47 protein-coding genes, 1 tRNA gene and 1 pseudogene (1 of these 49 running past the window's edge) are annotated in these 57,671 nt (G+C 34.9%); 25 read left to right on the plus strand and 24 right to left on the minus strand.

Going from position 1 to position 57,671, the window contains the following annotated elements; genetic code table 11:
• Positions 1-144: 144 nt before the first annotated feature.
• Complete coding sequence (locus H8R24_RS09335) at positions 145-822, minus strand: DUF4294 domain-containing protein (RefSeq protein ID WP_187018306.1); 678 nt, start codon at positions 820-822, stop codon at positions 145-147.
• 81 nt (positions 823-903) lie between these two features.
• Between H8R24_RS09335 and H8R24_RS09340 the strand changes: the two genes are divergently transcribed.
• Together H8R24_RS09340 and H8R24_RS09345 are read left to right on the plus strand one after the other, a co-directional pair.
• Positions 904-1,992, plus strand: coding sequence for a M42 family metallopeptidase (locus H8R24_RS09340; RefSeq protein WP_187018307.1), 1,089 nt, complete (start codon positions 904-906; stop codon positions 1,990-1,992).
• Between the two features lie 98 nt (positions 1,993-2,090).
• On the plus strand, positions 2,091-2,687 hold the full coding sequence (locus H8R24_RS09345; protein ID WP_187018308.1) for a DUF2238 domain-containing protein: 597 nt from the start codon (positions 2,091-2,093) through the stop codon (positions 2,685-2,687).
• A 72-nt stretch (positions 2,688-2,759) separates the two neighbouring features.
• On the opposite strand, the gene H8R24_RS09350 is transcribed toward H8R24_RS09345, so the two are convergent.
• The 5 genes from H8R24_RS09350 to H8R24_RS09370 form a co-directional block, all read right to left on the minus strand.
• Entirely contained in the window at positions 2,760-3,710 is a 951-nt protein-coding gene (locus tag H8R24_RS09350; RefSeq protein ID WP_187018309.1) for a phosphoribosylaminoimidazolesuccinocarboxamide synthase, read from the minus strand.
• Between the two features lie 87 nt (positions 3,711-3,797).
• Positions 3,798-6,152 carry a S9 family peptidase gene (locus H8R24_RS09355; protein WP_187018310.1) on the minus strand — a complete coding sequence of 785 codons (2,355 nt, stop codon included), beginning with the start codon at positions 6,150-6,152 and terminating at the stop codon, positions 3,798-3,800.
• Positions 6,153-6,242: 90 nt separating this feature from the next.
• A complete protein-coding gene (locus H8R24_RS09360) occupies positions 6,243-7,058 on the minus strand; it encodes a Cof-type HAD-IIB family hydrolase (protein ID WP_187018311.1) in 816 nt (271 codons plus the stop codon).
• A gap of 30 nt (positions 7,059-7,088) precedes the next feature.
• Positions 7,089-7,904 (minus strand): SDR family NAD(P)-dependent oxidoreductase, encoded by an 816-nt coding sequence (locus H8R24_RS09365; RefSeq protein ID WP_187018312.1) that lies wholly within the window; start codon positions 7,902-7,904, stop codon positions 7,089-7,091.
• A gap of 125 nt (positions 7,905-8,029) precedes the next feature.
• On the minus strand, positions 8,030-8,980 hold the full coding sequence (locus H8R24_RS09370) for a PhoH family protein (RefSeq protein WP_187018313.1): 951 nt from the start codon (positions 8,978-8,980) through the stop codon (positions 8,030-8,032).
• A gap of 195 nt (positions 8,981-9,175) precedes the next feature.
• Between H8R24_RS09370 and H8R24_RS09375 the strand changes: the two genes are divergently transcribed.
• The 5 genes from H8R24_RS09375 to dnaN all read left to right on the plus strand — a co-directional run bounded on the left by H8R24_RS09375 (position 9,176) and on the right by dnaN (position 14,041).
• Positions 9,176-10,006 carry an SAM hydrolase/SAM-dependent halogenase family protein gene (locus H8R24_RS09375; protein WP_187018314.1) on the plus strand — a complete coding sequence of 277 codons (831 nt, stop codon included), beginning with the start codon at positions 9,176-9,178 and terminating at the stop codon, positions 10,004-10,006.
• Positions 10,007-10,043: 37 nt separating this feature from the next.
• The gene (locus tag H8R24_RS09380; protein WP_187018315.1) at positions 10,044-10,340 is read left to right on the plus strand and encodes a putative quinol monooxygenase; all 297 of its coding nucleotides are present in this window, start codon (positions 10,044-10,046) and stop codon (positions 10,338-10,340) included.
• 63 nt (positions 10,341-10,403) lie between these two features.
• Positions 10,404-11,129: a gliding motility-associated ABC transporter permease subunit GldF gene (gene gldF, locus H8R24_RS09385; RefSeq protein ID WP_187018316.1), complete on the plus strand. Its 726-nt coding sequence runs from the start codon at positions 10,404-10,406 to the stop codon at positions 11,127-11,129.
• Entirely contained in the window at positions 11,129-12,814 is a 1,686-nt protein-coding gene (gene gldG, locus H8R24_RS09390) for a gliding motility-associated ABC transporter substrate-binding protein GldG (protein ID WP_187018317.1), read from the plus strand. The genes gldF and gldG overlap by 1 nt, the downstream gene beginning before the upstream one ends.
• A gap of 108 nt (positions 12,815-12,922) precedes the next feature.
• Positions 12,923-14,041, plus strand: coding sequence for a DNA polymerase III subunit beta (gene dnaN / locus H8R24_RS09395; protein WP_187018318.1), 1,119 nt, complete (start codon positions 12,923-12,925; stop codon positions 14,039-14,041).
• A gap of 791 nt (positions 14,042-14,832) precedes the next feature.
• Here the strand turns inward: dnaN and H8R24_RS09400 are convergent.
• Both H8R24_RS09400 and H8R24_RS09405 read right to left on the minus strand, forming a co-directional pair.
• On the minus strand, positions 14,833-16,605 hold the full coding sequence (locus tag H8R24_RS09400; RefSeq protein WP_187018319.1) for a MutS-related protein: 1,773 nt from the start codon (positions 16,603-16,605) through the stop codon (positions 14,833-14,835).
• 363 nt (positions 16,606-16,968) lie between these two features.
• On the minus strand, positions 16,969-17,805 hold the full coding sequence (locus H8R24_RS09405; protein ID WP_187018321.1) for a universal stress protein: 837 nt from the start codon (positions 17,803-17,805) through the stop codon (positions 16,969-16,971).
• Between the two features lie 293 nt (positions 17,806-18,098).
• On the opposite strand from H8R24_RS09405, the gene mnmE reads away from it, so the two are divergent.
• From mnmE to H8R24_RS18295, 3 genes are all read left to right on the plus strand, one after another.
• Positions 18,099-19,499 (plus strand): tRNA uridine-5-carboxymethylaminomethyl(34) synthesis GTPase MnmE, encoded by a 1,401-nt coding sequence (gene mnmE, locus H8R24_RS09410; RefSeq protein WP_187018323.1) that lies wholly within the window; start codon positions 18,099-18,101, stop codon positions 19,497-19,499.
• A 481-nt stretch (positions 19,500-19,980) separates the two neighbouring features.
• On the plus strand, positions 19,981-20,358 hold the full coding sequence (locus tag H8R24_RS09415) for a hypothetical protein (RefSeq protein ID WP_187018325.1): 378 nt from the start codon (positions 19,981-19,983) through the stop codon (positions 20,356-20,358).
• 95 nt (positions 20,359-20,453) lie between these two features.
• Positions 20,454-28,874: a DUF7507 domain-containing protein gene (locus tag H8R24_RS18295; protein ID WP_187018327.1), complete on the plus strand. Its 8,421-nt coding sequence runs from the start codon at positions 20,454-20,456 to the stop codon at positions 28,872-28,874.
• 47 nt (positions 28,875-28,921) lie between these two features.
• On the opposite strand, the gene H8R24_RS09425 is transcribed toward H8R24_RS18295, so the two are convergent.
• Positions 28,922-29,794 (minus strand): IS1595 family transposase, encoded by an 873-nt coding sequence (locus tag H8R24_RS09425; RefSeq protein ID WP_187018329.1) that lies wholly within the window; start codon positions 29,792-29,794, stop codon positions 28,922-28,924.
• Positions 29,795-29,828: 34 nt separating this feature from the next.
• On the opposite strand from H8R24_RS09425, the gene H8R24_RS18365 reads away from it, so the two are divergent.
• The 3 genes from H8R24_RS18365 to H8R24_RS09440 all read left to right on the plus strand — a co-directional run bounded on the left by H8R24_RS18365 (position 29,829) and on the right by H8R24_RS09440 (position 34,255).
• Positions 29,829-32,891, plus strand: a complete 3,063-nt coding sequence (locus H8R24_RS18365; RefSeq protein ID WP_449404289.1) for a DUF7507 domain-containing protein — start codon at positions 29,829-29,831, stop codon at positions 32,889-32,891.
• Positions 32,892-33,064: 173 nt separating this feature from the next.
• A complete protein-coding gene (locus tag H8R24_RS09435; protein ID WP_187018333.1) occupies positions 33,065-33,424 on the plus strand; it encodes a hypothetical protein in 360 nt (119 codons plus the stop codon).
• Positions 33,425-33,544: 120 nt separating this feature from the next.
• Positions 33,545-34,255, plus strand: coding sequence for a DUF4339 domain-containing protein (locus H8R24_RS09440; protein ID WP_187018335.1), 711 nt, complete (start codon positions 33,545-33,547; stop codon positions 34,253-34,255).
• A gap of 69 nt (positions 34,256-34,324) precedes the next feature.
• Here H8R24_RS09440 and H8R24_RS09445 read toward each other — a convergent pair whose 3' ends face one another.
• The 3 genes from H8R24_RS09445 to H8R24_RS09455 all read right to left on the minus strand — a co-directional run bounded on the left by H8R24_RS09445 (position 34,325) and on the right by H8R24_RS09455 (position 37,760).
• Positions 34,325-34,918, minus strand: coding sequence for a 2OG-Fe(II) oxygenase (locus tag H8R24_RS09445; RefSeq protein ID WP_187018337.1), 594 nt, complete (start codon positions 34,916-34,918; stop codon positions 34,325-34,327).
• Between the two features lie 156 nt (positions 34,919-35,074).
• Positions 35,075-36,538, minus strand: coding sequence for a magnesium chelatase (locus H8R24_RS09450; RefSeq protein ID WP_187018338.1), 1,464 nt, complete (start codon positions 36,536-36,538; stop codon positions 35,075-35,077).
• 103 nt (positions 36,539-36,641) lie between these two features.
• On the minus strand, positions 36,642-37,760 hold the full coding sequence (locus H8R24_RS09455; RefSeq protein ID WP_187018340.1) for a vWA domain-containing protein: 1,119 nt from the start codon (positions 37,758-37,760) through the stop codon (positions 36,642-36,644).
• Positions 37,761-37,906: 146 nt separating this feature from the next.
• Here H8R24_RS09455 and H8R24_RS09460 point away from each other — a divergent pair, with 146 nt between their 5' ends.
• A complete protein-coding gene (locus tag H8R24_RS09460; protein ID WP_187018342.1) occupies positions 37,907-39,142 on the plus strand; it encodes an ATP-binding cassette domain-containing protein in 1,236 nt (411 codons plus the stop codon).
• Between the two features lie 111 nt (positions 39,143-39,253).
• Here the strand turns inward: H8R24_RS09460 and H8R24_RS09465 are convergent, their stop codons facing one another.
• Genes H8R24_RS09465 through H8R24_RS09475 form a run of 3 tightly spaced genes read right to left on the minus strand, consistent with a single transcriptional unit; the run spans position 39,254 to position 40,028 of the window.
• Positions 39,254-39,631 (minus strand): YchJ family protein, encoded by a 378-nt coding sequence (locus tag H8R24_RS09465; protein WP_187018344.1) that lies wholly within the window; start codon positions 39,629-39,631, stop codon positions 39,254-39,256.
• 9 nt (positions 39,632-39,640) lie between these two features.
• Positions 39,641-39,871, minus strand: a complete 231-nt coding sequence (locus tag H8R24_RS09470) for a hypothetical protein (protein ID WP_187018346.1) — start codon at positions 39,869-39,871, stop codon at positions 39,641-39,643.
• A gap of 7 nt (positions 39,872-39,878) precedes the next feature.
• Positions 39,879-40,028 (minus strand): hypothetical protein, encoded by a 150-nt coding sequence (locus H8R24_RS09475; RefSeq protein ID WP_187018348.1) that lies wholly within the window; start codon positions 40,026-40,028, stop codon positions 39,879-39,881.
• 364 nt (positions 40,029-40,392) lie between these two features.
• On the opposite strand from H8R24_RS09475, the gene H8R24_RS09480 reads away from it, so the two are divergent.
• Both H8R24_RS09480 and H8R24_RS09485 read left to right on the plus strand, forming a co-directional pair.
• Positions 40,393-43,236, plus strand: a complete 2,844-nt coding sequence (locus H8R24_RS09480; protein WP_187018350.1) for a PAS domain S-box protein — start codon at positions 40,393-40,395, stop codon at positions 43,234-43,236.
• Positions 43,233-43,628, plus strand: a complete 396-nt coding sequence (locus H8R24_RS09485) for a response regulator (protein ID WP_187018351.1) — start codon at positions 43,233-43,235, stop codon at positions 43,626-43,628. Before H8R24_RS09480 ends, H8R24_RS09485 begins: the two co-directional genes overlap by 4 nt.
• A gap of 5 nt (positions 43,629-43,633) precedes the next feature.
• On the opposite strand, the gene H8R24_RS09490 is transcribed toward H8R24_RS09485, so the two are convergent.
• The gene (locus tag H8R24_RS09490) at positions 43,634-44,176 is read right to left on the minus strand and encodes a hypothetical protein (RefSeq protein ID WP_187018353.1); all 543 of its coding nucleotides are present in this window, start codon (positions 44,174-44,176) and stop codon (positions 43,634-43,636) included.
• A gap of 91 nt (positions 44,177-44,267) precedes the next feature.
• On the opposite strand from H8R24_RS09490, the gene H8R24_RS09495 reads away from it, so the two are divergent.
• The 7 genes and pseudogenes from H8R24_RS09495 to H8R24_RS09525 all read left to right on the plus strand — a co-directional run bounded on the left by H8R24_RS09495 (position 44,268) and on the right by H8R24_RS09525 (position 48,581).
• A complete protein-coding gene (locus tag H8R24_RS09495; protein WP_187018355.1) occupies positions 44,268-44,519 on the plus strand; it encodes a hypothetical protein in 252 nt (83 codons plus the stop codon).
• A 150-nt stretch (positions 44,520-44,669) separates the two neighbouring features.
• Positions 44,670-45,110, plus strand: a complete 441-nt coding sequence (locus H8R24_RS09500) for a KTSC domain-containing protein (RefSeq protein ID WP_187018357.1) — start codon at positions 44,670-44,672, stop codon at positions 45,108-45,110.
• 131 nt (positions 45,111-45,241) lie between these two features.
• Positions 45,242-45,490, plus strand: coding sequence for a hypothetical protein (locus H8R24_RS09505; protein ID WP_187018359.1), 249 nt, complete (start codon positions 45,242-45,244; stop codon positions 45,488-45,490).
• A gap of 182 nt (positions 45,491-45,672) precedes the next feature.
• Entirely contained in the window at positions 45,673-46,422 is a 750-nt protein-coding gene (locus H8R24_RS09510) for a DUF4369 domain-containing protein (protein ID WP_187018360.1), read from the plus strand.
• A gap of 18 nt (positions 46,423-46,440) precedes the next feature.
• Positions 46,441-46,827 (plus strand): annotated as a pseudogene (locus tag H8R24_RS09515) (TlpA family protein disulfide reductase); the annotation flags it as partial.
• Between the two features lie 174 nt (positions 46,828-47,001).
• Positions 47,002-47,083 (plus strand) — tRNA-Tyr (locus tag H8R24_RS09520).
• A gap of 292 nt (positions 47,084-47,375) precedes the next feature.
• A complete protein-coding gene (locus H8R24_RS09525; RefSeq protein ID WP_225876794.1) occupies positions 47,376-48,581 on the plus strand; it encodes a site-specific integrase in 1,206 nt (401 codons plus the stop codon).
• A 180-nt stretch (positions 48,582-48,761) separates the two neighbouring features.
• Here the strand turns inward: H8R24_RS09525 and H8R24_RS09530 are convergent, their stop codons facing one another.
• Positions 48,762-49,076 (minus strand): hypothetical protein, encoded by a 315-nt coding sequence (locus H8R24_RS09530; protein WP_225876795.1) that lies wholly within the window; start codon positions 49,074-49,076, stop codon positions 48,762-48,764.
• Positions 49,060-49,338 carry a DNA-binding protein gene (locus H8R24_RS09535; protein WP_187018361.1) on the minus strand — a complete coding sequence of 93 codons (279 nt, stop codon included), beginning with the start codon at positions 49,336-49,338 and terminating at the stop codon, positions 49,060-49,062. Before H8R24_RS09535 ends, H8R24_RS09530 begins: the two co-directional genes overlap by 17 nt.
• Before the next feature lie 911 nt (positions 49,339-50,249).
• Here H8R24_RS09535 and H8R24_RS09540 point away from each other — a divergent pair.
• Entirely contained in the window at positions 50,250-50,642 is a 393-nt protein-coding gene (locus H8R24_RS09540) for a single-stranded DNA-binding protein (RefSeq protein WP_187018362.1), read from the plus strand.
• A 44-nt stretch (positions 50,643-50,686) separates the two neighbouring features.
• Positions 50,687-51,754: a DUF932 domain-containing protein gene (locus H8R24_RS09545; RefSeq protein WP_187018364.1), complete on the plus strand. Its 1,068-nt coding sequence runs from the start codon at positions 50,687-50,689 to the stop codon at positions 51,752-51,754.
• A gap of 351 nt (positions 51,755-52,105) precedes the next feature.
• Here the strand turns inward: H8R24_RS09545 and H8R24_RS09550 are convergent, their stop codons facing one another.
• The 6 genes from H8R24_RS09550 to kdpB all read right to left on the minus strand — a co-directional run.
• The gene (locus H8R24_RS09550) at positions 52,106-53,821 is read right to left on the minus strand and encodes a HAMP domain-containing sensor histidine kinase (RefSeq protein ID WP_187018366.1); all 1,716 of its coding nucleotides are present in this window, start codon (positions 53,819-53,821) and stop codon (positions 52,106-52,108) included.
• Positions 53,821-54,948 carry a sensor protein KdpD gene (locus H8R24_RS09555; protein WP_187018368.1) on the minus strand — a complete coding sequence of 376 codons (1,128 nt, stop codon included), beginning with the start codon at positions 54,946-54,948 and terminating at the stop codon, positions 53,821-53,823. The genes H8R24_RS09550 and H8R24_RS09555 overlap by 1 nt, the downstream gene beginning before the upstream one ends.
• Before the next feature lie 134 nt (positions 54,949-55,082).
• On the minus strand, positions 55,083-55,646 hold the full coding sequence (locus H8R24_RS09560) for a potassium-transporting ATPase subunit C (RefSeq protein WP_187018370.1): 564 nt from the start codon (positions 55,644-55,646) through the stop codon (positions 55,083-55,085).
• A gap of 112 nt (positions 55,647-55,758) precedes the next feature.
• Entirely contained in the window at positions 55,759-56,841 is a 1,083-nt protein-coding gene (locus tag H8R24_RS09565; RefSeq protein WP_187018372.1) for a porin, read from the minus strand.
• Positions 56,842-56,907: 66 nt separating this feature from the next.
• Complete coding sequence (locus tag H8R24_RS09570; RefSeq protein WP_187018374.1) at positions 56,908-57,468, minus strand: K(+)-transporting ATPase subunit C; 561 nt, start codon at positions 57,466-57,468, stop codon at positions 56,908-56,910.
• A gap of 13 nt (positions 57,469-57,481) precedes the next feature.
• Positions 57,482-57,671 carry the 3' portion of a potassium-transporting ATPase subunit KdpB gene (kdpB, locus tag H8R24_RS09575; RefSeq protein ID WP_187018376.1) on the minus strand. 1,820 nt of this gene lie beyond the right edge of the window, so only the last 190 of its 2,010 coding nucleotides appear in the window; its start codon lies beyond the right edge, outside the window; the stop codon is at positions 57,482-57,484.

Consider the following 57,671-nt stretch of genomic DNA (forward strand, 5'->3'; position numbering starts at 1 on the left):
TGATAGCAGTGGAAATCCTACCGAGCCTTTTTGGCGAGGTAGATTGTAGCGAATAGCAGGAAATAGCTCCTGAAAAATATGCTTGTTTATGAAAACACAGTTCTTACAGCTTGTACCTATATATAAGAGGAATGGTTTCTTGAACTATTGTGGTTTTGATTCCTGCGCTTTGGTTTCCCAAAAATCATTTAGATTGTCAAAATCTATTGGGTTTGCTGGAGGCTGATTGATTAACCTGCCGGATTGAAAGGCGCGGTACAAGATAGACTCGATTAAAAAATCTTCGTTGACTGAATATGGCGCGTACTCCGACTTTAAATTAATATCAAACATACTCGCAGCCGTATTGGACCAAAAAGCCTTCCAACCGCTCTTTAATGTTTTTACTAACTCAAAAGTTGACTTCCCTGTTTGGCGATGAATCAATTTTACTAGGATTCGGCCTTGACTCTTTGATAATTTCTTCAATTTATCTTCAAATTCATTCGTTAGATAATCCTCTACGATTTTGAAATACTTTTTCTTTTCTTTGTTTGTAGACAACCTCTCCATTCCTTTATTCAAATTAGTCAAGCGCTCTGAAGCTAGTTTTGCATACGGATAGGTTTTATAGACCCTGTTTTGAAGGATCAAAAACTGCTTTTTGGCATCTGGATCTAATTTTTCTTTCGAAATTAAAATCTCCTCTAATGCAATGGTGTCTTTCTCAATATCATAATCCGCTTCAATTTCTACTGAAGGTCTTGATGGATCTACAGGTAAAACCTGCGCCTGAATTGAACCGGATACTAATAAAAACATTAATGCAATAATAAACTTCATAAGACATAATTTAATTGTAAAATTATACATAATATGTGCAACTGTGATGCCAAATTTATAAATTAGCAAAAAATAATTTTTATGAGCACAAAATCAATATTAAAAGAATCATCAATCACATTTTTAGAAAAATATTTAAATAACGCATCCCCTACTGGTTACGAAGCTGAAGGACAAAAAATATGGATGGACTACCTAAAACCATACGTTGACACTTTTATCACAGATACGTACGGAACGGCGGTAGGTGTTATTAATCCAGACGCTCCCTATAAAGTAGTTATTGAAGGTCATGCAGATGAAATTGCTTGGTATGTCAACTACATTACCGAGGAAGGAATGGTTTACGTCATTAGAAATGGTGGATCAGATCATCAAATTGCACCATCTAAACGCGTTCACATCCATACTAAAAAAGGGATTGTAAAAGGTGTTTTTGGTTGGCCAGCAATTCACACTCGTAATAGAGACAAGGAAGAGAACCCTAAAATTAGTAATATTTTCATTGATCTAGGTTGTGAAACGAAAGAACAAGTAGATAAATTAGGCGTTCATGTGGGCTGCGTAATTACTTATCCTGATGAATTTATGGTTTTGAACGAAAACAAATTTGTATGTCGTGCTATTGACAACCGTATGGGAGGATTTATGATTGCCGAAGTGGCACGTATGCTACACGAAAACAAGGTGAAATTACCTTTTGGATTGTACATCACTAATTCGGTTCAAGAAGAAGTAGGATTGCGTGGAGCAGAAATGATCACACAAACTATTAAACCAAACGTTGCTATTGTTACGGATGTTTGTCATGACTCTACAACACCTATGATTGATAAAAAAATCGAGGGAGACACCCAAATAGGAAAAGGTCCCGTGGTTACTTATGCACCTGCTGTTCAAAATAATTTAAGAGAATTGATTCTTAATACAGCCGAGGAGAAAAACATTCCGTTTCAGCGTCTTGCATCTTCACGTGTGACTGGTACTGATACTGATGCCTTTGCATATAGTAATGGAGGTGTTGCATCTGCATTAATTTCGCTTCCGTTACGTTACATGCATACGACAGTTGAAATGGTACACCGCGACGACGTTGAAAATGTTATCAAACTGATCTACGAAACATTATTGAAAATAGAAAACAACGAAACCTTTTCTTATTTCAAATAAAATTTGGAGCTATTCCTGCTATCCGCTTTATCTTTATCTGGTTTCAAAAAAGAAACCAGATAAAGGATATCGCTTCTATCAGGGCTAAAAAACAAACTATGAAGTACATCTATTTAATGCTAATCGTTTATTTTGGATTTTTTTCATGGTCAATAATCAATCCAAATGAAGGTTTTACCTGTTTCTTAGAAATTATCCCAGCAGTTATTGGTTTACTCGTATTGGTATTTACATTTGATAAATTTAGATTTACCAACTTCACGTATTCCTTAATTCTGATCCATTGCATTATTTTATTCATAGGCGGGCATTATACCTATGCCGAAGTTCCTTTTTTTGATTTTATCAAAGAAACTTTTCATCAAACTAGAAATAACTATGATAAACTAGGGCATTTTGCACAAGGATTAGTTCCTGCAATGATAACAAGGGAATTATTTATTCGTAAAAATGTTGTTAGCAACAAAAACTTTTTTAACTTTATTATAGTTAGTATTTGTCTTGCCATTAGCGCAGCTTATGAGTGGATTGAATGGTTTGTATCATTAGCAACTGGTGATGGAGGTGACGCATTTCTTGGAACACAAGGTGATGTTTGGGACACGCAATCTGATATGTTATTTGCTACAATCGGCGCAATTATTGGTTTGGTTCTGTTTTCAAAAACTCAAGACAAGCAACTTTTAAAAAATTAATTGATTTTAATTATAAAAAAAACCGCAATTCTAACTTAGAATTACGGCCTTTTAATTGCAATTACTTTATTGTTATTGTTTTGCTAAATAAGCCAAAACATTTTTCTCTATTCTTTCATTGATATTGGAGATATCTGCTTTTACAAATTGCTCCCCTAAAATATTTTCATACAATTCAATGTACCTTTCTGAAACTGTTTCAATATATTCGTCCGACATTTCTGGAATGGATTGTCCGTCTAAACCTTGAAACCCATTTTGAATCAACCAACGACGCACAAACTCTTTAGACAATTGTTTTTGTTCTTCGTTTTTATCTTGTCTTTCTTGGTATCCTTCTGAATAAAAGTAACGAGACGAATCTGGTGTGTGAATTTCGTCTATTAAAACAATTACACCTTCTTTGGTTTTTCCAAATTCATATTTGGTATCTACCAAAATTAGTCCGCGGCTTGCTGCAATTTCAGTTCCTCTTTGAAACAAAGCTCTTGTGTATTTTTCAAGAACTAAATAATCTTCTTCGGTAACGATTCCTTTTGATAAAATTGCCTCACGAGAAATATCTGCATCGTGCTCCCCATTATCTGCTTTAGTTGTAGGTGTAATAATAGGTTCTGGAAACTTATCATTCTCTTTTAAACCTTCGGCCATAGCTACACCACAAATTTCTCTTTTTCCAAGTGCATACTCACGCGCCGCATGACCCGAAACATATCCACGAATTACCATCTCTACCTTAAAAGGCGTGCATAAATGCCCTACAGCTACACTAGGATCTGGAGTTGCAATTAACCAGTTAGGCACAATATCCTGAGTAAGCTCCATGAACTTAGTTGCAATTTGATTTAAAATTTGACCTTTGTACGGAATCCCTTTTGGTAAAACCACATCAAAAGCTGATAGTCTATCAGTAGCAACCATCACAAGAAGATTGTCATTGATATTATAAACTTCCCTTACCTTACCGCGATAAACGGATTTTTGACCAGGAAAATTAAAATTTGTAGTTGTTATAGTGTTCATTTTTATAGTGTGTTGTATTGTACAAAAGTAGTTTCTTTAGTAGAAATACACAAAATACTTCTACTATTATTACTGTTATTATTTCGCTTATTTTTCAACTTCTAAAAGCGTACTATTGAACAAGTTCAAGATACGACTGTACTCATCAATCCACGAATAGGTTTCTTTAAATCCATGCGCTTCCACTGGGAAAGACGCTAAAGTCCAGTTTTTCTTTCCTAATTCAATGAAACGTTGTGACAAACGTACGATGTCTTTATACTCTACATTATCATCTACCATACCGTGCAACATCAATAAATTTCCTTGTAAATTATTAGCAAAATAAATAGGCGAGCTTTTCTGGAAAGCAATAGGGTCAGTCTCCGGAAAATTAAGAATATTACCTGTGTACCCATGATTGTAGTGTGCCCAATCAGTCACAGAACGCAAGGCAGCACCCGATTTGAATTCAGTAGGTTTTGTTAGCATAGCCATCAGGGTTATAAAACCGCCATAAGATCCTCCATACATACCTATTCTATTCGCATCAATTCCTAATTTTTGAACCAAGTAATTTTTACCGTCAATTTGGTCTGATAAATCTTTACCACCCATGAATCGGTAAATTCCGGTTCTAACATCGCGGCCGTAACCGTCGCTTCCTCTATAATCTATATCTAAAACCGTGTACCCTAAATCTGTTAATAAATTATGAAACATGAACTCTCTGTTGTAACTGCTCCAGTAATTATGTGCGTTTTGCAAATAACCCGCACCATGTACAAAAATTACAGCTGCAAAATTTGATTTCTCTGCTAATGGTTTATACACCCTAGCATTTACATTAGTCCCATCTTCTGCCTTGAAGGTAATCACATCAGGAGATCGCCATGCATAAGCTTCAAACGCTTTAGAAGTAGAATGAGTAATTGCGGTTAAAGTTGCTTCAATTCTGTTGGGTGCAATGTAAAATTCCCATGGCTTATTTTTGAAAGAATAACGCACTAACAAAGTAGTTTCATCGGGTGACAAACTTACTTCGTGCGCTCCATCCTTGGTTAAAATAGGCTCTAAATCGCCACCAGTGGTCGCCAATTTATAAAATTCTCTATTTCCCGGATGCGTAGTATTTGTGGTTAGATAAAATGTGTTTTTATCTGCAGCAATTGTTACATCTCGTACTTCCCAATTTCCTTTAGTGAGTTGTTGTTTCTTATTGGTAGTTAAATTATAAGTATACAAATGCGAATAACCAGTGGCTTCTGACTGAAAATAAACGGTTTCATTGTCACTTAAAAAACCCAAAGTACCACTGCTGTACGCATACGATGGTATTCCAGGACCACCAATCCAAGCATCGTCATGTTGATATTCTATTTCTCTAAAAGTTCTTTTCTCTAAATTTAACTCAACGATCCAGCGGTCTTTATTATCTTGGCTTCTAATCTCTGTAATTGCACGAGAACCATCTTCATTGTATGTGGGTGATTGTACAAATAACGCTCTATCTTCTTTGGCTTTATTCTTTAAATTATCATAGTCTTTATAGTACTTTGGTTTGTCTTGAATATGACTCAAACTAGAAAAATTCATGAAGTAAACTGTATCTTTTGCTACATCATAAATTCCGTATTTAGATTTAGTCAAATTTGCTGCCGATACTTTTTGTTTTGTATTTACTGATTTATTATAACCGTCCTTTGTAATGAAGTTTTCCATTATTTCGCTTTGTACGTCATTAGCTTCAACTAATCTAAAAGTCGCATAGGTTCCTTTTGGATTCATCTTCAAGCTTTCAAAATTTTGCTTGCCGTAATAATAAGGTTTAGGAAAATCAGTTTTGTTTTTATCGGCTTTGGCTTTATTCCAATTCTTTTTCGCTTCTTGATCTCTCACAAATTGAAACAACTCTTTTTGCTGGTTCAACAAGAAAGACTCTTTATCTACTTCCTTATCACGCTCTTTTCCTTCTTTAAAGTTTGTAAGTTGTACAACGGTACCATTATTAGTATCGAATTTTAGTATGTTTTCATTTTGAATAAAAAACAAGACACCTTTCTCTGATGCCAGTTCAAGATTTGAAATTGGGTTTGATTGTTGTAATAGTTTTTTTGAAGTTTTATCTGTTAAACTATACGAATACAAAGCGCCTTTTTGAACATAATAGGCAACTCCTGTATTGGGTTTCATCTTAAAGTCAAGGCTTGAAAAAGCGGCTTCAGCAGGTGAGGCTAGCTCAGGAGCAGTCATTCCTTTTTTCCAAAAATAAGTACTTGAACCTAACTCCTTGTTGGGATTCCATTCAAAATAAACTTTTTTTCCGTCTACTGACCATCTTCCATAAAAAGGTTGTTCTCCTATAAATCCATCACCTTTCATGATTTCTTCTAATTGTAAAACCTGACTTTGGGCTAGAACCGAAAGAAATAAAAAGAGGGCTGTAAAAGTGTTCTTTATCATTTTGTATCGAATTTAATTCACACAAAAATACACTTTGAATTGTATAAAAAAAAAGATAATACTTATTAAAAAAGTCAAAAACTTTAAATATTACTTATTTAGGAGGTTTATTGCCAAATAATTTGCCACCCCGTCATTGTAATTGGTATCAATAACTTCTAAATGTGACAACTTTGTTTTTAAACTGTCGGGAGCGTTGCTCATTATTAATCCTACAGCGGTGGCTTTGAGCATATTTTCGTCATTAAAACCATCTCCAAACGAAATACTTTGATCAAAACTACAATTTTCGATCTCTAATACTTTTGCAATAGCGGCACTTTTATCTACTGATACATCCATAAACTCAAGACAATAAGGTAAACTGAATGCATGACTAAACAACGATTCGTGATCTACTAAAATGCGATCCCTCAATTCCACTAATTTACTGTGACTTTCATGCGTGAAAAACATTTTAATCGCTTTTAAATCGTTTACAGTATTGAAGTCGACTAACTCTGGTGCGTAGTTTAACTCTTTTTGAAAACTGTTTAATTTTTCATTATACTTATTGGTTTGCCACACTTCCTCTTTAAAAACCACAATGGTAATTTCGGGATCTATATCTAGTTTCAAAACTGATTTGATGGCGTCACTTGCTATATCAAACGAAAAAAGCAGTTCCTTATTCGGAGCGTGAATTCTAGCACCATTGGAAGTAATTAAGTATATAGGGAATCCCAAACTAGCCACCAACGGAATCGCATCAAGGTGATGCCTACCTGTTGCTACGATTATCAAATATCCTTGCTGGTATAAGTCTTGAAAAACTTGTTTGGTATAATTAGAAATCTTGTGATCTGATCCTAGTAAAGTACCGTCTAGATCACTTATGATTACTTTTATTTTAGTCTCTATTTTCATTATTGTACTACTGTTTGCGTAAAAACTGCCTTATTTTAAGACAGATTGCCTAATGATTCGTCCGAACAATCGATAGCCCAAATTTGATCTCAAAATATTCAAGCAATTAGCATCAAAACCTATAGTATATCTTTTAAATTTTGTAGCAGGTTTCTCGGCTATTTTAAAGATTTGATTAATGATCTGTGGTTTCAAATCCTTGTTCTTTTTGGTTTTATTTTCTAATATTTTTCCAATTTTATCCATCAAAATCGCATATGATGGAAACGAAGAACAATCCGATTTAGCGACGTTCTTTTGAAAATTAGAAGGTGTATTTCCAAATTGTACAGTAGCAACACTCACATTAAAATCGATTAACTCATACGCCATACATTCAGAAAAACTTTCCACTGCATGCTTAGTAGAGTGATAAAAGCTTCCCAATGGTAAATTAACCAAGCCTGCAATTGAAGTAATATTGATAAACTGTCCTTTTTTCTGATTTCGAAATAAGGGAATAAAAGCTCTACATACTTTTACAACACCTAGATAATTTACATCAACAATTTGATTGATTTTAGCATCTTCGGATAATTCGACAAAACTCCTATAACCAATACCAGCATTGTTGATTACGACATCAATTGTTTTAAATTCAGCTATTATTTTTTCGCAAGCTGTCTCAATACTTTCAGTCGAGCTAACATCTAGCAAAAAACATTTTACATTTTTCAGTTCTTCCAATTCTTTTCCTTGTTCTAAACAAATCATAGTTGCAATTACATTCCAACCATTTTTAGCAAAGTGCAAGGCTAGTTCTTTACCTATACCGCCCGAAGCACCAGTTATAACAACATTTTTCAATTCTCTAATTTTACTTTAATTGTTTCGTTTTTTTTAATGATTAAGTACCCAAATCGTATTACATAAACTATTTACCGTAGCTAATCGGTAGCAATATATAGCATTTGCACACTACTTACAATAAATTAATCGGGATTTTCTGTATATTTATAAGCATCTATCACTTTTTTAACTAAACGATGCCTTACAATGTCCTTATCATCCAGATAAATAATCCCTATTCCTTCTATATCTTTCAAAACTAATAAAGCTTCTTTTAAACCCGAAATTGTTCTTCGAGGCAAATCAACCTGACCGGGATCACCTGTAACCATGAACTTAGCACTTTTTCCCATTCGAGTCAAAAACATCTTCATTTGAGAGTGGGTTGTGTTTTGTGCTTCATCTAGAATAACAAAAGCATGATCTAACGTTCTACCGCGCATAAATGCTAGTGGAGCAATTTGAATAATTCCTTTCAAGATGTAATCTTCCAGCTTTTCATTGGGCAACATATCCCGTAAAGCATCATATAAAGGTTGCATGTAGGGATCTAGCTTTTCTTTCATGTCTCCTGGTAAAAACCCAAGATTCTCGCCTGCTTCAACCGCAGGACGCGTCAATATAATACGTTTGACTTGCTTTTCTTTCAGCGCCTTTACTGCCATGGCAACACCAGTATAGGTTTTCCCTGTTCCTGCTGGACCTACAGCAAACACCATGTCATTTTTATTAATGGTATCTACCAGCAACTGTTGATTAGGAGTCATTGCTTTAATGATTTTTCCTCCTACTCCATGCACCAATATTTTATCATTGGCAGCCATTTTTTTATCATCTTGTGGATCCCCTAGAATTACGCGTTCAATAACATTATTATCAATCGTGTTGTAGCGGCTAAAATGAACCATTAAGCGCTGAAAACGTTTTTCGAACTCGTCAAGAATCTCTTTTTCTCCAAAAGCTTTCAAGGTTGTTCCTCGAGCTACTATTTTAAGTTTTGGATAATATTTTTTAATCATTTCAAGATGAGTGTCTTGAGCGCCCCAAAACTCTTTTGGTGCGATGTCGATGAGCTCAATTATTCTTTCGTTCAAATGTTGTAGTTTTATATTAAAATTAATCAATCAATACCTCTAACTGATTTTGTAGGTCCACTTGCGTTTAATTTACTTTTTAAATTAGAAATTGTTTTTCTTTTTTGTGTATTTGAGTTTACTATTATTAGCTTTGCACTTCTCAAATTTAATGAAATTTAGTTTTAAATTACAGCAATAGTTATAAACAAAATTATGTCAATAATTACCCTTACTACCGATTACGGCTTGAAAGACCACTTTGTAGGTGCGTTGAAAGGGAAGATTTTATCCGAATATTCAGAGGCTGTAATTATCGATATTTCACATGATATTGACCCATTCAACACTGTACAAGCTAGTTACATCATTGGAGCTGCTTTTTCTAGTTTCCCAAAAGGAACAGTCCATTTAATTGGTGTGGACATGGAATTAAATAAAGAGAACCAACATATTGTGATGCAATGGAATGACTCGTACTTTATTGCCGCCGACAACGGTATTTTAAGCATGCTTTCGCAAAAAATTGTTCCGCAAAAAATTGTTGCCATCAACATACACGACCGTTTACCTAGTGATGCTTCAGGCCTTGACGTTTTTGTGAAAGTAGCCTGCCATATCGCCAAAGGAGGATTACTAAACGTCATTGGAAAAGAAATAAACACCATTAAACAAATCACAGAACTGAAAGCAGTGGCATCCGATGATAACAATACTTTAAAAGGACATGTGATTTACATTGATCACTTTGGGAATGTTGTTACCAATATTTCTAAAAAACAATTTCTTGAAGTAGCCAAAGGCCGTCCTTATGAAGTGATCATGAAAACAAAAAACATCAAAACTATATTACCTAACTATTCGGCTATAGCCAATTCAGATAAGTACCCCATCAAAAATTACGAAGGAGAAAAACTAGCACTCTTTAACGAAGCTGGTTTTCTAGAAATTGCCATTTTTAGAAGTAATCCTGCCACAGTGGGATCGGCACAAAGTTTACTAGGTCTTAGCTTTAGAGATGTTATTTCCATAAAATTTACTAATTAAATGACTAGTAATCGTTAATCTAAAATCAAAAAACTACATGTTTGTACGAATCGTAAAATTGAGTTTCCACGAAGACAAAATCCCCGATTTCTTAGCGAATTTTGAAACCATAAAAGATCAAATACGCGCTGCTCCGGGTAATAAATTACTGGAACTATACCAAGACCAAAACAATAAAAGCATTTTTTTTACGTACAGTTATTGGGAAACAGAAACCGACTTAGAAAATTACCGCAATTCGGCTTTTTTTGATGAAGTCTGGACATTTACAAAGAAGCTATTCAATGACAAACCACAAGCTTGGAGTGTCGATAAACTAGCTTCTTTGGTTTAAAGTTTAATGTTCGAAGTTGAACAACATTAGACCTTAACCCTTAAATTTTTTAAACAAAAAACAATGAAAGCAATATTATTACGAGAAATAAAATCCTTTTTTGGTTCTCCAATAGGTTATTTAGTAATAGCCCTTTTTCTCATTCTAAATGGATTATTCCTATGGGTTTTTCAGGGTGAATACAACATTCTAAATACTGGATTTGCAGATATGTCTCCTTTCTTTACCTTATCTCCTTGGATCTTAATTTTCTTGATCCCTGCAGTAACAATGCGCAGCTTTTCGGATGAAAAGAAGCAAGGAACTCTCGAACTATTACTGACTAAACCATTAAGTGTATGGGAAATCGTAAACGGGAAATTTCTTGCCGCCATGTTACTTATTGTTATGGCAATTGTACCAACAGTAATTTACGTTTATGCCATCTACGGTTTAGGTAATCCAGAAGGTAATATTGATATGGGCAGTACCATTGGGTCCTATTTTGGTCTGCTTTTTTTAATTGCTGCTTACTCTTCTATTGGTATTTTCACTTCTACTCTATCCGATAATCAGATCGTTGCTTTCATTATAGCGGTATTCTTATGCTTCTTTTTCTTCTTTGCATTTGAAGGCTTAGCATCGCTTGTACCTGATCTATCGGGCTTTATTACGGCCTTGGGCATGCAGGATCATTTTAAAAGTATGAGCCGTGGGGTGATTGATACTCGAGATGTACTTTACTTTACCAGTATCACCATCTTGTTCTTATCACTTACCGTATATCAATTAAAATCTTTTAAATTGTAATGATAGCTATTCAAAAAAACAACCTAAAAACAGTTTTAATTACCGTTGCTCTTTTACTAATTGCAAACGGAATTAGCATGCGTTATTTTCATCGTTTTGACTTAACAAAAGATAAAAGATACACCTTGTCTGAAACTTCGTTAAAAATTATACAGCAAGTAAAAGAACCGCTTTCGATAAAAATCTATATGGAAGGCGACTTGCCATCAGAATTCAAAAGACTGCAACAAGAAACCCAACAACTGCTAGAAGAGTTTCAAGCGTATAATAAGAATATTGTATTCGAATTTGTCAATCCGTTAGAGAACGAAGATGCGAGTATGGACAACATAAAAGAGTTGTACCGTAAAGGCTTAACTCCCGTAAACATAACCGTTGATGATAAAGGAAAGCAATCACAAGCCATGGTATTTCCTTGGGCAATAGCCGTGTACAATAATAAGGAAGTTAATATTCCTTTATTAAAAAATATAATGGGCGTCACCACCACCGAAAAAGTAATTGGCTCCGTACAACATTTAGAATACTCTATTGCTGACGCCATCAATAAAATTACTGTTGCTAAACAAAAAAAGATTGCAGTAATCAAAGGAAATGGGGAGTTACAAGATATTTTAATGGCAAAGTTTTTATTGCAAATAAGAGAAAGCTACCACATAGGTCCTTTTACATTAGACTCGGTTTCTAAGAGTCCGATGCAAACCTTAGAAGCATTAGAAAAGTACGACTTAGCTGTAATTGCTAAACCTACAGAAACCTTTACTGATGCCGAGAAGCAAGTTCTGGATCAATACATTATCAATGGGGGTAAAACCTTATGGCTGGTGGATCAAGTTGCTGTAGAAATGGACAGTCTTTACAATTCGAACGGTGCTACATTAGCATATCCAAGAGACTTGAATCTTAATGATATGTTCTTTAAATATGGTTTTAGAATCAATCCTGACATTGTAAAGGACGAGCAAGGTAGTTCGATAAAGCTGGCCACTGGCGAACAAGGAAGTGCTACACAATACCAAGAATTCAATTGGAAATTTGCCCCACAAGTATATCCTGAAAGTACGCATCCTATCGTTAAAAACTTAGGTGGAATTAAATTTGACTTTGCGAACCCTATCGATACTTTGAAAAATGGTATTAAGAAAACGGTATTATTACAGTCGTCAAAATATTCTAAAAAAGTAGGAACACCAGTTGAAGTGAATTTGAATATTGTCGAGGAAGAAACAAGTCCAAATCACTACATCAATACGGGCAACATTCCTTTATCGATTTTACTCGAAGGGCAATTCCATTCGGTCTTTGAAAACCGCGTTTTACCATTCGAACAAAGCAATTTCAAAAAAGAGGGAAAAGCAAGTAAGATGATTGTAATTTCGGATGGTGATTTAATCAAAAATCAATTGGATAAAAACTTTCAACCTGTTGAGCTAGGTTTTGATCAAAGATCAGGTAATTTGTATGACAACAAAGATTTTATGCTAAATTGTGTGAATTATTTACTGGATGATACTGGACTTATTAACATTCGATCAAAGGATCTTGACCTTCCATTATTAGATAAAGAAAAAGTATATCAAAACTATACCCAGACACAAATCATAACTATCGGGCTTCCAATCCTAATTTTAGGTCTATTTGGCGTTTTATTTACCTTCATTAGAAAAAGAAAAAACAGCAACTAGATGTTAATAAAAAAGTTTCAATACTAGAATAGTTTACGATATATTTGTAAAATGTATTCTATTTTGGAATTTTAACTAAAACAGAAACTCAAAAATAAAACAAAACAGATGAAATTTATAGTATCGAGTTCGTACTTATTAAAACAACTACAAGTTTTAGGTAGTGTTATCAACAGTAGCAATACTTTGCCAATATTGGACAACTTCCTATTTGAATTAAACAATAATGAATTAACCGTTTCAGCTTCTGATTTAGAGACTACAATGTCAGCTAATTTAGCGATTGATTCTACTAGTCAAGGAAGTGTTGCAGTACCTGCTAAGTTACTTTTGGAAATCCTTAAAACATTCCCTGAGCAACCTTTAACTTTTACAGTAGAAGAAAACAGTACTATCGAGATTAGCTCTAATTCTGGTAAATATGCACTAGCGTACGCTCCTGGAGAAGAATTTCCAAAAGCGGTAAGCCTAGAAGAGCCATCAGTGACTTTAGTCCCTGCAGATGTATTAGCAACTGCGATTAGCAAAACAATCTTTGCTGCTGGAAATGATGATTTACGTCCAGTAATGTCTGGTGTGTTTTTTCAATTCTCTCCAGAAGGATTAACTTTTGTAGCAACTGATGCACACAAATTAGTAAAATACGCTCGTACAGATGTGAAAGCGTCTCAAGTAGCTGATTTTATTATGCCAAAAAAACCATTGACTATTTTAAAAAGTATTCTTGCTACATCTGATGCAGAAGTAAAAATTGAATACAACGATTCGAATGCTACTTTTTCATTCGATAATTACATCTTGATGTGTCGTTTAATTGATGGTAAATACCCAAACTACGAAGCCGTAATTCCTAAAGAGAATCCAAATAAATTAATGATTGACCGTTCTCAATTTTTGAGTTCTGTACGTCGTGTTGCTATTTTTTCTAACAAAACAACGCACCAAATTCGTTTAAAAATTGCTGGTGCTGAGTTAAATGTTTCTGCAGAAGATATTGATTACTCTAATAAAGCTGAGGAAAGATTGACTTGTGATTATCAAGGTGACGATATGCAAATAGGGTACAATTCTCGTTTCTTAACAGAGATGTTGACTAACTTGCAATCGGATATGATTATGCTTGAAATGTCATTGCCTAATAGAGCTGGAATTCTTACTCCTGTTGATGGACTAGAAGAAGGCGAAACAGTAACTATGTTGGTTATGCCAGTGATGTTAAATAGTTAACATTAAATTATGATTTTGTTTAATTAGAATGTTGTATATTAAATTTAAATACCTATCATTGTAATTCATAATACGCTATTAACCAAACCATTTTTATATTTAAAAAAACCGCTATTTCCCTAGGGATATGCGGTTTTTTTTGTTCTAAAATGTATCACTGCAACTAGTTCCTATAAAATGAATTAAATATAATTTTTAACCACATAGCAACATTGAAAAGAAAAGTTGGATAAGTCCCATTCTTGGATTCACATAGCGTGTTTGTTACTATTTTTCCATTAGGATTCTTTTTGTGTATCTCAATGCCTGGACGGAACAGCTAAAATATTGCCTTCGCAACTATTCAATATAAAATTTAACCACATAGATACATCGAAAAGAAAGAGTTGGATAAGTCCCATTCTTGGATTCACATAGCGTGCTTGGTCCTGTTTTTCTATTAGGATACTTTTTGTGTACCGCAATGTCTGGACGGAACAGCTAAAATATTGCCATTGCGACTAGTCAATATAATTTTTAACCACATAGCCACATGGAAAAGAAAAGTTGGATAAGTCCCATTCTTGGATTCACATAGCGTGTTTGTTACTATTTTTCCATTAGGATTCTTTTTGTGTATCTCAATGCCTGGACGGAACAGCTAAAATATTGCCTTCGCAACTATTCAATATAATTTTTAACCACATAGCTACATAGAAAAAAAGAGTTGGATAAGTCCCATTATTGGATTCACATAGTAATGATTTTAGATAATAAAGTAAAACTGCTTTCAAAATAGAATTCGCAACTACTTAGATCACTCCCATTTTAGTCATCAGGAATGTAGCGCTTTTATTTTTACATATTCCTTGACGCAATTTATAATCAAAGTGCAAATCATCGTTTACAATTTCGACCTCAAAACATTGATTTGTCAATACGTCTGGATAATCATTGGTAGTCAAACAGACTTCGATATCATGTGTGGCGATGGCACCAATGGCTTGCTTAGCAATTACCTTCTTCACCACTTCGATAGTTCCGTTGCGTTTATCATCAGAGTTGGTTCCTCTTAAAATCTCGTCTAGCAATACAAATGCCGGCTGTTGCTCTAGTGCGTCCATTATTTGCTTTAAGCGCTTAATTTCGGCAAAGAAATAGGACTCACTATCGGATAAGGAATCAGACAATCGCATCGATACCAAAATAGGCAATGGATGCACATTAGCCTTACTGGCACAAACCACTGATCCCAAACCTGCTAACACCATATTCACCCCTAAACTGCGTAAAAAAGTACTTTTACCAGACATATTAGAACCCGTTAAAATCATGAACGATTGTGGGTGAAACTGCACATCATTTCCTACCCTTGATTTTTTATTGAGCAAAGGATGGCTGAGTGAAGCAAAATCTATTTCATGATTGGTATTCAAACTTGGAAATACAAAATCAGGATTGTTATACGAGAAGTTAGCTAAGCTATTGAGCATTTCAAACTCACCAATGACTTCTAACCACTCTTCTAGAACACTAGCGTGCTGCTTTTTCCATTTTAATAATTTCTTTAAAACATGTAAATTAAACAAAAACGAACCATTGAATAACGAAGCCGTCACCAAGTTGGCTATCGTATCCATATTCGAAAAAAGACCTGACAATTCTTGAATATGCTCACTTGCATTTTCGGACTCGAATTGTAATTTTTGCTGTAATTGCTTTAATTTTTTTGATTCAAACGGCTCTTCTTCTATCTTTTTAAGCAACAAACTATACTGGCTGATTACCTTATCAATAGCAGCAGAGTTAGCTGTTTCGGCTTGAATGCGCTTAAAAAAAAGTCCCAAAATGATTAAATTTAAAATAAAAACATAACTTAATAACGATAGAAAAACAGTGTTAAAAGTGACAAAATAAGCGATTAAACAACCCAAAAAAAGTACAGGCGTAGCATACGAAACCCAGTTCACCCATTTAGGCAATGGCGAAATTCCAAATTTACTCCACTTTAATAGTGATTCATAAGTCGCCTTGGTATCCTGGCTAATTTTGGCCAAAGCCAAAAAACCCTGACGCCAATCCAACTTACCTTCTAGTTCTTTTATAGCCTCTTGATTGTCCATAATAACTGCATTAGGAGACAGTTGCAACAATCCCTGAGCAACTATTTTCTTCCCGATGAAAGTGGCTGTTCTATTTAAATTTTGAAACAAAGAATGTTCTCCAAAAATATCCAAATCATAAGCATAAGGATGCTGAAAATCATTGAACTCTAATCCGTTTTCAAACGGTAGTTTTGCATCTTCTAAATATGAAATTTCGTCTTGATTGATTTTTATCAGCGCTTCTTTGATCCGCCTTTTAAACAGTAACTTAGAGTGAAGTCGCATGAAAACGATAAAAGCAGCAAAAAAAACAACAGCCAATCCTATATAAATCGTGTCGCTGTTTTTTATATAAAAATAAAGTGAGCCTAAGCCTATCGCAATACTTACAAGCCTTAAAAAACTAATTGTATTGTATTTAGCGTTAATTGCGCTTAAGTCTGCCGAGGCCGTGCTAACCTTTGATTTGTAAATTTCCATTTGAATCTATTAATGAGATACAAATATAAGCTTCCCAAAACTAAAATGCTATGGCAATCAATCCATAAATACCCAAATATCCTAAAAAAGAAAAGCAGCTAAAACCTTAAAAGGTCTTAACTGCAATCCTTACTCAAAAAAAATATAGTACTCGTACTAAAAAACAGATCAACCACTGCTAAAAACAAGGTTGTATTGTATACTATTTCATGCCTATTCTAGGATTTCCACAGCATTTCAAACTTAAAAAACTACAAGCATTCTGTTTTAGATTTTCCCTTTATAAAAAACACTAAAACCCCCAAATTTTAAATCCTATTAAACCAATAAATAGCTGTGGAAATCCTAGAAAGCGCACTATAACTACTCTTTCAAATGAATCGATAAGATAGGTACTTCAAAACTAGTTGCAAATTTCTTTGTTAGACTAGGATTAAAAATACCTTCAAAAAATCCACGTTTATAGGTTAACATCGTCAAAAGATCGATGTCTTTATACAATACAAAATCAAGAATTGTTTCCTTCACTTCATCGCTACTCACCACAAAAAATTCTACTGCTTCCTGGGCAAAATCATTTTCCCATTCCTTAATGGTTTGTTTATCCACATCCGAGTCGCTTGTTTTTACATACAAACATTTCACTTTGGCATGTGCTAATTTTGCAATAGCAATCACTTCCTTCAGTGCTTTTTTATCTTTTGGTCTAAAACGTGTTGTAAAACCTATCGTTTTTATAGGTTTATAGATCGCTTGGGCCGGAATACTCAATAAGGGCACCTTAATATCCGTCAAGACATTGGCCGTATTCGAGCCATAAAAGAACTCTGCCCAACCTGTAGCACCTTCCGTCCCCATGATCACATAATCAATTTTATCCTCCTTAATCGCGGTCCTGATATTGTAAACTAAATCCCCATCCATCAATCGATGCGACAACTTAATTTGCGCTAAATTACGCTCCTCTGCAATGGCGCGCAATTTCGGAATCTCATCTTTAAACATTTCAAATTGCGACAACTGTAGCGACTCAAAAATCACCATATAATTCTCAGGAACAAACTGATTGTCAAAAACTGGCAATTCAAAACTGTGCAACAAAATCAACTCCCCATCTACCATTTTTGCAAACTCAAGGGCATGAACAAAAGCATTTGTAGCAGTCTCAGAAAAATCAGTTGGAAATAGGATACGTTTCATCTTAAATAGCGTTTTAAAGAATTAATACCTCAAAATTACACCTAAAGTTACGCTAAAAATATGATAAAAGTCAGTTTCCAATAATAATTATAACTGTATTTTGGGTGTGCCACCCACTAGAAAAAAGGGCTATCTAGCAAGTGGTCATTGCCCTTTCTTCTAGTGGCTGTCGGGCTATACGCGCTACTTTGGTAGCAAGCTCCTATCCCTCACACAAAACCACTAAGAAACCAGCTCCATTCCTTGCCATCACTTCTATAGTTTTAGTACCTTTGCAGTCAATACACATACAAATGCTAAACAACGACGCCATAGTAGCACTAGCAACACCATCAGGAGCTGGAGCCATCGCTATCATAAGAATATCAGGACAAGAAGCCATCACCATAGGGAATTCGGTTTTCAAATCCATCAAAAACAAAAAATTATTAAATCAAAAAACACATACCCTTCACTTAGGGCATATTGTTGATGGTGCTAAAACGCTAGACGAAGTCTTGGTTTCTATTTTCAAAGGACCCAACTCGTACACAGGCGAAAACACGATCGAAATTTCCTGTCACGGCTCTACTTACATTCAGCAACAAATCATTCAATTGTTATTGCGTAAAGGTTGCCGTATGGCTGATGCGGGTGAATTTACCCTACGTGCTTTCTTGAACGGTAAATTAGACCTATCACAAGCCGAAGCTGTTGCCGATTTGATTTCGTCAGATAATGAAGCCTCTCACCAAATTGCCATGCAACAAATGCGTGGTGGTTTTTCTAATGAAATAGCCAAACTGCGTGAAGAATTATTGAATTTTGCTTCACTAATCGAACTCGAATTAGACTTCGCAGAGGAGGATGTAGAATTTGCCGACAGAACACAGTTTCACGAACTCTTAAACCGAATCGAGTTTGTCCTAAAACGCTTAATCGACTCCTTTGCCGTTGGAAACGTAATCAAAAACGGAATCCCAGTAGCCATTGTAGGCGAACCAAACGTAGGGAAATCTACGCTTTTGAACGCTTTACTAAACGAAGAACGCGCCATAGTCTCAGAAATTGCTGGAACCACTCGTGATACGATCGAAGACGAATTGGTCATTGGCGGAATCGGTTTCCGTTTCATCGATACGGCTGGTATTCGTGAAACAATAGATATCGTAGAAAGCATCGGAATCAAGAAAACATTCGAAAAAATCGAACAAGCGCAAGTAGCTTTATATTTGTTTGATAGTTTAAAGTTTAAAGTTCAAAGTTCAGAATACATCATCGAAATTGAAAAGATCAAAAATCAGTTTCCTTTAAAACCGTTAGTGGTTGTGATAAACAAACTGGATTTATTATCAGATCTTGAAATTAGTACTATTCAAAAAGAACTTGAAACCTTAAACATTAAACTAATTTTTCTGAGTGCTAAGGAGAAAATTGGAGTCGACGAACTTAAAAACCAACTCCTTTCCTTTGTGAACACAGGTGCCCTGCGCAACAACGAAACTATCGTTACCAACACCAGACATTATGATTCGTTGCTAAAAGCCCTAGACGAAATCACAAAAGTAAAATACGGATTAGAAACCAACCTTTCAAGTGACCTAATGGCGATCGATATCAAAGAAGCTTTGTATCATTTTGGGATGATCACCGGGCAAGTTACGAATGATGAATTGCTAGGGAATATCTTTGCGAATTTTTGTATCGGGAAGTAAAAAGCACCTAAGCTCCATTTTAATTAAATCATCTTTGGTTCACTGAAGCCTTACTAAATATCAAACAATAAAACAGAAACCCAAAAGAAACTTCTTGTTATCCTTTGGGTTTTGTTGTTAAAAGACTGCTTCTTTCTTTATTATAAATTTCACATCTATCAGTTGTAATTTACATTCGTACTATTCCTTTTCTTAAATAGAATTAAGACTGTCATCCTACTGACCATAACGCTATTGAGAACTTTATTTTTCCAATATTAAAATTTATTCGTTAATTTTACATCTATAATTTAAGAAAATTATAACATGTATTTTTTTCTTAAATAAACATTTCGAACTAAAACCAGTTCAGCGAACAACTGAACTGAAAAACATAGCATTCAACGATTACTTTTGTTTTTTCGTGTTTATTTTCTTATTTTATCGAAAGTATTACATCAAATAGCAAAAAAATTAGACTCCAATTTATACCATAGATATTATGAAAAAAAAATACTTACTTCTATTTTGTATTTTATTATCCTTTTTCCCAAACGCTTATTCACAACTAAGTGACTTGCATTATTTGCCGCCCTTAAAACAGGTTACCAATAATCAAGCTGTAAGAAACCAAGCTTTCTATCTTTCTACTCCTGAAACAATCCCTTTTACTGTGGAAGTTTTCGAAGGGGCAAGCACTACGCCTGTCACAGTTTTGGTAGTCTCAAATGCCGTTCCTATTAAATATGACTTAGGTGATGGAGACAATAACATTAGTTTAGTTACCAATGCCAACACAGGAATTGTATTAAGTAATAGCGGACTGCGCTTTCAAGCCGCTGGAGGACAAAAATTCTATGTCAATTATAGAGGTCGATAGGGGCACAAGGAACTTCACTTACATCAAAAGGAAGGCAAGCTTTAGGAACTATATTCAAATGGGGAGGAATTCCTAATAGAGCCACTAACGCTAATTTGACTACGACCTTAGGAATCATGGCTACCGAAGACAATACTATTGTAACCATAAGTGGTTATGATCCAAACTGCGAGTTTAGACTAGGGAATGACGCCGGTGGAATTACAGATAATACACTGACAATAAACCTGAATGCGGGCCAATCCTATGTGGTAGAAGCTCCAAAAAATCAGACTACAGCCAATATAGACGGTTGGCTTGGCGCCACAATTACGGCCAATAAAAAAATAGCCATTAGTAACGGTGGTCTAAATGTAGGTGTAAGAGCTGGTGCACAATCGCGTGATGCTGCAATTGATCAACCTGTACCGCAAAATATTATTGGTAAAGATTATGTTTTTGTAAGAGGAAATGGTACTGATGAAACTGAGTTCCCAATTATTATAGGAACGCAAAATGGGACAGACATTTTTGTTAATGGTTCGAGTATTCCAATAGCTACAATCAACAATGGAGATTATTTTGAAATTCCGGGTAGCAACTATTCGTCTGGTACTATCGGAGCAAACATGACCGTTATTACTTCGAAAGAAGCCTACGCCTATCAATGTTTAGCAGGTTCAAGCGGAATCCAAACTATTGGTCTTAATTTTGTAGCACCAGTTAACTGCTTACTACCTGATAATTTAAGTAATATCCCTGATATTAAAGACGTAGCTGGTTTAAGCTTCACCGGAGGAATTACTATTTTAGCATCTACCTCAACGCCAGATGGAAATATAATGGTTACAGATGGAACAGGAATGGTAAATGTACCTCCTTCAATTCCATCCTCAGGTCTTCCTTGGAAGTCTTTCTTCGTTCCTAATTTAACTGGAAATGTTTCCGTTTCTTCAACGGGTCCTATTGCTGTTGGTTTCATTGGTGTTAACAATAACGCGGGTATCGCTGGATATTTTTCTGGTTTTGACACCGTGCCTGTAGTTGATCTTGCCATAAATGGTGGGGGTTGTTTACCTGGGTCTGATTTAGTTGAAACATCTGGAACATTTGATGCATACCAATGGTATAAAGACGGGACTTTAATAGCAGGAGCTACAAATCAAAATTACACACCTGTTTCACCCGGTGACTTTTTTGTAAGAGTTACTAAAGGAGGTTGTACCTACGACTCGCCCATTTTATCGGCATACAATTGTGATCCTGAAATTGTTTTAACAAAAACGGTAGACAAAAGTAATGTTATCGAAGGTGATATCATTAATTTTAAAGTAACAGTAAAAAGTCTAGGAGTTAATCCAGTAAACAATTTAGTTATTACTGATTTGCTTCCTGCTGAACTTTCTTTTGTAAGTGCTACTCCTGCCAAAGGAACTTGGACCGCTCCTTACTGGAACATTGGACAAATGACTAATGGCGAAGTCTTTAGCATTACCATTAAAGCTAAAGTAAATGAAGTGAGCGCTACTACCACTGTCGCTAATACCGTTTCGAATTCTCAAACCGAAGTAGAAGCTGACGTAATTACCGACGATGACACAGAAGCTGTAACCATTACAAACAGTGGCTTAACTGTTACCAAAGAAACTTTACCGGCAGACGATGGAACTTATGACACTTTAAACGAACTCATTAAGTATAAAATTGTTGTAACGAATACAGGCGATACGGAACTAAGTAATGTAACTATTACCGATCCAAAAGCTGATACCGGCAGCATCAGCCCATCATCTGTAGCAACACTAGCAATTGGTGCTTCAACCACATTTACAGCAACTCATAAAATAACGCAAGCTAATATTGATGCTGGAAAAGTAATTAATCAGGCTACCGCCAAAGCATTACTTTCTAACGATTATGAGATATCTGATATTTCGGACGATCCTAATGATCCAAACAATAACATTGACGATCCAACTATTACTCCCATCGTTCAAAACGGAAAATTAGTATTAGAAAAAACAGCAGATCCCGCAGACGATGGATTATATGATAGTTTAGGCGAAAAAATAAACTATGAACTATTAGTCAAAAACACAGGAAACGTTACCCTAAATAATATTACAATAACAGATTCAAATGCTGATGCGGGAAGTATTTCACCTGCAAACCTTACTAGTTTAGCAGCAGGCGCCTCTTTTACTTTTACGGCCAAACACACCATCGTTCAAGCCGACTTTAACAACGGGAAAGCGACTAACACAGCTACTGTTACTGGAACAATACCTGTTGTTGGTACATTGATTACTGATCAATCTGATGATCCTACAACAATTGCTCCAAATGATCCTACAGTAGTGACTGTGCCAGAAATAGGAAAACTGACCTCGACCAAAGTTGATGCTGCTCCAGCAGACGGCAGTTTTGACACTGTTGGTGAGATCATTACGTACACTATTTTTGTAACAAATACAGGGACAATCACCTTAACAGACCTTAATATTGTTGATCCTAATGCTGATACTATAACATTACAGTCAACTACGGGAACTGATACCAATACAACTGATAATCGTGTTGACAGTATTGATCCTAATCAAACAGCTACTTTTATTGCCACTCATGCCATAACTCAAGCTGACTTAGACCTTGGAAAAGTCCAAAACAGAGCCACGGCATCAGCTCTTGACATAACACCCGCCAGCGTTACAGATCTCACTGACGATCCAGACAACCCAAATAATAATATTGATGATCCAACAATAACACTGTTAAACGCAACACCTTCTTTATCTATTACTAAAACAGTAAATGACGACTCAAACGTAGCTGCGGGTCAACTACTAACTTATACTTATATTGTTACCAACAACGGAAATGTAACCATCGATGATGTAACCATAAGCGACTTACATAGCGGCAGCGGCACGTTAACAACGCCCAAACTGCAAAGTACAACCGGTACTGATAATGACACTACTGATAATAAAATTGAAACTTTAGCACCCGGACAAATAGGAACCTGGACTGCAACGTACACTGTAACTACTAGTGATATTACGAATCAAGTTGATATAACCAATACCGCAACAGCTACAGGAACACCTAAGATTAAAACACTAACGAACCCAACTGCCACAAAAAATACAACTGTACATCCTATAGAAACGATTTGCAGTGATGCCGCTTTAGCACACGACTTGACTTTAGACGGATCATTTACGGGTGCCTCTTTTAGTTGGGTAGCTGCAGCAAATGGCGATATAACAGGTGCAAGTACTAGTCCTAAAACAACTACTACAATTAATGATATTCTTGTCAATGACTCAGGAACTGACCAGATCATGCAGTACAACATCACTGTACGAAACTCCAGTAATGTGATTATTGACACTTACAAATATGTTGTGACCGTACATTCTCAATTGATAATTCCCGATGATGATTCGTCTAAAATAGCTTGTATTGCGCAAGCTACTATGCCCGCAACTCCAGTTGTAACAGACTATTCAGGAGCTACAATTACACCCGTAATTACAGAAAATACAAGTCCTATTTGCGAAGGAGATAAAATTTATAGTTTTGAATATACAGACTGCGTAGGAAATAAATACACCTACAAATATACCTACACTATTGACTTAACTATCAAACCTGTTGTTCCTGTGGATGGAGCGAGTACAGTAGAATGTTTAGCCAATGCAACAACACCAACGCCTCCAACAACTGTAAAAGACAGTTGCGGAAACGCCATTACTGCCGTCTTCGTTTCGACTGTAGATTCTCCTTCATCATTAACTTGCGAAGGAACCAGAACTTATAATTATTCGTTTACAGATTGCTCCGGTTTAGTTTCGAATTGGAAATACGTTTATACTATTGACAAAACAACAAAACCAGTTGTTCCTGTGGATGGAGCAAGTACAGTAGAATGTTTAGCCAATGCGACACCACCTACTACTCCAACAACTGTAAAAGATGTTTGTGGAACTGCCATTACAGCTGTTTTAGTTACGACTGTAGATTCTCCTTCATCATTAACTTGCGAAGGAACGAGAACATACAAATATACGTTTACAGATTGCTCCGGTTTAGTATCGAATTGGAAATACGTTTATACTATTGATAAAACAACAAAACCAGTTGTTCCTGTGGATGGAGCAAGTACAGTAGAATGTTTAGCCAATGCGACACCACCTACTACTCCAACAACTGTAAAAGATGTTTGCGGAACAGCGATTACTGCCGTTTTAGTTTCAACTGTTGATTCTCCTTTATCATTAACTTGCGAAGGAACGAGAACCTATAATTATACGTTTACAGATTGCTCTGGTTTAGTATCGAATTGGAAATACGTTTATACTATTGATAAAACTACTGTTCCTGTTATTCCTGCAGATGGAGCAAGTACAGTGGAATGTTTAGCCAGTGCGACAACGCCAACTCCTCCAACAACTGTAAAAGATGTTTGCGGAACAGCGATTACTGCCGTTTTAGTTTCAACTGTAGATTCTCCTTCATCATTAACTTGCGAAGGAACCAGAACTTATAATTATACCGATTGCTCTGGTTTAGTTTCGAACTGGAAATACGTTTATACTATTGATAAAACAACAAAACCTGTTGTTCCTGCAGATGCTGGTTCAACAGTACATGATATCTCGAAAGCTGTTCAACCAGCTGCTCCAACTGTAATGGATAAATGTGGAAACAACATCACTCCTATCATCACACAAAATGCGAGTCCTGTTTGTGATGGTACTAAAGTTTATACTTTTACCTATACTGATTGCGCTGGAAATAGTGCTGTGTACAAATACACATACCAAATTGATGTTACCTCAACATTGGTTATTTCGAATAAAATAAGAACGACTTGTAGCAATGTTGCTCTTAATTTTGATCTAAAAACAGTAACAACATTGGTAAACCCTACTTTCCAATGGACTGCTACAGATAACCCTAATGTTAGTGGTGAGAATAATAACACCGGAACTTTACTAAATGACCTTTTAGTCAACAAAACAGGAACTGCTCAAAATGTGAAGTACACTATTATTCCTTTCAACAACGCAGGCTGTCAAGGTCCTAGTTTTGAAGTTCTAGTTACAGTAAATCCTGAACCTTACGTAGCTACAGCTCCTACAGCAGTAACTTGCAGCAACATTCCATTAAATCACGATTTAAACTCAGATGTTAATGTTACTGGAGCAACTTTTAAATGGGTAGCAATAAGTAATCCTAATGTGAGTGGCGCAACAACAACAGTAAACACCTCAGAAACAATCACTGATAACTTGATTAATACTTCTGGAATTGTTCAAACTGTTGTATATAAAATCACTCCTGAGTCTATAAAAGGGTGCTTGGGTACCACTTACAACTTTACTGTTACCGTACGTCCTGAGGCCAAGTTAATAGTAACCAAAAGTACAATTGTTGCTACAGATGGTGCTTATGACAGTCTGGGCGAGCTAATCAAATACCAAATTACGGTTGAAAATCCAAACGAACTAGCACTTACCAATCTAACTTTGACCGATGCAAACGCTGACGCCAATAGTATTAGTCCGTTAACTATACCTACTGTTGCTGCATTTGCAAAAACAACTTTTACAGCTTCACACACGATTACGCAAGCCGACTTAGATGCTGGTTTTGTAGATAACAGTGCTATTGGAAAAGCTTTTGATCCTTGCGGAACTGCTGTTACGGATGATTCTGATGATCCTAGTACCGCTGCCGCAAATGATATAACGCGAACCCCTTTGGTACAAAAACCATTAATTGCTTTAGAAAAAACATTCCAATTTAATGACGAAAATGGCGATGGAATTGTTCAAAATAACGAAACAATAACCTACCGCTTTAAAGTAATCAACACTGGAAATGTTAACCTAACTGCTATTCAGATTACAGATCCACTAATTACAGTAAACGGAGGCCCTATTAACTTAGCACCAGGCGCTATTGATACAACTACTTTCTTTGGAACCTATACTTTGAACCAAAGCGTAATTGATTCAGAGAGTTTGACGAATTCAGCTACTGTTGAAGGAGTAGATCCAAAAGGGAATTTGGTTTCAGATATTTCTGACGACCCAAAAGACCCAACAAATACGGATAGCAATGGAAACGGAAATCCAGATGACAGTACCGTTTTTGCAATAGCGGCAAAACCCGAATTAACATTAAAAAAATCAGGGGTATTTCTTGATGCTAATGGAGATGGACTACCGCAAGCTGGTGAAAAAATCGAATATACTTTTGACATTAATAATACTGGAAATGTCACTATGAAAGGAATTACTGTTAGCGATCCATTGACAACCGTTACAGGAGGACCAATTGATTTATTACCAGGTCAAACGGATACGACTACTTTTACTGCAATATATACCTTATCACAAACCGATGTAAATGCTGGTAAAGTAACCAACACGGCTACTGCTTCAGGAAAATCTCCTAATGGCAGCACGATAACTGATGCTTCTGATGATCCTTCTACCGTAGCAAACAATGATGCTACGGTAACTAAACTGACACAAGATGCTCAGATTACACTATTAAAAACAGCGGTATTTAAAGACCAAAACGGAAACGGTTTCCCTGAAGTAGGCGAAACCATTGCGTACACTTTCAATGTGAAAAACGTTGGAAATGTAACCGTAACTGATGTACAAATTACCGATCCATTAATTACCGTGACCGGTGGACCAATTACCTTAACACCAAAACAATTGGATGCTACCACATTCAAAGGTTCTTATACATTGACCTTAAATGACATCAATACAGGAAGCGTAACGAATAGTGCAACAGCAGAGGCGAAAGATCCAAAAGGAAATACTGTTTCGGCATTATCTGATGATCCAAATAATCCTACCAATGTTGACACTAATAACGACGGACACCCTGATGATAAAACGGTAACTAAACTGGTTGCAAATCCAAAATTATCGGTTAGTAAAACAGGTGTTTTCAATGATGCTAATTCTGATGGCCTTACTCAAGTAGGCGAAACAATTAGCTATACATTTGAAGTAAAAAATATTGGTAATGTAACTGTAAGTGCCATAAAAATAACGGATGCTTTGGTTGGTGTTAACGGCGGGCCAATTTCTTTGAATCCAAATCAAAATGACAGCACCACCTTTACTGCACTTTACACGATCAAACAAAGTGATATTGACGCTGGTAAAGTCACAAATACAGCTATTGCTTCTGGTTTGAGTCCAAAGGGCAATGTGGTTTCGGATACATCTGATGATCCAAATAACAGTGCCAACCAAGATACTAATGGTAACGGAGAACCTGATGATGCAACCGTGACAACCCTTCCTGGAAAAGGAAAAATTAGTTTAACCAAAGTAACTTTGGCAGCAGCTGATGGTGCTTATGATACTGTAGGAGAAAAAATCAATTACCAATTAACAATTACAAACACTGGAAACCTAACACTTACAAACGTAATTGTTACTGATGCTAATGCTGACAGCGGAAGCATACTTCCGGCAGTAATCACAACAATTACTCCTGGTGCTACTGCAACCGTAAATGCGCAACATACATTAACATTAGCCGAAATCAACTCTGGTTCGGTGACCAATAGTGCTTCTGTGAATGCAAAAGATCCTTTTGGAAATACCATTACTGATATTTCTGATGATCCAAATAATGCTACCAATAGCGATTCAAATGGAGACGGTGATCCTGATGATGCAACCATTACACTCCTTTCGCAAAAGCCTTCTATTTCGATAGAAAAAACGTTTACTTTCAATGATGAAAACAAAGACGGTTTCCCTCAGTTGAATGAAACCATAACCTATGATTTTAAAGTAACCAATACCGGAAATGTTACCCTTTCAAACATTACAGTAACGGATGCTTTAGTACCCGTTCTAGGTGGTCCAATTACGCTTGGTTCAAAACAAATGAACAATAATACTTTCTATGCTGATTACAAAATCACTCAAGCAGATATTGATGCGGGTGCTATTGTAAATTCGGCTACAGTAAACGCTAAAGACACTAATGGCAACAATGTAACGGATACATCCGATGATCCTAACAATCCTACTAATACCGATGTTAACGGAGATGGAGAACCAGATGATGCAACTGTAACGCCATTGGCACGTAATCCAAAATTAACAATCACTAAGAAAGGAACTTTTATAGACACCAACAAAGACGGCTTAGCACAAGCTGGAGAAACGATCAAATACCATTTTGATGTGAGCAACACTGGTAATGTTACCATCAGCGGTATAACTGTTGACGATGCTCTTGTACCTGTAACTGGAGGTCCTTTAACCTTAGCTCCAAAAGCGAAAAACACAACCACATTTCAAGCCATCTATGTTTTAACTCAAGATGATGTAAACGCAGGTTTTGTAGTAAACTCCGCTACAGCAATTGGTCAAGATCCTTTTGGAAATACCATTACTGACAAATCAGACGATCCTACAACTACTGCTAAAAATGATGACACGACTACTAGCCTAGCAAGAGAGTCGCAATTATCTTTATAGGTATAGGCGCTTTAATCGCACTCGTTAGTTACTGAATTTATTGATTTTTATTTGTAATTAACCATCTTTCGTATTAACACATCGAAGATTGTATCCATATTTGACCTTCTGTTGTATCTAAAATGATATTCATTCAAATAATCCTGCATATGTTCTTTGCTACAATGATGATGTATTCCTCTTAGCCAACCTTTGATATTCATTATGTGAATATGTAACTCTTTAAAGTTTTTTCCATCATCTGAATCAACTTGTTTCAGGTTTGGAAAATCTTTTTTCAATGGACTATAACCTCTCCATTTATCTGTAATTATAGTAGCTTCTTTTGAGACATATTTCTTTAGAAAAGCCCCTAATTCCATTGCAGATGAATGTTCTATGACCTCGGCATAAGCACGTCCAACACCATCGTCTGAAATTTCTACGGCAAGAACAGCAAGTTTTTTCAACCCTTTACTTCTCCCTTTCTTATTTTCTTCTGGGCCGCCAACCATAAACTCATCGACATGAATTACCCCTGTTAATGGGTGGTTCAAGCTGCTTTTCATTGCTTGTTGCACTTTTGATTTGAAAGACCAACAAGTCTTTTGACGAAGTTCAAACTCTGAACTTAACTCTAAAGATGACATCCCTTTCTTCTTGGTGCTAATTTTAAAAGCAATATGGAATGCAATTAAAAGAGAAAATTTAATCTTCTCAAACATTGTTCCTGTTGTAGGACTTTCATCGTATCTGCATTTTGTGCATCGTCTGTTTTGAGGATTTTTTCCATTCCCGAACTTGTCGTTATCACACCGTTTACATTTATATCCGTCTGCCCATTTTATTTCTGAAAGATAAATCAAACAATCATTAGCATCTTTAAATCTATTATGAAATTTTATCGAATTCACTCCTCTAAAAATATTTCTATCTGCCATAAGGCTAAGATAATTATTTGCGACCTAAACGCCTATATCTTTATTTAAAACAGCAACGTTTAATGACCAAAATGGAGACGGCTTACCTCAGGTGAATGAAACGATCAATTATATTTTTGACATTCGAAATGACGGAAATGTAACTGTATTCAATATTGTGATTACTGATCCACTTGCTGCTGTAATAGGCGGTCCTATTGACTTAGATCCAGCACAAATTGACAATACGAGTTTCTCAGCTGTTTATACCATTAAACAATCCGATATCGATTCAGGTGCTATTACAAATACGGCATTGGCTGTTGGGCAAGATCGTGATGGTACAACTGTAACTGATGTAAGTGACTTCTCTGATGATCCTGACAATCCTAATGACATTGATTTAAATGGTGATGGCGATCCAGATGACCCTACTGTGAGTTCATTGACAGGTAAAGCTTCATTAGATTTAACTAAAAAAGCCACTTTTAATGATACCAATGCGAATGGTTTTGCTGATATCAACGAAACGATAACCTATGTATTTGAAGTGACCAATACTGGAAACCTTTCGATAAAAAACATTACAATTACTGATCCACTAGTGACCGTGACGGGAAATGCTATCAATTTGGCTCCAAGCCAAAAAGACAATACTACTTTTAAAGCTACTTATGTTATTACGCAAGCAGATTTAGACGCTGGAAAAATAACCAACTCAGCTACTGTATCTGGTCAAGATCCAAGTGGAAATACCGTCAAAGACATCTCTGATGACCCTACCAATGCTACAAATGCAGATAGCAATCATGACGGTAATCCTGATGATGTGACGGTAACAACTTTTCCTGTACGAGGAAAAATTAGTATTACTAAAACAGCTTTGGCTGCTGCAGATGGTGCTTATGATACTATTGGCGAAAAAATCAATTACAGCATTGTAGTAACTAATACAGGAAGCACTACATTATCAACTGTAACGATTGCAGATGCTAATGCAGATGCAGGTAGTATTATGCCTAAAGCAATTACTATTCTTGCACCTGGACAAACCGTAAATGCAACTGCAACGCATACGATAACGCAAGCCGACTTGAATGCGGGAACAGTGAGTAATTCAGCTTCGGTTTCTAGTAAAGACAAATTAGGAAATACTGTTGCTGACCTATCAGATGACCCAAACAATCCTGCCAATATAGATGCTAATGCGGATGGTGATCCTGATGACACTACCGTAACAGCAATGATTCAAAAACCAAAAATGGCCCTTACAAAAACGGCTAGTTTAGCTCCTGATGGTTTATGGGATGAAGTAGGTGAAGTTATTCTTTACAACTTAGTACTTACTAATACAGGAAATGTCACGCTGACTAATGTGGAAATTACTGATGCTAATGCTGATGTTGCTAGCGTTGTTCCGGCTACAATTGTAAAACTAGAACCAGGACAAAAAACAACTATAAAAGCGCAACACACCATCACACAAAATGATCTAGATAGCGGTGCTGTAACCAACTCAGCTACGGCCAGCGCAACCGATCCAAAAGGAAATAATGTAAGTGATTTATCTGATGACCCAACGAACCCAGCTAATGTGGATACCAATGGAAACGGAAATCCAGATGATGCTACGGTAACAAAAATCCCGCAAACGGCAACTATGGATGTGACTAAGGTTACCACTACTCCAACATTTACAAACCCTGGTGATATCATGAAGTACACTATTAAGGTCACTAACACTGGAACAGTAACGTTGTTAAACCTTATTATCAAGGATGCAAATGCTACATTTACAAGTCCAGCTACCAGAGGTTCGTTAGACCCTGGGAAATCATTCACCATTACAGCTCAGCATATTGTAACTGCTGATGATGTTCTTTTTGGTTTCATTGATAACACCGCTATAGCAACCGCTATTATTCCGTTTTCGAATGTAACGGTTAGTGAAGACTCAGACGATCCTAATAACACCACTAATTTAGATAAAGACAATGATGGTGATTATGAAGATCCTACTACTAGTTACCTAGATACTGATAGTGATGGAATTGCTGATATTATTGATATTGACGACGACAATGATGGAATCATTGACACTGTGGAAGGAAATATCGATAGTGATGGCGACGGTATACCAAACAGCCTTGATATCGATGCCGATAATGACGGTATTCCTGATAATGTTGAAGGTCAGCCTACCAATACCTACAAAGCACCAAGCGGAATAGATGCGAATAGAAACGGACTTGATGATAGCTATGAAACAGCTACGTCAATAGGTATTGTTCCTGAAAATACAGATGGAACTGACAATCCAGATTATCTAGATGACGACTCTGACAACGATGGAATTACAGATACCATTGAAGCATTCGATAAAAACCACGACGGTATACCGGACTTATTTGCTTCAGGAAATGATGCTGATCATGATGGACTTGACGACAGTTTTGAAGGTGCTAATACTAGAGATGGTTTTGTAGTCAACGACGAACTTAAAAATGGAAGTATCGACACTAACAACACAGACAAAAAAGACCAACCTGATTATCGAGATACTGATGATGACAATGACGGCGTATTTACAATATACGAAATAGATCCGAACCAAGATGGCAACGGACCTGATGATACTGACAAAGATGGTATTCCAGATTATCTTGATATTGATGATGATGGTGATGGCGAGACTACACGAAATGAAGGCGCCGACCCTAACGGTGATGGAAATCCAAATGATGCAGTCGATGCAAATGCAAATGGCGTTCCTGATTACTTAGAAGTTGGTAACTATGACCAATCAATCCCTGAAGACGAAATACAGGTATTTAACTATGTAGCTCCAGATCCTGATGGTAAAAATGATGTGTTTGTATTAGGACGTATCCATTTATTCCCAGAAAACACTGTTGAAATATATAACAGATGGGGTGTTCTTGTTTATGAAACAACGGGCTACGGACAAAACAATAACTTTTTTAGAGGATTGTCTGATGGTCGAGTTACACTCATAAGAAAAGAAAAACTCCCTGGAGGAACTTACTTTTACGTGATCAAATACAAATCAGGTGAAAACCACAAACAAAAAGCAGGATATTTATTCTTGATGCAATAAAAAAAAAGAGACTTTCCTTTAAAAAGGAAAGTCTCTTTTTTTATTGTCTAATTGTACCTAAAAGTTAACTAGAGGCAAATTAATTATTACTATTTCTATCTTTTATGTGTTTCATTTTATACCTCAATAATTATATCTAGAAATACAAACCCCTTTTTTCCTAATACAAAAAAATGACAATTAAAGACTTAGTAGGAACCTACTCTATCGAAGGAACCAATCAAGATAGCAGCAACACCATTGCATACAAAGGAAAACTGACCTTACAACTTGATGAAAACAGTCGCATTGTAGCCCAATGGATAATCAATAACGATCAAGTTCAAAATGGCACAGGCTTTTTTAAAAACAATATCTTAGTAATTAACTTTAACTATCATGGCGAAGATGATTTATGCTATAAAGGAGTGGCTGTTTACAATTGCATCAACAAAGACTTATTGGATGGATTTTGGTCTGAAAAACACGGAAACCCATTGTATCTGGGTGCTGAACGTTGTTATCGATTGCAATCAAAAGAAATTTTAAATTAGAAAAGTTATGCAATGATCCTAAAAATTTTAGACAGCCAATAGATATCTAAAATTTTCTAAAAAACATATTATTTTTAGTCGAATACATAATACTTTTGTATTCCAAATAGTAAGACAACAATGAGAGTTTATTACATCAATAATGGCGGCGAAAACGGAGGTCCTTTTACAATAGAAGAATTGAAAAAAGAGGCACTTCACGAACAAACATTAGTTTGGTTTCAAGGCATGGACGACTGGCAATATGCGAAAAACATAGTAGAGCTGAAGCCCTTTTTTACTGTGATACCTCCACCGATACAAAGAGCGATTCCTAAACCAGAAACCAAAGTACCAATCGCTTCGTCGACAATTTATGGAATCAAAAAAAGTTATTTCTTTCTAGCCATCGCTTTTCTTGTAATTATGGCTTTTGTACTTGTTCTAACACTTATACAAAATAGTAAAAGAGCAGAAATAGAACTAAAAAATAAAGAAACTGAATTTGGAAATGTTCAAATTGAATTGCAACAAAAAGAATCTATTGAAGAGCGCATTCAGGATGAAATTCAAAAACGAATAATATCTGAAAATAACAACACCAGAAGAAAAGATTCTATTAATGCGCGCCTAACCCAAATTAAGAGTCTAATTGTTGATGGTAAAAATCAATTGACTGAAGCCAAAAAAAGCTTATCTGATGCAGAAGATTTTAAATTACTTCGCTCTGAGAACACCAAAGAAGAACAATTAAAATCGTACCAAGCAGATGTCGATAATTGGAAAAGAGAAATTGACGAACTAGAAAATGAATCCAACAGGTTGTACTTAATGCTAGAAACCGTTCACTAATTAACCTTCGTTAAAAAAACAAAAGCCTTTTCAATCTTAAACTGAAAAGGCTTTCTTTATAATTAAATATTAATCACACTTTAACCAACCGGTAATACTCATGCGGGTGTTTTGAGTAACTAAGACTTCATGAAGTAATTCATCACTTTTAAAGAAAACTGTTTTTCCTTGTGTAGGTGCAATTTTTTGATTATTATTCTCTTGGTGAATAAGTAGTTCTCCACCATCTTCTATTTTCCAATTGCTATTCAAATAACTGATCATTGAATATTTACGACTCGGATTATTTGAAAATTGATCATAATGCTGCAAATAAAAATCGCCTTTTTCATATAAGGAATAATGAAATTCATAACCAGTGATTCCGGTATAACAACTTTCATTTAAGTATTTTATAAACGCTTCTATTTGTTCAAAAAAAGCATTTTCAAAAGGATTGTTGTTTTTTTTATCCAACCAATAAATAGAATCGCTGCGCACGGCACTATCGTAGGCAATAACCTCAGAGTTTCCTGTTCCCGCAGTTATCAATAAATCTTGTTGGTTTAAGGCAAGTAAATTTTTCTTTAAGTTGTTAGCCAATTCATCACTTAAAAAATGTTCAGATATACCTACTTTATGATCAATATACGAGGTAATCAAAGCTTCAAAGCTATTTTCCATTTGTTTTTTATCGGCTGCAAAGACGGCCAACTCTTGTAAGGTAGTATATATTGCATCAGTTCTAACATAATGATTTTATTATAATTACATTAGACTAAATAAAAAAAGCACCTAGAACAAACTTCTAAGTGCTTTTGAAATATAACTAGTGCACTATTAAAGCTTACTAATATAACTTCCGTAAATATCTTTGAACTGATACCCTGTAGATATGCGGTCTTTACTCAATTTATTATATTCGACTAATGCCCAAAGAATAAATTCTTTCATGAACAACTTATCTTCTTTGGCTAATTCAGGTTGGTATTTTTTAATCAAGATTTCAAGCGGTACAATCGCTCCCAAAATTCTTTGGTACTCTTCATCACTTGCATCGTCTAATAATTCAAAACCACTTTCGGCAAAAAACCATTCGATTAAATCCGTGTATGCCGTTTTTTCATTTGGTTTTTCTAGCTTTTCAATCTTTGGGAAATAAGCTGGGAAAAAAGTATGAATCGCTGATCCTAAAAGATTTTGAGCTACAGCTGCTGCTCCCTCCTGCTCTCCTTCATAAACCAACTCTACCTTACCTGTAATAGCAGGAATGATTCCCATAAAGTCTGATAATCGTAAACTTGTTTTATCCGCGCCTGCTCTTAAAGCGCGACGCTCAGCAGTGCTTAATAGGTTTTCATAAGCCGTAATACTCATCCTTGCACTTACTCCACTTTTATTATCAATATACTCACTTTCTCGTGCTTCAAATCCTATTTGTTCTAGTAGGTCTTTGGCTAATGATGGAACATAAACCATATCACTTTGTGATTGATCTAGTTTAGCTTCTTGTTCTGTAATCGTACGTGCAATCTTAATGGTCTCTGGATAATGTGTTAAAATTTGCGAACCTATTCTATCTTTTAATGGAGTAACAATGCTACCACGATTGGTATAATCTTCAGGGTTTGCCGTAAACACAAACTGCATGTCTAACGGCATTCTAAGTTTAAAACCACGAATTTGAATATCTCCTTCTTGCAAAATATTAAACAATGCCACTTGAATACGTGCTTGTAAATCGGGTAATTCGTTGATTACAAAAATGCAACGATTGGCACGCGGAATCATCCCAAAATGAATCACGCGATCATCAGCATACGATAGTTTTAGATTGGCTGCTTTTATAGGATCGACATCCCCTATTAAATCGGCAACGGTAACATCTGGCGTAGCTAGTTTTTCTGAGAAACGATCCCTTCTATGCAACCATGAAATTGGGGTATCATCTCCTTTGCTTTCGATAAGATCTTTGGCAAAACGCGATATAGGATTCAACGGATCATCATTAATCTCTGAACCAGTTACAAACGGAATGTACTCATCTAATAAATCGACCATTTTGCGCGCCAATCTTGTTTTGGCTTGACCACGAAGCCCTAATAAATTGATATTATGGCGGGATAAGATAGCACGCTCTAGTTCTGGAATAACTGTATTCTCAAAACCATGTACACCCTCAAAAGCGGGTTTACCCGACTTAATTCTTTCTCTTAAATTATTTCGCAATTCCTCTTTGATGGAAATGCTTTTATATCCTGCTGCTTTTAATTCTCCTAATGTGTGTATGTTTTCTATTTTCATTTTTCTTATTTAAAAATTGAATCATTAAAAAATTCAACTTATTTATTATCTTTATTTGAGAAGACTTCAAATTTATTACTCTGTTTCTTTGAAAATCTAATACTTATTTAATTTTCTTTTTACGATTCGTTTCATAATCTTCAAAAATCATTTCGCCTAAACCTTTTAATCCAGTGTAGAATGCTTTTCCTTGATTGGCTTCGGTGAATTTATTGACAAATTTTTGCAAATAAGGATCGTTTGCAATCATAAAAGTAGTGATCGGAATGTGCAGTTTCCGCGCTTGTTGTGCTTGACTGTAACATTTGTCTACAATGTATTCGTCAAGTCCATTACTATTCATATAATAAGAGCCATCTTTTTCTCTCACACAACTCGGTTTCCCATCCGTAATCATAAAAATTTGCTTGTTGGTATTTCGTTTTCTACGCAACAAGTCCATTGCTAGTTGCAATCCTGCAACCGTATTCGTATGAAAAGGTCCCACTTGCAAATACGGTAAATCCTTGATCGCAATGGTCCAAGCATCATTACCAAAAACTAATATATCTAATGTGTCTTTAGGGTAACGAGTAGTAATCAATTCGGCTAGTGCCATTGCTACTTTCTTGGCGGGCGTGATTCGATCCTCGCCATACAAAATCATACTGTGGCTAATGTCAATCATCAATACCGTACTCATTTGAGATTTGTATTGCGTGTCCTCTACTACCAAATCGCTTTCGGTAAGCATAAAATCAGCTACTCCATTATTGATTTGAGCGTTACGCAAACTCTCGGTCAACGAAATCCTTTCGAGCCCATCACCAAAATGGAATTCTCTAAATTCTCCTGTATGCTCGTCTCCGTTTCCGGAATGTTTGGTTTTATGATTCCCATTTCCAGAACGTTTTAAATTCCCAAAAATCTGGTCTAAAGCTTGTTGTCGAATCGCTCTTTCCGTCTTGGCAGTAATCCCTAAACCTGAGCTTCCATCTGGTTTAACTTCGTCTTTTATATAGCCTTTTTTCTTTAAATCTTCAATAAAATCATCGATGCTGTAGTGCTCATCTGTGAGTTTATATTCCTTGTCCAATTCGCGCAACCAGTCGATCGCTTCATCAAAATCACCAGAAGTATGTGTGATTAATTCCTTGAAAATTCCAAAGAGTTTATCAAACGGAGATTGATGTGGCGCCTCATATTGCTTGAAATAAAAACCTTTTTTATTATCATTTTTCATAGTCAATAAAATTACATCATTTTAAAATAAAGCCTTGACAAACGTTTACTAATTTTTAGTTAAAATGGGCAATAACTCAAAATTCGACTTGCAACTCGTTTACTTTATTCGAAAAAAGTTTAATTTTATGCTTTTAAAAAATCAAAATGCAACAGCAACATTGGGATATCCTTTTATCCAATCAAGTAGATAAAAAAACGTTTATCGCAACCATACTTTCAGGCAATTCAACGGGAGCACTTAGTTCCTTCAATTCTAAAAAGGGCATTCTATTTTCAGACCTCGCTATCGATAATTTCATTAAAAAAGAATATCAGTACGATACCATTGAAGCATCGCCCGAAACCACCAGAAAGCTGAGTACTTTTTCATCAGGAGAGCGCAAAAAAGTTTTCTTGCAGTATTGCATCAATCAAAAACCCGATTATATCATTCTCGACAATCCGCTCGATCATTTAGACATCAATTCTAGAAAGTCTATTGCCATTGCCCTAGAGCAATTGGCCGATAAAATGTTGTTGATACAACTGGTCAATCGCCAAGATGATTTATTGCCATTCATTCCTAACAAAGGACAAATTTTAACCAATGACTTTAGTGTTGAAAGCTTAAAAACAACTGAGGACCATTCGAATAAAAACATAAAAAGCATCCCTCCTGCCTATGATCCCATTGTTATCAAAGATTCGGTTTTAATACAAATGAATCAAATTTGCGTAAGCTATCAGGAAAAACCCATTTTAAAAAACATCGATTGGACCATCAAAAAAGGTGATTTCTGGCATCTACTAGGACCAAACGGTTCTGGTAAAAGCACCTTACTTTCGGTACTCACCGGCGAAAACGCTAAAGGATACGGACAAGATTTGTACCTCTTTGGACAAAAAAAAGGAAGTGGAGAAAGCATTTGGGACATTAAAAAAAACATTGGTTATTTTTCGACCGCCATGACTGATTTGTTTCAAAAAAGAGACAGCCTAGAGCAAATGATTTTATCTGGATTTTTTGACTCCATTGGTTTGTACACCCAACCCACTACTTTACAACAAAAAATAGTAGCGCAATGGCTGGAGCTAATAGACATGCAACATCTAAAAAACAAAATCTTCAACCAACTTTCCATCGGGCAACAGCGCCTTGCTTTAATTGTAAGAGCAGTACTTAAACACCCTCCATTGTTAATATTAGACGAACCTGTAGAAGGTTTAGACGATCAAAATGCAGCCATGGTCACCCAATTAATTACGCTATTATCTCAAAAAACAGATATGGCCATTTTATACGTATCCCATAGAATTGAACCCACGCTTTCGCCCAAAGCCATTTATGAATTAACTCCACAAAACACTGGATCAACAGGAAGTATTAGAATCAAAGATTAATTTTGGAAGTGACCGAAAGGATCGGGCTCATTCTCAATCTCCCGAAAAAAACGGGAGGATTTCCACTGCCATCACTCACGCAGCCTCAAGTAAAAAGGAAATATTGTTCTTCTATTCCGGAAAACTGCCATCAACATAAAACCATTTTCCGTTTTCCTTTATAAAGGTAGAAAACTCATGGTGCATATTCATTTTCATGGCAGTATCGAGGTAAAAAGCTTTAAACTCAACAGTAAATTCAGTTGCATTAAGTACTTCTAGTTTCACCCATTGATTGCTTTGTGCCCATTCGAGGATCGAAGCTTTGGTATGGAATTCCCGAGTCGAACGGTGTGTAGTCTCAACCAAATAATCAGCGGCAGCACATGCATAAGCAGTATACCGAGAACGCATTAACAACTCAGCCGTTTCAGGATTTTTAATCCCTTTTATATACGGTTCACAACAATTGTCAAAAGATTGCGGTGAACCACAGTAACATTTTATCATCTGTAAAAATTAGGATTGACCATTCATTCCCACAATTTTCTGCTGTAGTTGATTCAATAGAACTTGGTATTTACTTATTTCAATCAAATCATCATCTTCATCCGAAAAGTCTAACAAATCATCTAATTGCTCACTTACTTCTACTAATTTATTATTGGCTTCTTTTCCGTTTTTAGCAGCAATCAAATCTATAATTTCCTGAACACTCGCTTTCAATAAGCTATATTTATCGTTTTCCATTGCTATATTATTTATCAGATACTTTGGATTCATTGAATTTTTTCATAATTAGTTTCAATTGCTCTTTTCTAGCTATTTCTGACTGTTTTACCTTGTCTTGTGCTTTGTGCAACTTATCGTTATGCTTCTTAATGTTTCTGTCGTTATTTCTACCCATATTTGATGTTTTTAAAGACCTTAGTTAGATCTCCACAGTTTTTGTTTAATCTATAAATCGCACTCTTAAGTATCATTACAAAATTGCCAACTTTCATTAAGCCACAAAGTTCGTTAAATTAATTCAAACTTACGCGAGAGCGCCGCATAGATATTTTTTGTAATGCGCAAATGAAAAAAAACATACAGGCTCTTTAAAAAAAGAATAAAATTTACGCTCAATATTGCTGATTACAAATATTTTACATCAATTTATAAGAAATTATGTTGATTATAATTAATAACTTGCTAATTATAAACATAATAATTACTTTTAACTTGTGAAACAAAACGGCCTTTTGATCAAGACCAATTAAAATAAATAGATGAAATCAAAAATCAATTGGTCCTCTTTTATCACTTTTTTTTTAAACAAACCCAAGATAACTGGGTTCATCGTTTTTGTATGCCTATTTGCCATTTTTTCTTACTTAGTAGCGCAACAGTATAAGATTCAAAAAGAAAACAACCACATCATGATGAATCGTACTCTTAAGGAGATCGATCAAAACATTGAACAAAAATTAAAAAACTGCTACACGACCACCCTTACACTAGCACTGACTATAAATGACGAAGGAATTCCCGAAGATTTCAATGCCATAGGTAAACGCTTACTAGAATCTAATGATGTGGTAAGTGCTGTACAACTAGTTCCAAATGGAGTCATAAAATATACGTATCCACTAAAAGGCAATGAAGCCGCAACAGGACTCGATATTCTAAAATCTAAAAAACTAAAAAGAGAAGCATTAAAATCAGTACTCAACAAAAAAATGTACTTCGCTGGACCTTTCAAATTAAAGCAGGGAGGGTTAGGTATTGTAGGACGTTTTCCAGTATACAATAAAAATCATTTTTGGGGATTCTCAGCAGTTATTATTAAACTAGAACAATTATTAAAAGTTTCCGGAGTCCATAACATTGACACTACAAACTTTAGTTTTCAAATGTCCAAGAAAAATCCTGAAACCTTTAAAGAAGAATTTTACTTGCCTCAAAAAGTGAAGTTTACAGAAAATAACTTTGTTACTAGTACAGTGCCCGATGGTGATTGGAAAATATACCTGATTGACCTTAAAGCAAACAAAGCGACTTCTACCCTTTTTATTTCACAACTACTAGGATTCATCTTGGCATTGACCTTCGGGTTTTTAGTAGTGCTGTTTTTAAAAAAACCGGCCGAATTACAACATTTAGTAGAACAACAAGCTGCTATTTTAATAGATAGTGAAATCAAGTTTAAAACCATTTTTGATCAAGCTGCCATTGGTATCGCCAATGTTGACACTTCAACTGGTACTTTTATCGAAATTAACAATCAGTTTTGCAAAATGCTTGGTTACTCGCAACAAGAGATGAAAACGAAGACTTTTTTACAAATCACACATCCTGATGACTTAAAAAAAGACTTAAATAACGTCAATAAATTAAAAACTGGCGTAATCAATGAATACTCCATGGAGAAGCGCTATTTTACAAAAGAAGGCGCAACAGTTTGGGTCAATTTAAATGTCGCTCCCTTACTAAATCAAAAAAACGAACAAATTAGTGTGCTTGCTATTGTTGAAGACATAACCCTTAAAAAACAAACCGAAAAAATAATTAGAGAAAGAGAAAATCACTTTAAAAGCTTATTTGAAGATTCTCCACTACCCCTTCGAGAAGAAAATTTTTCGAAAGTAAAACTGTATCTGCAAGAGTTAAATTTAATAGAAAAACCTGCTGAAGAAGTATCGAGTTATCTCACTAAAAATCCAAACATAACGCATCAATTGCACGCGCTCATTGAAGTCATAAATGCAAACCATGCATGCTTAGATCTCTATAATGTAAACTCAAAAGACGAATTAATTGCTGCTAAAAAAGAACTATTCAACCCTAATTCATTTAGTGATTTTGTTAAGCAATTAGTTATAATTACACAAAATCAAGATAATTTTAGTATTGACACCATCATTAAAAATGCTCAGCAAGAGTATCGAAACATCAACCTGCGTTGGAACGTAATTAGAGGATATGAAAAGTCACTAGACCGTATAATTGTTTCAAATGAAGATATTACAAATCGCAAACGAGCCGAAAAAATCATTCTAAATTCACAAGAAAAAATAGAATCATTAATGAATACCATTGACGGAATTGTCTGGGAATGCAGACCCGATGATTTTGCTTTTACTTTCGTTAGTAAAAAAGTAGAAGGAATACTAGGATATACCGCCGAAGAATGGTTAGAAAGCCCAACTTTTTGGACTGATCACATCTATCCAGAAGATAAAGAAGCAACACTTGAATTTTGTAAAATAAAAACAACAAACAAAGAAGACCATGATTTTGAATACCGAATGGTTGCCAAAGACGGACGAACAGTTTGGCTTCGAGATATTGTAAGTATTGTTAGCGAAAACAACAAAATAACAAGTTTGAGAGGTATCATGATTGATATCACTAAGAGCAAAGAAGTCGAAAATGACTTAAAAAAATCCTTCGATTTGGTTTCAGAGCAGAATAAACGTTTGCTCAATTTTTCGTATATTGTTTCGCACAATCTAAGATCGCACACAAGCAATATTACCTCTTTGACTGAATTGATTGACACAGCCGAATCTGACGAAGAAAGAGAACAAATGATAGGCTTACTAAAAACAGTAGCAAATTCACTTAATGAGACCATGACTAATCTAAATGAAGTAGTTAACATTCAAACGAACATTGGCCTAGTGGTAGAAAAAATCAATCTTAAAACATACATTGATAACACTTTAAAATTAGTTAGTGAACAAATAAAAAACAAAGAAGCAAGTATACAATCCAATGTAAATGAAGAGATTGAAATCAATTATAATCCAGCTTATCTCGAAAGCATACTTTATAATATTATTTCTAACGCACTTAGATATAGCGATAAAACTCGTAAGCCATTAATATCAATTGAATTTACAAAAGAAAACAATCAAAATATAATAGCCATTACAGACAATGGTATTGGTATTGACTTAGATAAAAACGGTAGTAAAATCTTTGGGATGTATAAAACATTTAGCGAAAATCCTGATTCAAAAGGAATAGGACTCTTTATCACTAAAAACCAAATTGAAGCAATGGGCGGTACCATTACAATTGAAAGCAAGCCAGGAGCGGGCACGACATTTAAAATATACATAGCATGACAAACAGAACCATCTGGGTAATAGACGATGATGTGATTTATAAAACCATCATGAAAAAAATCATCAAGAAAGCTGCGATTTTTGACATGCCTATTACTTTCACAAACGGAAAAGAAGCACTGGACGCCTTAATAAAAACAGTTACAAACAAGGAGCAAGTTCCCGAAATTATTTTATTGGATATTGAAATGCCCATTCTAGACGGATGGGGCTTTATGGTTGAAATTGAAAAACTAAAATCGAAACTGGAGAAATTTCCGAAAATCTATATTTCAAGTTCTTCCATAGCTGTTGAAGACAAAGCGAAAGCAAAAAACAATCCTGATATTTTGGGCTATATGTCTAAACCTATAAGCCTAGAAGACTTGCTACTTATTGCCTCTACTGAATAGCTGCATTATAGCTCCAATTTTATCTCTTCCAGTGTCTTAGTCGTAAACACTAATTGATCAACAACCTTTTGACGTAAAACAGCTATATCCTCATAATCATAGTACTTAGCCCAAGATGTTAAACCCAATAAGTTTCTGATTTGCTTGATCTTCTTAGTGGTTTCAAAACTGGTTCTTAAAATCGCTTTCTGATCGTACGAAGGATTATTTTTATGTTGGTAATTTACCGTATTACTTACATAGTTTACTTCTAAATAATACAACTGTTCCACTGCATTATCGGGATAAAAATCATCCCAACTAGCAAAACCCAACTTAAACTTAGAACTGGTCTCAGGTTCTAGAGGAATTAAACGCCACTTACTATTTGCCAGTCGTCCCCAATGATTAGAAATCCTATACATTCCCAAATCACTATAATAATAAGTACTCCCCGCCTTACTTTGAAACTGCACCCTCAGTCCTTTTACTACATCTAAATGTTGCTCCTTAAACACACAAAAAGTATTTTTAAACGAATTTGGACTTGGTCTAAAATTTTTTTCCATGCGCAAATATAATCAGAAACTTAAACAAGAGAAAAACCATTATAAAATTCGCTAACTTTGCACCTTATTATTATCATTATAAAATTACATCATGACCAAAGGAGCTAACGAAAAAATGTTACAAAAAGGAGTATATACCGGTATAATTGAAAAAGACGAAAACAACAACTTTTTTTGTGGCGTCTATCTCTTAGACTATAAAATGGTAGTAGCTAAACACGAAGTGGGAGACTGGATCACTATCAAATCCATAATTGAAAACCCAAGCGACATTAGTTATAATAAATACCAAAAAAAATCTAAAAACTTTGATAAGGCAAACAACAAGCCGGAACAAAAATAAAGAACAACACTTTTATTTATCGAAATAAAAACTGATTTTTTATAATCACAAACTAATAATTTAAAAAAAAGTGTACCTTTGCAAAAAATTGTTGTTTTTGAGAGTAAATTATATTGATTTCGAATTCAAAAACAAGTAGTTACCTTATTTATGAAAAAAATAGTTGAATACCGCAAGTTGCTAAATGTAGACAAAACTGCAGAATTAAAAGATTTAAAAACCATTTATCGCAATGCGATGAAAGAATCTCATCCTGATAAATTTCAAGGTGATGAAGCTGGTTTAAAAGCTGCTGAGGAAAACAGTAAAAAAATTATTGAAGCATATCACTTTTTAGTGAGCATCAATCCTGAAACTATTAAAGCAAACTTACCAGAATACACAGAAACGATTTCTACTGCAACAATAACAGATTACAAATTTGTTGAAGGAAGATTAATTATTAACTTTTCTAACGGTAGTGTTTATGAATACATTAGTGTTCCTAAAGCCACTTACGTAAAGATGGTAAATGCTGATTCTCCTGGAAGATTTGCAAAAAGACATATCCTTAACTCTTTTACTTGGAGAAAAACAATAAACCAAGACTAAAAGTTGTAACAAACATATAAGAAAAACACTCCTAATCGAGTGTTTTTTTTTGTTCTAACATTTTCAAAATCTTATTGTGTAGTCGTTTAGTTTTTAATATATTAGCCAAAATATTACAAAAAACCAAAATCATGACCCCCACCTACCAATTGTACCAAGCTCAACTTGAACGTGCTAATGAAACTATGCAACGATTACTCAAAAACAAAGAACAAATAGATCACAACCTCATTATCACCCCCTACAACCCTTCCCTTCACGATCAACTTCGTACATCAAACCTTGAAATTAAAATTACCACAAATGAAATTGAAAATATCGAAAACATTTTAAAAGAGTTTGAATTAGAAAACGATATTCAAAACTCTAACTCGCTATAAAACAAATTAATCTTTAGCACTAAAAGCTTTATAGGACAAAAAACAAACTCATAAACCAAAATTACAACAACAATTTATAACAAAAATAAATTAAAATATAACAAAAATTTAGGTTACAAAACTATTTATACTTTGATAAATTTAAATACTTTTGCAGCTATAACTTAATTAACTAATTAATAATGAAAAAAATAATTTTATTACTTTCTGCTACTGTTGTTTTATTTTCTTGCAGTAAAGTTGGAAAAGACGAATACATCATCACCGGTACTGCTAAAGGTGTAGAAAATGGAAAAACAATCATCCTGGAAACACAAAATGAAACAGGAATGGTTGCTATTGATACTGTAAAAGTTGAAAACGGTAAATTTGAAATCAAAGGAAAAATTACTGAGCCTGCATTCCATACATTAAAACTAGAATCAGCTGAAACTCCAATACCATTCATCTTAGAATCAGGAGAAATTACTATCGTAATTGATAAAGACAGTATCCAAAAATCTAAAGTTTCTGGAACATACAATAATGATGAGTACGTGAAGTTTAATGAAGAAATCAAAGTTGTTCAAAAGAAACTTATGGATTTCCAAACTAAAAACATGCAAGCAATGAATACAGCACAACAGTCAAAAGATACAGCTGTAATTAACTCTTTAATGAAACAATTTACTGTAATTCAACAAGAAGTTGGTGAAGCGTCAAAAGCAAAATACATTGGTTATGCTGAAACTCACCCAAAATCTTTCATTAGCGCCTTAATCATTCAAGGAATGGCTAACGACCCAAGTGTTGATACTAAAAAAACAGAAGCCATTTTCAATAGCTTTGATGAAGCCTTGAAAAATACAAAACCAGGAAAAGCAATAAAAGCTAAATTGGACCAAAACAAAGCGCCTACAACTGGAGCACCAGCCGTTGGTGACGCTAAATGAAGTTCAGATTTTTCGGCACCCAATCCAGAAGGAAAAGTAATTTCTCTTAAAGAAAGCTTAGGTAAAGTAACTATTGTAGACTTTTGGGCATCATGGTGTGCACCATGTAGACAAGAAAACCCTAATGTAGTAGCTATATACAAAGAGCTTCATTCAAAAGGTCTTAACATAGTAGGAGTATCTTTAGATAAAGATGCTGCAAAATGGAAAGAAGCTATTGCCAAAGACAAATTAACATGGACACAAGTGTCCCATTTAAAGTCTTGGGATGAACCAATAGCAGCTCAATATAAAGTTGAAGCAATTCCTGCCACTTTTATACTAGATGCTTCAGGTAAAATAGTAGCAAAAGACCTAAGAGGTGCAGAACTTAAAGCAAAAATTATCGAGCTTTTGGCTAAATAACCTTAATCTTGATGCAAAATAAAAAAATCTCCCTAGTGGAGATTTTTTTATTTTATTCAATACCAAACAGTTAAAAATAATAGTGAAATTAAGTGCAAAAAATGTTTGTAGAAACGAAAAGTGTTACTATATTTGCCACCGCTAACAACAACAAACGTTGTTATCAAAAGCCTCGGGGAGATACTCAAGCGGCCAACGAGGGCAGACTGTAAATCTGCTGACTACGTCTTCGTAGGTTCGAATCCTACTCTCCCCACTGAAAGGGATTAAGATTAAAAAATGAAAGTTTTTCAATCTTTTCAAAAGTCCTCAAAAAAAGTGTTAAGCCTGCAAATCCAACGATTTGCAGGCTTTTTTCATTTTCTGCACTTTGTCAAAATTTATAAAAGCGCTCAAAGTTTCTATGGCAGAATCGTGGCACATTTGTATTTTTCGAAAATGTGCCACAGAATATGAGTTAAACCATTATACACACAGGGGTTAACGTGCTTAACGACTTGATTTTTTGACGTTATAATTCTACATTTATTAACCTTAAAAGTTGAATTATGTTAGAAAGCAGTTTTGGGCTGGTTTTCTTTTTGAAAATCCCCCGCAATGAAAGTAAAATTAGAACCATTTATCTTAGAATTACCGTAGATGGGATACCTAAAGAAACATCTACAAAACGTAAATGGGATATCTCGCGTTGGGATCAAAAATTAGAAAGAGCAATCGGAACTAAAGAAGATGCGAAATCTATTAATATGTTCTTAGAGTCTCTTACACTAAAAATCAATGAGTACAAAACCGAGAACATGTATAACGGAAAGCTTATTACTGCTCAGAAAGTTATGGATTACATCTTAGGGAAAAATGCTGCGAGAGTCAAAGTACTTGAAGAGTTCCAAAAGCATAATGATGAAATTACGGCTTTGCTGGGTAAAGGATACGCAAAAGGAACTCTCGACCGTTTTACTATCACTATTAATCATTTACGAGCTTTTATCCGAATTAAATTTAATGCTGAAGATCTTGAATTTTCTGATTTGAATCTTGAATTTATAAAAGACTTTCAATTTTACTTACGTTCTGTTCGTAATTGCAGTAATAATACAACCTTAAAATATATCGCTAACTTTAAAAAAATAGTACTTCGTGCTATTGATAATGAAGTCATCCTGAAAGATCCATTTAAGAACTTTAAAGCTAAAAAATCAAAAATTATAAAAAAACCACTTTCAACTCAGGAATTATATGAGTTAGAACGACATTACTTTAGTACTGATAGACTCAATGTAGTTAGAGACGTGTTCGTCTTCCAATGCTATACGGGATTAGCTTATATCGACGTATATCAATTAAAAAAGACTGATATCAAAGTGGGTGTCGATAAACAATCGTGGATTATGTCTGAAAGACAAAAAACAGGCTCTGCAACTAATGTTCCTCTCCTACCGCAAGCCCTTAATATAATCGATAAATATAAGGATCATCCTCTTTGTATACAACGTGGCACTGTCTTGCCTGTAGCCTCAAACCAAAAAATGAATGAATATTTGAAAGAGATTGCTTTACTGTGTGCTTTTCCTTTTACTCTCAACACACACATGGCTCGTAGGACCTTCGGAAGCACTGTTACGTTACAAAACAATGTACCGATAAATGTAGTGAAGGAAATGCTTGGACATTCCTCTGTGAAGCAGACAGAAGCCTATGCTATTACAGAACAAGTTACAGTTGGTAGGAAATGGCATTGCTTAATAAAAGGATAAATAAAACGGATCCAGTAATGTGTGAGTCAGATTTAGCCATCCTTACCAGATTAGAAAAGGAGATAAAAAAAATCAAACAGAAGTATCACTTATCTTGAAATCACAGCAAATACTGTTTATTATCTAGAACTTGAAGACAACTGGAACATATTAATTCAAAACGCAAAAAGGTTGCTACCATCATGGAGCAACCTTTTTGTCTTTCAGATAGACTTCACTTTTAACACCGGGATGATAGGAAGGAAAATATTCGATGTATCCTAAATTCTGTAATTCTTTGAAATACTTATGATAGGTTGGTATCGTATTAATATGCGATAGTGCCATGATTTTACTTCGACTCACTTTAATATTTTGCATTTGTCCTTGCTTATAACCCAAACTAAGTATAGCAAGTAATAGCGCTAAATGCCAAACGTTTAATCGTGGATCTTCCATATAAATCAAAAAAGTATTCATCAAACTATCCTTACTACTTTTATTTGCATCTTTCATCTGTAAAAAGTTTAAGGAGATCCACTTTATTATAGTAGTACGAGCCGAGTATTTTTTTATATCGTACTTTTTGGGTCACTCTTAAATTTTGAATTGATCCTGGAGACATATTCATTAATAGCCTCACTTGCTTGCTTTTTATCCAATCTTGCTCTACTATTTCATTCTGAACTTCCCTAGTCTGTGTCATTAAAGTACCGATATTGCCTAGTAGCTCCAAACCAAACTGCCTCAAATCTTCTTTTGTTACCATGTCATTCATAATTTCCTTTTATTAAAAATTTAAACAATACAACTCTCTCTTCCTTTTAGTTTTAACTAGCTATTCACTTCACTTACAAAATCTCAAAAATAGAAATTACCGAATGATACAAAATGCAATTTAGCAAATAGCTTGATCGTAGTTCTTTTACCCTAAAGTATAGAGATAAAGTGAGTTCTTTATACATCTGATTAGCAATGGTATTATTTGTCCTCTAGTGGCAGTTCACATCAATTTATAGTACAACTTTAATCACCTCTTTTCAAAAATCAACTTTTAGAACAGTCAAATCTATACTTCGCTCAATTTCAACTTAACTCCAATCCTCAAAGCACATTTATACTTCCACTCTGCTCCAGCATAAAAGAGCTTCTTCGAATAATTGATAAAAGAATCTTGAAAATTAAAGCCACTAACTACGTATAATTTTCAAGATCCTTTTACATGGCTTATATAGCCATAGCATTATATTGGAGAAATTGTGGATGGATAACATTACACAGTATTTGTTTGAAGAGTCACCTCTTTCTTTATAATTCCAAATAATCCTCTTTACAACCTTGCTTCCAGCCTATTACTATTCAAAAACCAGTATGCTAAATTGTTCCATTTCAAGAGCAAAGGTATTCTAGTGTTTTTAACGCAAAAAAAAGGTCAAGCCCTACGGATTTATCAAAAAAATCTCCACCCATGCGGGTAGTATTTATTTGATAAAACCTTGTTTTTGCTAAACACTAACCTTTTATGCTCTCGAAACGAAACATAGCATACTCCGGCTCTTTGGACGAATAAAAAAAATGTCAACAATGAAATTTAATACTATTTATAATGGAATTAAAGTGAAACAAAACAGCACCTCCTCTCATTACCGAATAAATTAATTTAAAAAATAATTCTAAAAAGTAAAAACTATGAACATCATCGGAAGATTAACAAGGGATGCGGAAGTACACACAACACCGCAGGAGAAAAAAGTAGTAAATTTTTCAGTAGCGATCAATGATAGTTACCGAAATAAGCAAGGCGAACGCATAGAGCAAACTAGCTATTTTGATTGCTCCTATTGGATAAGTCCAAATGTTGCCAAAATACTCCTTAAAGGGGCTTTAGTAGAGCTAACAGGAAGAGTGAGCACAAGAGCCTGGACAGCTACTAACGGAGAATTAAGATCGAGTTTAAATTTTCACACCTCGACTATTAAATTACACGGAGGTAGTAAGAAAATAGAACACCCGCAGGCTATCGTAAAACAAGAAAACACAAAGATCATCATAGAGGAGCCTGTAGATGACCTACCATTTTGACACTAAATACTTAATCATTTTTTTAACTCTTAAATTTTAATATCATGGCACACAATTTAAATTTCAACGAAAGAACAGGACGCTATTCCTTTTTTAGCGTACAAGAAAAAGCTTGGCACGGTTTGGGTCAAATAGTAACGGACTATCCAACAAGCGCCGAAGCAATTAAGCACGCAGGACTTGATTATGAAGTGATAAAAAGTCCGCTTTATACCAAGGTGTCAAACATAATTGATCCTACTGACAATTTAGAGCTGGGCAATAACGAGGTCAACGTACCCAATTATTTTGCTACAATCCGCACGGATAACAATACCGTTTTGGGTGTAGTCGGTAAAGACTATCACATCGTACAAAATCGTGAAGCATTTAGTTTCTTCGATTCCATTGTAGGTGGCACAGATGGGATTTTGTACGAGACTGCAGGCGCTTTAGGAAATGGAGAACGTATTTTTATTACGGCTAAATTACCGGACTATATTCGTGTGGGCAATGGTGATGATGTTATAGAAAAATATATTTTCCTCACTACTTCACACGATGGTAGCGGAAGCATTACGGCAGCGTTTACACCCGTTAGGATTGTTTGCCAAAATACACTAAACGCTTCGCTTCGCAATATGAGTAATGTAGTACGCATACGCCATACTTCAGGAGCTAAACAACGTTTGGAGAATGCACACAAAGTAATGGGATTAGCAAACGAATTTAGCAATCAATTAGAGGATATTTTTAATAATTGGGCAAAAGTGAAAGTGCACGATCATGAGGTTAAAAAAATGATCCAATTCGCACTATGCCCTAATAAAGAAACCTTACAACATCTTAAAGCTGGAAATGAGGACGAAATATCCACAGTTTTTAAGAATACCGTTGAAGATGCTTTTGCTTATGCTATGACAAGTGACTCACAACAAATGAACACGACAAAAGGAACTTTATTTGGAGCGTACAACGCTGTAACAGGCTACTACCAAAATGTACGTAGCTATAAGGATAGCGAAGCCAAACTACAATCCATTATTTTGGGTGGTACTGCACAATTAAAATCTCAAAAAGCTTTTGAAATCTGTACTAATTTTCAAAATATGGGTACAAACTGTTTTAATTAGTGTTTTCCTTTAAAATCATAGACGGCCCACTTCGATAGTGGCCGTCTATTTTTATTAGTATCGTTTTTTAGTTTTACGGAATACATATCTTGTAATTTCGAACTTCAAAAAGACCTTCCCTTCCAAATGGTCGGGAAAGTCTTTTTGAAGAAGTTGGTTGAACCACATCAGAAAAAAGTAATCAGTACGCAACGCTCCCTTCTATTTTTCCTGAAAAGGTTCGAGTTAAATGATAGGATATTCTTTATCCTATTAATTTTAGTTGACTTTTTTAAACCTAAAGTAGTAGGACTATCTTTTTGGACTTTGATTATTTACTTCTGTTTAACTACAGTATTCAGTTTAAAATAACTAATCTACGTTCATCATTATACTAAATGTACTCCCTAAACCTAGTTCACTTTCTACTGCTATTTTACCACCTTGGGCTTCAATGAATTCTTTACTTATTGCTAATCCCAAACCTGTTCCAGATTTACTGCTTCCTGGAATTTGAAAATACTTATCAAACACTTTATACTTGTATCGAGAATCAATTCCTTTTCCGGTATCGATAACTTGAAATACAACTTGACTATCTGACTGACTTATTTGTACAACAATTTTACTTTCTGCATTAGAATAAGTAATGGCATTGGTTAAAAAATTAACTAAGACCCAAGCCGTTTTTTCACTATCTGCAGTTATATATGGTAGATTTTCTTCCTCATCAATAACAATTTCAATTTGTTTATTTTCTGCTTGCATTTTCACTGCCTCTACTGCCTGATGTACTATTAAATAAGGACTTGCTTTCTCAATTTTCAAATTTATCTTTCCAGTTTCTAATTGTGAAATATCAAGTAGCTCTCCCGTTAATTTAAGTAACCTTTGACTATCCTCTTTGATACTGTCTAAGAGTTGCTTTTGTTCCTTGTTAATTACTCCAGTTGCTTCTTTTTCTAGAAGTTGCAGACTAAATTTTATAGAGGATATTGGCGTTTTTAGTTCATGTGATACTGTCGCTATAAAGTTGGTTTTAGCAAAATCTAATTCTTTGAAAAAAGTAACGTTTCTCAGGATAATTACATTTCCAATAGCGATCTCTTTCTCCTCACCCGTTGGCGTAATCGTAATATCGACCACTTCTTTTTCGAAATAGCTTTCTCTATCATCTGCAAATATTTTTATTGGCAATATCTTTTCATTAGTTTCTAAGGTGATTAGCAATCGTATTAAATCATTATTTACAGCCAAATCGGCTACATTTTTGCCTACAACATCACTTTGCTTTAAACCAAATATAGTCAGGGCTTCATCATTAACAAATAAGATACTATTGCTCGTGTCTAATCCTATAATAGGATCATGCATTTTATTAATTAATGTTTCTAATCTTTTCTTTTCGAAAGACAAACTATACAAATTACTGTTGTTGTATTCCTGTAACTTTTCGGCCATGACATTGAAGGAACGAGCCAAGTCTCCAAATTCATTGTGTTGTAAAAAATGTACCCTTTCAGAGTAGTTCTTGTTGGCAATTTCTTGAATACTCGTTGTTAACTCCTTAATAGGATTAGCAATATTATTGGGTAAATTTACTAATAGATTAAAGGCTATCAGGAAACATAAAGTTCCCAGTATCAAGATATAAAAATTTGCTGTTTCAGCGGTTTTCTGAGCGATATCACTTTTTAGTTTTATTGCATCGGTATTGAGTTTCATGATTTGTAAAATCGCATCATGCATCTCAGCTTTAGCTCCAACTGATCCATTGCCCTCTTTTAATGATTGAAAAGCTATTTTAAGCTTATTGGTGATATTCGCTTCGTTTTTCTCCGTAATATTCAGAAGCTGTAACTCTAAATTTTGACCAAAAACCACAGTAGCATCTGTATTATTCTCGCCAATGTCCTCCATTGCCATTAACATATTCCTAGAATACTCTAAAGAATCATAATTGGCTTTAAGGATATTTTGAGTATCTTGTTTTATCGAATTAATATAATAGACACTAACAACTGAAAGTAAAATTATTAATGAAAATAATAAGCCTACACTTAAGTTTAATTTAGTTTTAATTCTCATTAGGATAAAATTATAAGGTCAACATTTGATGAAGCTAACTTATTTAATAATTTATTAAATATATTTGAAGACAAAATTACTTTAAATAAATTGAAATGTGGTTTTCCTATGCAAACCGTTGTAATCTGTTTTTGCTCTACTACTTCGAGAATAGCATCGGTAATTTTACCGTTTTCTTTTTTTATTACTTCGGCGCCTAATTGCGTTGCTAATTTTAAATTATTGATGAGATAGCGCTGTTTAGCAAGCGGAATTCTAACACTACTCTCTTTCGGTGTCTCCACATACAAAACCATCCACTTGCTGTTGTAATAACTTGCTAAACGCGCCGTTTTTCTAATCACAATTTTGGCCGTTTTGTCATTACTGCTAATACAGGCCAATAATTTATCTTGTCTAAAATTGGTGTTTTTAGGCTTTTCATGCTCTACTTTTCGTACTACTTGACTTGCTACTTCTTTTAGTGCTAATTCACGTAATTGAAGAATTTGATCTGATTTAAAAAAATTAGTCAAAGCCATTTGTATTTTGTCTTCTGCATAAATTTTACCTTCCTTCAATCTGTTTATCAATTCCTCTGCGGTTAGATCAATATTGACTACTTCATCTGCCATACTTATAACATTATCAGGTACGCGCTCTTGTACTTCCACGCCCGTAATTTCCTTTACCACCGTATTTAAACTCTCTATATGTTGAATATTTACAGCAGAAATAACGTTAATACCAGCTTCTAAAACTTCCAAAACATCCTGCCACCGTTTTTCATTTTTACTACCCTGAATATTAGAGTGTGCTAGTTCATCTACAATTACGACCTCTGGCCTCAGATTAATTATAGCTTGAACATCTAGTTCCTCTAGTTCTTTACCTTTATAGAAAATTGTTCGCCTTGGTATTATAGGCAAACCAGTTATTAATTCCTGAGTTTCTTTTCTAGCATGTGTCTCTATATAACCTATTTTAACATCAATCCCTTTTTTTAATAAAGTATGAGCTTCTTGTAGCATTCTATATGTTTTGCCTACTCCAGCACTCATACCAATATAGATTTTAAACTTTCCTTTCCTGGATTTTTGAATCAAATCCAAAAAATGCTGTGCGTTATTCTCCCTTTCTTGTTCCATATTCGCTTTGATGCTTCAAATGATTTGCCCTTCTACCCTTTTTATATTTCAGTAATGAATGGCCTTCTCGATTGTACACTTCCCTTTAACAAAGATTTTGATAACTAAATGATTTAGAAATAAACCTACTGCTATTATTTAGTTATTTTGTCTAATTCGGAATTCAGCATCACAATGTTAATAGTTTTCGGTCCTAGACATGTTATTAATCTTTTTTCGGTATGGTCTACAATGATAGAATCTATAATTTTTGTCGAAATATTTCTAGCTTTTGCGATTCGTGCCACTTGCTTCTTGGCACAATCTATAGTAATGTTTGGACTCATAAACTTAGATTCGTTCAGGATAGATTGTGATTTTCCTTTTCTGTGCACCCTTATTTTTTTTTCAGAAACGAGTTTTTCTGTTACTACAGTGGGATAAAACAATTCGCAAGGCTTTGTTAGTTTACTGCTATCTAATGGCGCTACTTCGTCAAACTCTTCATCCAAAGTTGTACTCCAAAAATAAACATCAGCACTGAATTGCTTGTCTATTGTGGGAGTAGTAACTTCAAGTTTATAAATAGATTTAGCATCTCGTATTGATTGATCTGAATTGCTTTTCTGGCATCCCACAAATAGGACTAAACTTGCTAATCCAAAAAATGGAATACTCAAAAATGTATTACTTCGTTTTAAAATTATTATTTTCATCATAATTAGTAAGGTTAAGACAATGTTACAGTCTATTACCCTGTAGACGCTATTTTTAAGTCTCTTGCAATGGATTATAGACACATTTTTATTAAGTAAAGACTACTATCAAGTTTTAAAATTTTACTGCTAAGGATGTTGACAGAACCAAACTTTCATTAGCAGTTCCTCCTCCTTGTTTAACGTAAATAGCGTCTTTGCTTGAGAAATTTTTCACTTCCATTCTCCAAACTAAATTGGAACCTATTCTATAATCTGAATTCAGGGATGCACCATAGGTTTCAAACCCATCTGGAGTTCCTGTTACGATAATTACTCCTTTTTTATCTTGATAATATTCTGCTCTTACTGCCAAATTTAATTTGTCAGTTATCGCAATTTGTGTCATTACTGAAGCTCCATACCATTTGTTATATTGATCGCCTTGAGAGCTATTCTCTTCCCAACCTAAATCGAATCCTGCCATCAATTTCACTTTACTTGTTAGCTCAAATTGTCCGTAAAAATCATGAAAATAACGCCTTTGACGTACATCGTCTGGTTTATCATTTCCAATAAAAGAACTGCTGTTTAAGGTTATTCTGTTTGTTGGCTTGTAAATCAATTGATGCCCAAAAGCAGGAGTGGTATTTCCATCTACACGCTGAATTCTTTGCCAACCATTTAAATACAATCCGGAAAATTCCCATTGGCCACTTGGAGAAACATAAGTGATTTTGGCTCCAGCCTCAAAATAGGGAGAGTTTTCAGCTATTATACTTCTAGTTAAGGTAATGCAGTCTGCACCTACAGCACTTTCAAAACCGATATGTGAAGGTAAAATCCCAGCGGTAATCCATAAATTTTGATTTTTTAAAACTTTGAATCCTACGTTTGCTTCATAAACATTTTTTAAAACTCCAGGCTCAGCGGAATAATTTGCATTCATATAAGAACCAGCTGCTAAAGCCAAATTGGCGCGAACTAATTCGGTATCATAAATGGCTTTTAGTAATCCTAGATTTAAATTGACCTCATTGTTTCGGTTGTGACTGTAAATAAAGCTTGGACGTGTATTCGTTTCAGGATTATTGGCATCGTATTGGAAGTAGGTTTCAACATATCCTGAAAAGGTCATCGGATTTTTTTTCTCTTCTTGCGCAAAAGCAGCATTCGATAAAAAAAGTGATAAGGCTAGAGTAACTATTTTAGTATTCATTATAATTCATTTAGTTTGATTAAAAAAAAGGGAGACAGCGTTTCATCTCCCTGATTTTTCTATATTTTAATTCAGTTGGTCAAGCGCAATATTTAGTTTTAAAACATTCACTTTTGTAGGTCCAAAAATCCCTAGAAAGGGGTGTTCTGTATTTGCATCTATTAAAGAATTTAATTTTTCGCTACTAATTTTCCTCGTTTTTTGAACTCTTGTAATCTGTACTTTAGTACTTGCAACAGATATGTTAGGATCTAATCCGCTTGCACTAGCGGTCACTAAATCAATTGGAACATCTAATTTTTTTACCGTAGGATTCTTTAATAAAAAAGTATCAATACGACCTTGAACTACAGCTAAATATTCTTCGTTAGAAGCTCCTTTATTGCTAGCTCCTGAGCCAGCGGCGTTATAATCTACAGCAGATGGTCTTCCCCAAAAGTATTTGTCAGCCGTAAAATTTTGACCAATGTTCGAATATCCTTTGTTTTGTTTGTATACTACCACTTCACCTTCACCATTATTGGGCGCTAATTGAGCAACTGTCCAAACCGATAGAGGATAAATTACCATGAAAAGTACCAGCAGGACAACAGTCATTCTGATTCCGATTATTAAATTATTTTTCATAATTTCTATTTTTTTAAATGAATAATGCAACAACAATGTCAATCAATTTGATACCTATGAACGGTACGATAATTCCTCCTACACCAAAAAGTAACAGATTTCTTCTCAACAAAGCACTTGCGCCTATTGGTTTATAGCTCACGCCTTTTAAAGCTAACGGAATCAAGAACGGGATAATAATGGCATTGAAAATTACTGCCGAA

The sequence above is a fragment of the Flavobacterium muglaense genome, from assembly GCF_014305155.1.
Lineage (GTDB): Bacteria > Bacteroidota > Bacteroidia > Flavobacteriales > Flavobacteriaceae > Flavobacterium > Flavobacterium muglaense.

What these genes read in the sequence shown, in the direction of transcription:
- H8R24_RS09475 (WP_187018348.1), bottom strand. Translation starts at nt 40,028, where the DNA reads ATGGGTAGAAATAACGACAGAAACATTAAGAAGCATAACGATAAGTTG.
- H8R24_RS09540 (WP_187018362.1), top strand. Translation starts at nt 50,250, where the DNA reads ATGAACATCATCGGAAGATTAACAAGGGATGCGGAAGTACACACAACA.
- H8R24_RS09460 (WP_187018342.1), top strand. Translation starts at nt 37,907, where the DNA reads ATGCAACAGCAACATTGGGATATCCTTTTATCCAATCAAGTAGATAAA.
- H8R24_RS09465 (WP_187018344.1), bottom strand. Translation starts at nt 39,631, where the DNA reads ATGATAAAATGTTACTGTGGTTCACCGCAATCTTTTGACAATTGTTGT.
- H8R24_RS09400 (WP_187018319.1), bottom strand. Translation starts at nt 16,605, where the DNA reads ATGGAAATTTACAAATCAAAGGTTAGCACGGCCTCGGCAGACTTAAGC.
- dnaN (WP_187018318.1), top strand. Translation starts at nt 12,923, where the DNA reads ATGAAATTTATAGTATCGAGTTCGTACTTATTAAAACAACTACAAGTT.
- H8R24_RS09470 (WP_187018346.1), bottom strand. Translation starts at nt 39,871, where the DNA reads ATGGAAAACGATAAATATAGCTTATTGAAAGCGAGTGTTCAGGAAATT.
- H8R24_RS09500 (WP_187018357.1), top strand. Translation starts at nt 44,670, where the DNA reads ATGAAAAAAATAGTTGAATACCGCAAGTTGCTAAATGTAGACAAAACT.
- H8R24_RS09525 (WP_225876794.1), top strand. Translation starts at nt 47,376, where the DNA reads ATGTTAGAAAGCAGTTTTGGGCTGGTTTTCTTTTTGAAAATCCCCCGC.
- H8R24_RS09560 (WP_187018370.1), bottom strand. Translation starts at nt 55,646, where the DNA reads ATGATGAAAATAATAATTTTAAAACGAAGTAATACATTTTTGAGTATT.
- H8R24_RS09485 (WP_187018351.1), top strand. Translation starts at nt 43,233, where the DNA reads ATGACAAACAGAACCATCTGGGTAATAGACGATGATGTGATTTATAAA.
- H8R24_RS09415 (WP_187018325.1), top strand. Translation starts at nt 19,981, where the DNA reads ATGAAAAAAAAATACTTACTTCTATTTTGTATTTTATTATCCTTTTTC.
- H8R24_RS09375 (WP_187018314.1), top strand. Translation starts at nt 9,176, where the DNA reads ATGTCAATAATTACCCTTACTACCGATTACGGCTTGAAAGACCACTTT.
- H8R24_RS09450 (WP_187018338.1), bottom strand. Translation starts at nt 36,538, where the DNA reads ATGAAAATAGAAAACATACACACATTAGGAGAATTAAAAGCAGCAGGA.
- H8R24_RS09565 (WP_187018372.1), bottom strand. Translation starts at nt 56,841, where the DNA reads ATGAATACTAAAATAGTTACTCTAGCCTTATCACTTTTTTTATCGAAT.
- H8R24_RS09570 (WP_187018374.1), bottom strand. Translation starts at nt 57,468, where the DNA reads ATGAAAAATAATTTAATAATCGGAATCAGAATGACTGTTGTCCTGCTG.
- mnmE (WP_187018323.1), top strand. Translation starts at nt 18,099, where the DNA reads ATGCTAAACAACGACGCCATAGTAGCACTAGCAACACCATCAGGAGCT.
- H8R24_RS09455 (WP_187018340.1), bottom strand. Translation starts at nt 37,760, where the DNA reads ATGAAAAATGATAATAAAAAAGGTTTTTATTTCAAGCAATATGAGGCG.
- H8R24_RS09335 (WP_187018306.1), bottom strand. Translation starts at nt 822, where the DNA reads ATGAAGTTTATTATTGCATTAATGTTTTTATTAGTATCCGGTTCAATT.
- H8R24_RS09340 (WP_187018307.1), top strand. Translation starts at nt 904, where the DNA reads ATGAGCACAAAATCAATATTAAAAGAATCATCAATCACATTTTTAGAA.
- H8R24_RS09380 (WP_187018315.1), top strand. Translation starts at nt 10,044, where the DNA reads ATGTTTGTACGAATCGTAAAATTGAGTTTCCACGAAGACAAAATCCCC.
- H8R24_RS09345 (WP_187018308.1), top strand. Translation starts at nt 2,091, where the DNA reads ATGAAGTACATCTATTTAATGCTAATCGTTTATTTTGGATTTTTTTCA.
- gldF (WP_187018316.1), top strand. Translation starts at nt 10,404, where the DNA reads ATGAAAGCAATATTATTACGAGAAATAAAATCCTTTTTTGGTTCTCCA.
- H8R24_RS09490 (WP_187018353.1), bottom strand. Translation starts at nt 44,176, where the DNA reads ATGGAAAAAAATTTTAGACCAAGTCCAAATTCGTTTAAAAATACTTTT.
- H8R24_RS09510 (WP_187018360.1), top strand. Translation starts at nt 45,673, where the DNA reads ATGAAAAAAATAATTTTATTACTTTCTGCTACTGTTGTTTTATTTTCT.
- H8R24_RS09495 (WP_187018355.1), top strand. Translation starts at nt 44,268, where the DNA reads ATGACCAAAGGAGCTAACGAAAAAATGTTACAAAAAGGAGTATATACC.
- H8R24_RS09555 (WP_187018368.1), bottom strand. Translation starts at nt 54,948, where the DNA reads ATGGAACAAGAAAGGGAGAATAACGCACAGCATTTTTTGGATTTGATT.
- gldG (WP_187018317.1), top strand. Translation starts at nt 11,129, where the DNA reads ATGATAGCTATTCAAAAAAACAACCTAAAAACAGTTTTAATTACCGTT.
- H8R24_RS09360 (WP_187018311.1), bottom strand. Translation starts at nt 7,058, where the DNA reads ATGAAAATAGAGACTAAAATAAAAGTAATCATAAGTGATCTAGACGGT.
- H8R24_RS09545 (WP_187018364.1), top strand. Translation starts at nt 50,687, where the DNA reads ATGGCACACAATTTAAATTTCAACGAAAGAACAGGACGCTATTCCTTT.
- H8R24_RS09350 (WP_187018309.1), bottom strand. Translation starts at nt 3,710, where the DNA reads ATGAACACTATAACAACTACAAATTTTAATTTTCCTGGTCAAAAATCC.
- H8R24_RS09530 (WP_225876795.1), bottom strand. Translation starts at nt 49,076, where the DNA reads ATGAAAGATGCAAATAAAAGTAGTAAGGATAGTTTGATGAATACTTTT.
- H8R24_RS09435 (WP_187018333.1), top strand. Translation starts at nt 33,065, where the DNA reads ATGACAATTAAAGACTTAGTAGGAACCTACTCTATCGAAGGAACCAAT.
- H8R24_RS09535 (WP_187018361.1), bottom strand. Translation starts at nt 49,338, where the DNA reads ATGAATGACATGGTAACAAAAGAAGATTTGAGGCAGTTTGGTTTGGAG.
- H8R24_RS09480 (WP_187018350.1), top strand. Translation starts at nt 40,393, where the DNA reads ATGAAATCAAAAATCAATTGGTCCTCTTTTATCACTTTTTTTTTAAAC.
- H8R24_RS09355 (WP_187018310.1), bottom strand. Translation starts at nt 6,152, where the DNA reads ATGATAAAGAACACTTTTACAGCCCTCTTTTTATTTCTTTCGGTTCTA.
- H8R24_RS09425 (WP_187018329.1), bottom strand. Translation starts at nt 29,794, where the DNA reads ATGGCAGATAGAAATATTTTTAGAGGAGTGAATTCGATAAAATTTCAT.
- H8R24_RS09550 (WP_187018366.1), bottom strand. Translation starts at nt 53,821, where the DNA reads ATGAGAATTAAAACTAAATTAAACTTAAGTGTAGGCTTATTATTTTCA.
- H8R24_RS09405 (WP_187018321.1), bottom strand. Translation starts at nt 17,805, where the DNA reads ATGAAACGTATCCTATTTCCAACTGATTTTTCTGAGACTGCTACAAAT.
- H8R24_RS09505 (WP_187018359.1), top strand. Translation starts at nt 45,242, where the DNA reads ATGACCCCCACCTACCAATTGTACCAAGCTCAACTTGAACGTGCTAAT.
- H8R24_RS09440 (WP_187018335.1), top strand. Translation starts at nt 33,545, where the DNA reads ATGAGAGTTTATTACATCAATAATGGCGGCGAAAACGGAGGTCCTTTT.
- H8R24_RS09445 (WP_187018337.1), bottom strand. Translation starts at nt 34,918, where the DNA reads ATGGAAAATAGCTTTGAAGCTTTGATTACCTCGTATATTGATCATAAA.